Here is a 55917-nt window from a genome sequence, read left to right on the forward strand (position 1 = left end):
AGGGCGCCGCGCGGCAGGCGATGATCGGCCTGGTCCTGTCCACGGTGGGCAACCTGGTGTTCGACGTCCTGTTCATCCTGGGGCTGCACTGGGGTGTCGGCGGCGCCGCACTCGCGGTGGGCCTGGCCAACGTGGTCTCGATCGCCTACTGGGTGACGTGGCTGCAGCGGAACAGCGAGAACGTCAGCTTCGCGCCGAAGTGGTTCACCCTGCGTGCGGACATCCTGAAGCCCGTGTTCGGCGTCGGCGTCGGCGAGCTGCTGCAGTCCGCGTTCCTCATCGTCACGACACTCGTCCTCAACAACCTCGCCGCCGCCTACGGTGACGACCCGCTGGCAGCGATGGGCGTCGCGGTCCGCATCGCCCAGGTGCCGGAGTTCCTGGTGATGGGCGTGACCATCGGCGTGCTGCCGCTGCTCGCCTACGCGTTCGGCGCGGGCGACGCCGATCGACTCCGCTCCGGCCTGCGCGCCGCGGCCCTGACCGTCGGCGGCATCGTGCTCGTCTTCTCCGGCACCGTGTTCGTGTTCCGCGAGCAGGTCTTCACGATCTTCTCCGGTGACCACTCGGTGCTCGCGATCGGCATGACGATCCTGACGGCACAGCTCGTCGCCGCCGTCGTCAACGGGTTCACGGGACTGCTCACCTCGCTGTTCCAGGCGACCGGGATGGTCATGCCCGCGATGGTGCTGTCGATGGCGCAGGGCGTGCTGTTCATCCCGATCGTGATCGCCGGCAACCTGTGGTTCGGACTCGCCGGGATCATCTGGGCACTCACCGTCACCGAGGGCATCGTGTTCGTCGCCGCCGTCGTCCTCTGGCTGGCGACGCGGGGTCGCATCGCCCGAGGCCTGGCCGAGGGCAGCGCGGCACGCGCCGACGCCGCGCTGGAGGCCGCCCCCGTGGCGTGAGGCGCGTCGCCCCCGGCGTCACGCACCACGTGCGTACGGGAGGCCCGCTGCCGGTCCGGCACCGGGCCTCCCGTCCGTCGCGTGGTCGCGTTCCGTGCGCCGCGTGCGCTTCGTGAGCAGGAACGGTCGGATGCGCGCGTGCGACCCGACCGTTTCTGCTCACGAAGTGCGCGACGCGGCGCCGCCCGCGCGCTACGCGCTGCGGCCGCGCCGCAGCAGCAGCACGACGACCGCGCCGGCCACCAGGACGGCCCCGGCGCCGAGGCCGATCCACACGCCCGGCGCGATGCCCGGCGACGAGGACGGAGCACCGTCCGAGGCTCCGGTGGCCGTCGCCGTGGCACTCGGCGTCGGAGCGGGGCTCGGGGTCGGGGTGGCACTCGCGCTCGGGGTCGACGCCGGGGCTGCGGCCCGGTACTCGAACGCGAGCGTGCCCTCGATCGGGTGGCCGTCCGGCGACACGTACCGCCAGAGCACCGTGTAGCTGCCCTGGTCGAGGTCGACCGCGCGGCGCATGGTCGTCCCGGAGACCCTCACGTCACCCGTTGCGACGTCGGCACCGGAGGCATCCGTCACCTGGATCCGGAGTCCGGCATCGAGGCCGGCGAGCGGCGCTTCCGAGAAGGTCAGGTCGACGGACTCGAGCGGTTCGGTGACGACCGCCCCGTCCGCCGGGGTACTGCTGGTCAGGGCCGAGTGGGCCGACGCGGGCTGGACACCGACGAGCGTCAGCAGTCCCGCCGCGACGATCGCCAGTGCCGCCGCCGTGTTTCGGGCTGTGCGCATGCGCAGACTCTACCGACGGCCGATCGGCAGCCCGCTGGGGGTCAGAGCTGCTCGCCGAGGAAGTCCGCGTAGGTGGGCTCGTAGCGCGCTTCGCTGACGCTGACGAGCTGGTGGCCGGTTCCTTCGAGGCGTTCGGCGACGAGGGCGGCGAGGTCCTCGGGCGAACGGAGCCCGTGGCGGTGCCACGCGTTTTGGATGGTGGCGGTCATGGTGACCAGCCCTTCGTCGAGATGATGCGCATCTCGGATCCGCCCGGGTCGACCCGCTGTGCCAGACCCCACAGATCGTGAGGAGCATCGTGACGACGAGTCCCTGATGTCTGACCCGGTACCGCAACGATACGGTCGGGCCGGAGCGCCGTCGAGGCGGATGCGCTTCGCGGCTGACGGACGCGACGGACCGGCGCGGCGGGTGCGCTGTAGCGTCGGCGCATGGAGATCCTCTTCGTCCACGGCGCGCTCGTGCGCGACGGCGACTGGTGGTGGCAACCCACCGCCGACCTGCTGTTCGAGGGCACCGGTGTCCGCAGTCGATCGGTGGCGCTGCCGTCCTGCGGCGAGGGCCCGTCCGGCCGCCCCGAAGGCGGTCTCGCCGAGGACGCGGCAGCGCTCCGGGCCGCGCTCGACCGCAGCGACGGCGCGATCGTCGTCGGGCACTCGTACGGCGGCACGGTCGTCGCCGAGGCCGGCCAGCACGGTGCCGTCGAGCACCTGGTCCACGCGTCGTCCTACCTGCCCGACGTCGGATCGGCCCAGGCCGGGATCATGTCGGACGAGCCCGACCCGGTGGCGATCGGTGATGCCGGGGACGGAGCCCTGGCACTGGTCGGGTACGACGCCTCGTCGTTCGGCGCGCGGTTCCTGCAGGACGCCGTCCCGGAGGTGCAGCGGGCTGCGTGGGACCGCGTCACCGCACAGTCCGCTGCCGCGTTCGTCACGCCGACGACCGCCGCGGGCTGGCAGGGCGTCGACTCCACCTACCTGGTCTGCACCGAGGACCGGAGCACCACCGTCGGCCTCCAGCGAGCGCACGCGGCACGTGCGACGCGGAGCATCGACGTCCCCACCGGGCACCATCCCTTCATCACCCGACCCGACCTGGTCGTCGAGCAGCTCGAGCTGCTGCTCGGAAGCGCCGCGGCTTGAGACGTCGCGACGACGGACGGGAGGCCCGGTGCCAGCTGGCACCGGGCCTCCCGTCATCAGGGGGTCGCGCCCAGGGCGCGGATCCGCTCGATCAGTCGGTGCCGGAGTCGAAGGCCGCGCCCTCGGACGCGAGGTCCGTGCGACGACCCATCGCGTCCTCGGCGTCGGAGGCAACGATCGCGCCGCCGAGGATCTCCTCGGCCTCGCCCGCCTCGAGCTCGCCGACGAGCTCGGCCGTCGCGCCGCCGATGAGGCCGGCGGCGGCGTACTGCTCGAGCCGCGAACGGGAGTCCGCGATGTCGAGGTTGCGCATGGTGAGCTGGCCGATGCGGTCGTCCGGGCCGAAGGCGGCGTCGCCGACGCGCTCCATCGACAGCTTGTCCGGGTGGTACGACAGCGCGGGGCCCGTGGTGTCGAGGATCGTGTAGTCGTCGCCGCGACGCAGGCGCAGCGTGACCTCGCCGGTGACGGCGGAGGCCACCCAGCGCTGCAGCGACTCGCGGAGCATGAGGGACTGCGGGTCGAGCCAGCGGCCCTCGTACATCAGGCGACCGAGACGGCGACCCTCGTTGTGGTACGAGGCGACCGTGTCCTCGTTGTGGATCGCGTTGAGCAGGCGCTCGTAGGCGATGTGCAGCAGCGCCATGCCCGGAGCCTCGTAGATGCCACGGCTCTTCGCTTCGATGATGCGGTTCTCGATCTGGTCAGACGCACCCAGGCCGTGGCGGCCACCGATGGCGTTCGCCTCGTAGACCAGGGCAACGGCGTCGGTGTACTCGACGCCGTTGATCGCGACGGGGCGACCGGCTTCGAACCGGACGCTGACGATCTCGGTCGCGACCTCGACGTCGTCACGCCACGCGGCGACGCCCATGATCGGCTCGACGATGTCCAGGCCGCTCGACAGCTCTTCGAGGCTCTTCGCCTCGTGCGTCGCGCCCCAGATGTTCGCGTCGGTCGAGTACGCCTTCTCGGTGGAGTCTCGGTACGGGAACCCGCGGGCGACGAGCCACTCGCTCATCTCCTTGCGGCCGCCGAGCTCCTCGACGAACTCGGAGTCGAGCCACGGCTTGTAGACGCGCAGACGCGGGTTGGCCATCAGGCCGTAGCGGTAGAACCGCTCGATGTCGTTGCCCTTGTAGGTGGAGCCGTCGCCCCAGATGTCGACGCCGTCTTCCTTCATCGCGCGGACGAGCATCGTGCCCGTCACCGCGCGGCCGAGCGGCGTCGTGTTGAAGTACGTCTTGCCACCGGAGCGGATGTGGAACGCACCCGTCTGCAGGGCGACCAGGCCTTCTTCGACCAGGGCGCTCTTCGCGTCGACCAGTCGGGCGATCTCGGCGCCGTACTCGTGGGCGCGGCTCGGCACGGCGTCGATGTCCGGCTCGTCGTACTGGCCGATGTCGGCCGTGTACGTGCAGGGGATCGCTCCCTTCTCGCGCATCCAGGCAACGGCGCAGGAGGTGTCGAGACCCCCTGAGAACGCGATGCCGACTCGTTCGCCGACGGGGAGACTGCTCAGGACCTTGGACACGGGGTCAATCGTACGGGGCCAGCGGGCCGGGCTACCGTCCGGGGCGACGGTTGTGGAGAACTCCCCCGCGAAGTGGTGCCCCTGGACAGCACTGCAGGGACTCGAACCCCTTCGACCTGCTGGTGCCCCTGGACGGCACTGCAGGGACTCGAACCCCTTCGACCTGCTGGTGCCCCTGGAGGGACTCGAACCCCCAACCGTTTCCTTAGGACGGAACTGCTCTTCCATTGAGCTACAGAGGCTGGCTCGTCCACTCTAGCGGCGGAAGCCCTGCAGGAACGCGTGCAGTTCGTCGACGAACAGGTCGGGCTGCTCGAACGGCGCGAAGTGCCCGCCGCGGTCGAGTTCGTGGTGGAACACGAGGTTCGTGGTGCGCTCGAGCCACTCGCGCGGCGCCCGCACGATGTCGCCGGGGAAGATCGAGAACCCGGACGGCACCTCGACCCGTCGCTCCAGCTGCTCCGCCGGGATCGCCGCGTTCGCGTGGTACATCCGCATCGCCGAGCCGATCGTGCCCGTGGCCCAGTACTCGGTGAGCAGCGCCAGCACCTCGTCGCGCGTGTAGACCGACCACGGGTCCCCGTCGCAGTCGCTCCACGCCCGGAGCTTCTCGAGGATCCAGGCGGCGAGACCCGCGGGCGAGTCGTTCAGCCCGACGGCGGCGGTCTGCGGCTTCGTGCGGTGCAGCATCGCGTAGGCACCCTCGGCGGTGCGCCACCGATCGGTCGCGGCGACGAACTCCCGCTCGGCGGCGGACAACGTCGACGCATCGAGGCCCGGCCAGGCGAGCCCGCCGTCGATGCGGTGCACCGCGACCACCCGGTCGGGGTGGTCGAGTGCCAGGTAGCGGGCGACGTGCGTGCCGATGTCGCCTCCGGACACCGCGAACCGCTCGTACCCCAGGTCCGTCATCAGCGTCGCCCACATGCCGGCCACCTGCCGGGCGTCGAGAACCTGCGGCGGTGCATCCGAGAACCCGTAGCCGGGCATGTCCGGCACGACGACGTCGTACCCGGCGTCGACGAGCATCGGCAGCACCTTGCGGTACCGCCAGCCGGAGTCCGGCCAGCCGTGCGCGAGCAGGACCGGCAGGGCATCGGGCCGCGGAGCGCGGGCGTGCAGCAGGTGAATGCCGATGCCGTCGACGACGACACGGCGCGAGGGCAGCGCGGCGAGCTCGGCACGGTGTGCGTCGAAGTCGAACCCGTCGGCCCAGTACTCGACGAGCGGGCGCAGGACGTCGAGGTCCACGCCGAGCGACCAGCCGACCCCCGCGGGCGCGTCCGGCCAGCGCGTGGCACGCAGCCGAGCGCGCAGGTCGTCGATGGTCGCGTCGTCGATGTGCGGTGTCTCGCCCATGTCGGCGACGCTAGTCAGCGCCACCGACGATCGGAAGCCCGCAGCCGATCAGGTCAGCGGTGCGTCCCGACCGGCCTCGAACAACACCCGGATGGCGTCCGCCCGGATCCACCGCTCGCTCAGGCAGAGCGGTCGCTCGTCGTCGCGGTCCGACGTCAAGCTCTCGATGAACCAGCCGAGCGTGACCTCGTCGAGGTCCAGGTGCCGGGCGACGTCCTCGGACACCACGTCGGCGGTCGCACGGACCCATCGGCGGTGCGGCGTGGATCGTCCCACCTGCCGGAGCACCTCGTACAGCGAGTCACTGACCTGCAGCGCCTCGGCGAGCTCGGGCACGATCGCCGGCGGGACCCACTCCACGCCCCACGCAGCCGGCAGCCCGTCGACCAGTGAGCGCCGGGTCAGGCGGTGCACGGGCGCTCCCGGTTGCAGGTCGAGGGACTCGGCGATGCGCGGCGGGACGGGGACCAGTGCACACGACAGCGTCACGCTCGACGGCTTGCCACCGGCGGCGCGGACGGTGTGACTCCACGACGGTGCCGCCCGCGAACCGATCAGGTAGTCGATGCGGCGTGCGACGAAGCTGCCGACGCCCTTCACCCGGCGGATGCGGTTACGCCGCTGCAGGTGCTGCAGCGCTGCCCGGGCGGCGGACCGCCCGACGCCGAACCGCGCCGCCAGCTCCGCCTCGCTGGCCACCCGCGAGCCGATCGGCAGATCGGCCAGCTCGCCCTCCAGGGCGGCGGCGATGTCGAGGTATCGGGTCTCCGGCACGCTCGGACTGTAGCCGGTCCCCCTGGCGGACCGCATGCCTGTCCGGACAGGCCGTGACGAGCCTCCCGGCGTCGTTCACCTGGCGGACACCTGCGCACCGTCTGCCCGCCACGGGGCGCTCCGACGCTGGTCGGACCGCGCCGGTCCCGGCGTGACGGCACGAACCCAGGAGTCCCATGATCTCGCTCGTCTGCCTCGACATGGCAGGAACCACCGTCGACGACGGTGGCGTCGTCCTCGACGCCTTCCGCACCGCGCTCACCGACGTCGGCCTCGAGCACGGGAGCTCGGAGCACGACCGTGCGGTGCAGTACGCGGTCGACACCATGGGCCAGTCGAAGATCGCCGTGTTCACGGCACTCTTCGACGGGGACGGCGACCGTGCCGAGGCTGCGAACACCGCGTTCGAGCGCGCGTACGCCCGCACCCTCGACCGCGGCGTGCGGCCGGTGGACGGCGCCGTCGAGACGCTCGTCGCACTCCGCGCAGCGGGGCGACGGATCGCGCTGACCACCGGGTTCTCGCCCGCGACGCGCGACGCGGTGCTCGACCTGCTCGGCTGGCGGCCGCTGATCGACCTCGCGCTCTCCCCCGCCGACGCCGGCCGCGGGCGCCCGTACCCGGACATGGTGCTCGCCGCCGTGCTCCGGACCGGCACCGACGACGTCCGCGACGTGGCGGTCGTCGGGGACACCGTCGCCGACCTGCTCACGGGACACCGCGCCGGCGCGTCGGTCGTGGCGGGCGTGCGGACCGGGACGCACCAGGACGCCGACTTCGCGACCGTCCTGCACACCCACGTCCTCGACTCGGTCACCGAGGTGCCGTCGGTGCTCGCCGAGGTCGAGGACGCCGCCCGGGTCCTGGCGTGACGCCGGTGCGCGCCGACGCCCGGTACGCCCTGTGGCACGGCGTCGGCGCCCCGGTCACCGTCGAGTCGCTGCCGTCGACGACGCTGCCGGACGGCGGTGTGCTCGTCGAGGTCGAGCTGGCCACCGTGTGCGGCAGCGACCTGCACACCGCGCTCGGCCACCGTCCGGGTCCGACACCGAGTGTCCTCGGCCACGAACAGGTCGGCCGCGTCGTCGCGGTCGACGCCGTGCCGCCGACCACCGTCCAGGGACAGCCGGTCCGGGTCGGTGACCGCGTCGTGTGGTCGGTCGCCGCGTCGTGCGGCGACTGCGACCGGTGCGCGTCGGGCATCCCGCAGAAGTGCCGCTCCCTGCGGAAGTACGGTCACGAGGCCGTCACCGCGGACTGGACGCTGAACGGCGGCTTCGCCACGCACTGCGTCCTGCTCCCCGGCACGGCGATCGCGGTCGTCCCCGCGCACGTGCCGGCGGCCGTCGCCGCGCCGGCGGCCTGCGCCACGGCTACGGTGGCCGCGGCTCTCGACGCAGTGCAGCGACCGCTCGACGGCGCGCGGGTCCTGGTCACCGGTGCCGGCATGCTCGGGATCACCGCCGTCGCGATGGCCGTCGACGCGGGTGCCACCGTGACCGTCTCCGACCCGAACGCGGGCCGACGTGCCCGGGCGGTCTGCTTCGGCGCGGCGCGGGCCGTCGCCCCGGGTGACGCGATCGGGTCCTTCGACGTCGCGGTCGAGCTGTCCGGCCACCCCGATGCGGTCGAGGCGGCGGTGGACTCCCTCGACGTCGACGGTGTCGCCGTGCTCGTCGGCGCGGTCTCGACCAGCCGTGCGGTGACCATCGACCCGGAGCAGATCGTGCGGCGGCTGAACCGGATCGTCGGGGTCCACAACTACGCGCCCCGGCACCTCGCGACCGCGGTGGCCTTCCTCGCGCGCAGCGAGCTGCCCTTCGCGGACCTGGTCGAGCGGTCGGTCGGCCTCGACGCGGTCGGGCACGCCGTCACGACACCGCCGTCGGACGGGTTCCTGCGCCGCGGGGTCGACCCGGCGGCCGCCGTGGTGTGATGGCTGCGTGACGACCTTCACCGCTGCCCGTGTCCACCGGGGCGACGGCGGGACGCCGGGTTCGTCCTTCGCCGTGCGCGACGACGTGGTCGTCGAGGCGTCGGACGGACCGGTGGTCGACCTCGGCGACGTCGACGTCCTGCCGGGTCTGGTCGACCTGCACGCCGACTCGCTGTCCCGCTTCGAACAGCCGCGCCCCGGCGTCCCGGTGCCGCTCGGGCACGCGCTCGAGTCCTTCGCCGCCGACGCCCTGCTCGCCGGCGTGACGACCGCCCTGCTGTGCTGCTCGGTGGAGCACGCGACGGCTCCGGCGCGCAGCGCCGAGCACGCCGCCGCCGTCCTCGACGCGGTCGCCGCGTCCGACCTGCCGGTCGACGTCCGCGTGCACCTGCGCGTCGACGTCACCCACGACGACGCCGTGGCGGCGGCCGGGAGGCTCGTGGCGGCCCATCCGGATCGGGTCACCCTGGTCTCGTACATGGACCACACCCCCGGACGCGGCCAGTACTCGACCGTCGCCGCCTGGAGACGGGCCTACCGCGCACTCGACCGCGCCGACGACGAGGTGCTCGATGCCCGCCTTGCGGCGTTCCACGCCGGTGCCGAGGGCATCGGCCGCCGACGAGCGGCCATCGCCGAACTCGCGAACCGGGCCGGTGTCGTCGTCGCAGCACACGACGACGAGACGCCCGAGGCCGTCCTCGAGGCCAGGCGGCTCGGCGCCCGGATCTCGGAGTTCCCGGTCACCGAGCGCGCTGCGGCCGCGGCGATCGACGCCGGGCTCGGGGTCGTCGTCGGTGCCCCGAACCTCTGGCGGGGCGGGTCGCACGGCTCCGGGCTGTCCGCTCGCGCGGCGATCGCGGCCGGTCGGGCCGACGTGGTGGCGTCGGACTACCAGCTCGGGTCGCTGCTGCCGGGGCTGCGAGCGGCCGCCACCGCCGGGGTTGCACCGTTCGCCGAGCTCGTCGCGACGGTCACCCGGAACCCCGCGGAACACGTCGGGCTTCCGGACCGGGGGCTCCTCGCACCGGGTCGCCGTGCGGACTTCGTCGCCGTGCGCGAGGACCGTGTGGTCGGTGTCTGGCGCGACGGCCGGCAGCGGCTGTTCCGCGACTGACGGTCTCCCCGCCGAAGACCACCGGGGGCAGCCGAGGACCGCCGGGGTCAGCCGAGGACCGTCGGCGCGATGCCGAGGCCGGTCGTCATGCCGATGCCCGTGGTGACCGTCACGACGTCGACGCCCGGGACCGGCCGGTCGATGAGGAACTCCCGCCCCGGGGCCGAGGCGTAGACGCCCTGCCACCGGTCGACCACGGAGACCGGCGCACCGAACAGCCGCTCGGTCTCGGTGACGAGCAGCCGGAAGCCGTCCTCGTCCTGGAACGGTGGCGCGTCGACCTCGCGCTCGTGGGTGTCCCCGACGATGACGCTGCCGTCCGGCGGTGACGTGTACATCTGGTTGAGGTCCCAGCGGATCCCCTCGGGCAGGTCGGCGGCGAGCCGGTCCCGCAGGGCACCCGCTCCGGGCATCGCGGCGAACCCCGAGTAGCGCAGCAGCGACCACCCGGTCAGCAGCGGTGTGGCGAGCGGGAAGGCGAGCGGGATCGTCGCTCGCAGCATGTGGAGCCGGCAGCGGACCAGACCGATCGACTCGGCGAGCTCCGGGAAGAGCTGGTCGAGGTCGTGGTTGGTGCAGACGACGATCCGGGTCCCCTCCACGACGCCACGACCGGTGCGGACGGCGCCGGTGGTGACCTCGAGCGCGGGGGTGCGCCAGTGGAAGGTGACCCCCTGCCCGGCGAGCCAGCGCGCGATCGCGGGTGCCGCCTCCCGGGGGTCGACCTGCAGGTCGTGCGCGAGGTGCGCGCCGCCGAGGGCCGTAGCGGGATCGACCGGCACCGCCGCGGCGATCTCGGCCGCGTCGGCCAGCCGCAGGTCCGCGCCGGAGTCGCGGTACTCCTCGAGCACCGCCAGCTCCTCGGGGCGACGGGCGACGACGTGTGCACCGCGTTCGCGCGCCGTGAACCCGGCGAGCTGCGCGAGTGCGAGCCAGCGGCGGCGTGCCTCCTGCGCGTAGCCGGCTGCCTCCCCGGTCTGCGGGGTGACGCAGGCGTGCCCAAAGTTCCGGACACTCGCACCGACGACCGCGGCCGCACGGTCGACCACCGCGACCCGGGCGCCCTGCCGGAGTGCCTCGTAGGCCATGCCGAGCCCGACGATGCCCGCGCCGACCACGACGACGTCGTACCGTTCCGTCGCGCTCACCGGAACACCCGCCGCAGCCACATGGCCAGGCCCTCGGTGACGAGCACCGTGACCAGGATGAGCAGGACGATCGCGGTGACGGACGCGTAGTTCGATCCCTGCGCTGCATTGAGGAGGTAGTAGCCGATGCCGCCACCTCCGACGATGCCGAGGATCGTCGCCGCACGGATGTTCGTGTCGAGCAGGTAGAAGGTGTGCCCGAGCATCGCGCGGAACCCCTGCGGCACCGTCGCCGAGGCGTAGCGCTGCAGGCGACCCGCGCCGGTGGCCGTGACGGCGCGCTCGGGCCCGGGAGCGACCTCTTCGAGCGAGTCCGCGATCAGCTTGCCGAGGAGCCCGATGCCGCCGAAGGCCAGGGCGAGGGTCCCCGCCTGCGCACCGAGCCCCGTCACGACGATGAGCACGACCGCGAGGATCGTCTCCGGGATCCCGCGGACGACGACGAGCAGCAGCCGTGCGCCGCCCCGGACCCCGCGTCCAGGAGCGACGTTGCGGGCAGCGAGGGACCCGATGACGAGCGAGAGCAGCAGCGCGAGGACGGTCGCGGCGAGGGCGATCGCGACGGTGTCGAACATCGCGCCGAACATGATGCCGGCGCCGTAGCTGCCGAAGGACGGCGGCCAGAACTGCACGGCGACGGCGGGGATCTTGCCCCACACGGTGACCAGGTCACCCCAGGCGATGTCGCAGACCACGACACTGCCGACGACGACGGCCAGGGCGACCCAGCACCAGATCGCGTTCCGGACCCGGACGGGGGTCCACGGACGACGGAGGGTGCCCTCGACCGTCGCAGCGACCGGTCGCTGCGTGGCCGGTACGGCCTCGGCTCGCTGGCGGTCCCGCCGACGCATCCACCGACGGGCAGCCGTGGCACCGATGCCGCGCCCGGCCGGGGCCACACCGAGCATGGCGGCGCGAACCGAGCTGGAGACGATCTCCATCAGGACGCACAGGCCGAAGATGACGATGGCGTACCCGATGCCGAGTGAGTAGTCGAGCGACTTGAACGCGAAGGACATCTCGCGGCCGAGGCCGACGATGCCGACGTACCCGAGGATGACCGACCCGCGCAGGTTGATGTCGTTGCGGTGGAGGATCGTCGCGACCCACGACGGCAGCACCTGCGGGAGCACCCCGGCGGTGAACTGCTGCGCACGGCTCCCCCCGGCTGCCCGGATCGCGTTGCGCGGTCCTTCGTCGATCTGCTCGATGGCGTCCGCGAAGAGCTTCGAGATCATCCCGACGGAGTGGATGCCGATCGCCAGGATCCCGGGCAGCGGACCGATCGTGAAGACCAGGACGAACACCATCGCGAGGACGACGTCCGGCACGGCCCGGGTCAGGACGCTGACGAACCGCGCGGCAGCCACCCACCCGCGGCCCGGGCTGGTGTTCGCTGCCGCCAGGTACGCGACGGGAACGCTCAGCGCGGCGGCGAGCAGGGTGCCGAGCAGGACGAGCCCGACGGTGAGCGCGGTCTGCTGCAGCAGCACCGGGGCGGCCGGGAACCGGACGGTGCCCACACGCTGGAAGAAGTGCTCGGCGTTCGACCACGACGCGATGATGTTCGGGATCGAGATGTCGACCCGCGCGACCGCGACGCACGCAAGCACGCCGAGGGCGACGAGGGTGAGCACCGCAGCGGTGCGCTCCGGCGAGACCCGGCGGCGGGGTGCCCGACGGGCCACGTCCTCGGCGAGCGCCGCCGCGGTTCCGGGTCGGGTGTCGAGCGTCGTCACGAGGTCCGCTCCCCCGCGTCGAGTGCGTGCAGCTCGGCCTCGATGGTGGCGAACTCGTCGGTGCTCGTCGCGACCTGCCCGTAGATCTCCATGACCTCCGCCTTGCCGAGGCCGTCGGTCCTGGTGTCCAGCACGACCTCGCCGTGCCGGAGCCCGATGATCCGGTCCGCCCACGACAGGGCCAGGTCGACCTGGTGCAGGCTGCAGAGCACCGTCAGGCCACGGTCGGCGGCGATCTCGCGGATGAGGCGCATGACCTGCCCGCTGGACTCCGGGTCGAGCGAGGCGACCGGTTCATCGGCCAGGAGCACCGTCGGGTCCTGCATGAGCGCCCGGGCGATCGCGACGCGCTGCTGCTGCCCGCCCGACAGGGTGTCGGCCCGCTGGTAGGCGCGGTCGAGCAGCCCGACGCGGTCGAGGTGCCCGAGTGCAGTGCGACGGAGGCCGCGCGGGTACGACCAGAGGCCGAGCCGCGGGCCGCGGAGGGTCGCGAGCGCTCCGGTGAGCACGTTCTCGAGCACGGTGAGCGCCGGCACGAGTTCGAACTGCTGGAACACGAACCCGACGCGACTCCGCAGCTCGCGCAGACGACGCCCGGTCAGGCGGTGCACCTCGGTCCCGTCCACCCGGACGCTGCCGGACGTCGGGAGCTCGAGCGCGTCGACGTGTCGGAGCAGGGTGCTCTTGCCGGAGCCCGACAGCCCGAGCAGCACGACGACCTCGCCCTGCCCGACGCGCAGCGACACGTCGCGCAACGCCGTCGTGTCGCCGAAGCGCTTCGTCAGGCCGGTGATCTCGACGGCCGGGGTGCCGACCGGTGCATGGTTCGTCATGGTGCTCCTCGGGCTGCCGTCTCGCGGTCGCCGGGTCAGGCCTGGCAGGTGGTCGACTTCGTCGTCTTGCAGATGTCGCGGATCAGGTCGTAGTACTCGTCGTCGACGGGCTTGGTGCCGTAGAAGACGCTGCGGAAGCCGTCGCTGTCGGCGCTGGTCACACCGGCGTCGATGATCTGGTCGATGGTGACGTCGGACAGCGCCTTCGTCAGCGTCTCCTTCTCGGCCGACGGCAGGGTGTCGGAGACGACGATCGGGGCGCCGGGGACCATCGTCTTCGCGACGACGCGCACGTCGTCGTTCTTCTCGACCTCGCTGTCCTCGGCGAACCCGGCGTCGCACTCGGTGCCCGCCGCGACCTTCTGGACGCTGACGTCGTGCTTGCCGGCGAACACCGGGGTGACGTCGGTCTTCGGATCGACGCCCGCCTTGAGCAGGTTGTAGCTCGGGAACAGGTAGCCCGAGGTCGACGAGGGGTCGACGAAGCAGACCTTCTTGCCGGCGAAGTCCTTCAGCGAGTCGATGTCGCTGTCCTTCGGCACGATGGCCTCGGAGTAGTACCCGGGCTTCTGCCCCTCGGCGGTGATGATGGAGGAGATCGGGGTGATCTTCGCGCCGTTGTTCTTCGCCGTGACGTAGGTGAACCCGGAGAACGACGCGACGTCGATCTTGCCCGCGACGGACGCCTCGATGAGCGCGGCGTAGTCGGTCGACTCGTGGTACTCGACCTTCTTGCCGGTCTCCTTCGCGATGTAGTCCATCAGCGGCTGGTAGTTCGTCTCGGTGTCCACGGAGTCGGGGACCACGCCGAACACGATGGTGTTCTCGTCCGCGGCGTACTGCACGGCGTCGGAGCCGCCTGCGGGGCTGCCGTCACCGGTCGCGGCGGTGGAGCCTGCGGAGCAGGAACTGAGCGTGGCGACGAGGGCCAGGGCGCCGGCCAGCGCGACGAGCGACTTGCGTGCGGAGATGGGCATGATGACCTTTCGGGCGGTTCGGGGGGGGCGGGTCCGGTGCGGACGACCGCAACTGTCGCAGCCGACCGGTGGAGCGGAGTTCCGTCCCGGTACACGCGGCGTGGACGGCAGGTGAACTCGGTTGGCACCTGTCCGGACAGGCCGCCGTCGCCGCCGTCGCAGCAATCACCGTCGCCGTCGCCGTCGTCGTCAGAGCGCGAGCAGCGCGATGCCGCCGAGCACGACCACCGCGGCACCGACCCGGGCGAGCGCACGGCCTTCGCGGAGCACCAGCACCCCGAACAGGCTGACGAGCACGACGCTCACCTCGCGCATCGGGGCGACGAGCGCCACGGGAGCGATGCCGATCGCGACCAGCACGAGGATGTACGACAGCGGCGACAGCACCCCGAACGCGAGCACCCGCGGCCAGTGCTGCCGCAGCACGGGCAGGACCTCGCGCCGCCGCGACCCGAGGGCCAGTCCGAAGAACACGACCTCGACCGCCGTGCACCCGACCATGAACGCGACCGGTGCGACACCGAGGTCGCGGACGACGTAGGCGTCCCAGATCGTGTACGCGGCGATCGCCACCCCGGTGAGCAGACCCGCGACGAGCCCGGGGTCGATCCGCCTCGGCGGGAGCTCCGTCGACGTCGTCCCCCGGTCGGCGAGCCCGACGGCGACCACACCGACGAGCACCAGGAGCCCGCCGACCAGGGCGATCCAGTGCGGGCGCTCACCCAGGAGCACGATCGCCAGGACGACGCTGATCGTCGGCCCGGTCCCCCGCGCCGTGGCGTACACCGTCGACAGCCGGCCGACCCGGTACCCGCGCTGCAGCACCAGCATGTACAGGACGTGCAGCACCCCGGACGCGGCGACGCCGAGCACGAACCCGCCGGGGTCCGCGTCGCCGAGTCCCCCGGTGAACGGGACCACACCGATCCAGACCACCACGCTCGACACCGCGCCGAGCCACAGGAACGGCATCCCGATCCGGCTCACCCCGTGGGCGATGACGTTCCACCCCGCGTGGGCGACGGCGGCGGACAGGACGAGGAGGACGGCGAGCGGTGTCACGGCAGGACCTTCTGCCCGGCGCGCGGCGCGACGGGCGAGGTCCTCCAGGCTTTTGTCCGTTCAGATGACGGCCCGCGTTCGGTGGCGGACCGTGGCGCCGCTCGGACCAGTCGGACGGGGAGTCCCGGAACCCTAGGCGCTGTCGACGGGGACGCTAACACCGCCGAGGCGGCCGCCGCCAACCTGTCCGGACAGGCGCTGACGCGCGTTCACGCGCCGTTCGGCGGACGTTCCCCGGCGCCGTCAGATCGTGTCCGGTCCGGAAGCCGCAGACGAGCGGACGGGAGGCCCGTGGCGGGTCCGCCACGGGCCTCCCGTCGGTCGCTGGGCACGCTCAGGCGCGAGACGGCAGACCTACGCGGTCTGCTGACCGCCGTTCCGCACCCGGGTGACCTCCTGTCGGGTGAACGCGATGTGATCCGGGTCGTCGACGTGCGGGAGCGCTTCGGCGAGGTCGTGGATCGCGGTCAGCAGCACGCGGCGTCGTCGGCGCTCCTGCCGGGATCCGGCCGCCTTGACGTACCGCCGCCGAGTCTTCCGGGTACCGACGACGGCGTCGAGTTCGTCCCTCGAGAGCAGCCCCGCCGCCACCTCGGGCGCGAGCACCGTGCGGAGGTCCTCCTGCTCGGGGCGGACCGCGAACCGGAAGACGCGGAACACCACGAACACGACGATCACCGTCAGGATCGCGATGAACACCAGGTTGAAGGCCTGCAAGGGGCCGACGAGCGCGCCGAGGTCGTCCCAGAGGCCGTGCATGGCCATCGCGAGGACCATCAGCCCGACACCCAACCCCACCCGTCGGCGCTGGACGGGACTGCCGGCGAGCAGGAACAGCCCGGTCGCGAAGATCGCGGAGTACGCGATGTGCCCGGCGACCCCGGTCGCCATCCGGACCACCAGCGTCTCCAGCCCCGCCAGGAACGGGTGCGCGCCGAAGTTCGCACCGGAGGTCTGCGCGACGTAGAGCACGTCCTCGACGACCTGGAACCCGAGCCCGAGGAACGCCCCCAGGATGAACGCGTCGAACGTGGTCCGGACGATCCGCGGTGCCAGGGTAATCAGGAGCACCAGACCGATGCCCTTCGAGACCTCTTCGGTGAAGGGCGCGGTGAGCCCGGCTGCCCAGTCGGCGGCCCAGCGTTGCCCGAAGGTCTTGCCGTACAGGCCGAGGATCGCGTCGTTGGCGTAGATCGCCATGAAGAACGTCGCCGCGGTGGCACCCCAGAGGAACGCGTGGACCACGAGGCTGATCGGCAGGGTCGAGTACCGGTCCATCGCACGGGTCGCCCACCAGAACAGGGCCGCGTAGAGGACCAGGACCAGGCTGTTGGTCGTGACCGCCGAGGCGAACGGTGCCGCGGCCGGCTGCACGAACTTCACCGCGTTCCAGAGGCCGGCGATCACCAGCACCCAGAACACCCAGAACGCGGCGTTCCGCGGCTGGAACACCTCCATCCGCAGGCCCCATCCGGACCGTTCGAAGACGGCCGTCCGCGCCTGCTCCAGCTCGGTCGGCACCGACGACACGGTGACCGTCCCCGTGGTGCGCTCGCGATCCCGTCGGAACAGGTTCAGCCTCAGGATCCGGCTCCTTCGACCGTGATCGACGACAGGGCCTGCCCGATCAGGGTGGCCGTCCTCGTCGGTGTGCTGTTCGGCGTGCTGATGACGACTTCGACACCGACGCCGTCCGCGACGAACGCGGCGATGGCGCCGTCGTTCCGGACGTCACGGAACTCGCTGATCACCCCGCGCACCCCGGACGCCGTCGTGATGGGCGTCACCGTCGACCGGAGCGCCTGCGTGCCGGTGGCCGCGTTGGTGGTCTGGATCTGCCGCAGCAGTGCGCGCGGCGTGCCCACGAACGTGCCGGTCCGGAGCGTGATCGACGTCGTGCCGTCGAACACGGTCGCGGATGCCGGGTAGGTGCCGCCGGCTTCGGCGTCACCGGTGAGGACACCGTCACTGATGCCCCACCCGGCCGGCGGTGTGAACTCGACGTCCTGCTTCAGCGACATCGTGCTCCCCGCCGGGACCGTCTCGGTGAACGACACCTGGTCGTTGAGCCACGGCACACCCCAGTGCATGATCGCGGCGGTCGCCAGCACGATCACCGCGGGGAGGACCGTCCGGCGGTCCAGCCCCCACCAGCGTCGGTCAGCCGGCACCCACCGATGCCGCCGACCGGTGGTCTCCATCGGGAGCGTCATGCGACGTCCGCCGATCCGGGCTGCGCTGCCAGGACGATCGGGACGGCGAGCATCCACCACCGACGACGTTCCGTGAACGGTGAGGGCGCGGTCCACGCCTCGGCTGCCCAACCAGCCTGCCGGGTGAGGAGCAGGCCGCCCCAGATAGCTCGCGGGATGGTCCGGGTGCTGCGGATGTCGGTCACGGGTCCTGCTCTCGAGTCGGTGTCGCTGCGGGGCGGGGCTGTCCGTCGTCAGGGAGACACCGGCCAGGGCATGAAGCCCCCTCAGGTCTCAGGGGAAGTATGCCCGGATGCCGCGTTCTCCGGCCAGACCGACTGCGGCCGGGCGTGGCGGGTTCAGTCGCGGTCGCTGCCCTGCGGCTTCGGCAGGTACGGCTGGATGGCCGCCGCGAGGGCCGCCGGCGTCATCGACTGCAGCCAGATCCGGCCCGGACCGTGCACCTCGGCGAGGAACATCGAGTCACCGAACACCTTGTTCTTGATGCCCTTCACCGTGGCGAACTCGACCGACGTGCCCGCGCGGTACATCGCCAGGTGCCCCGGGTGGACCAGCAGCGACTCCCCCGCGGCGAGCTCGACCTCGGTGAGTTCGCCGGCGAGCTGCACCCAGGCCGTCCCCGAGCCCGACAGCGCTTGGAACACCACGCCCGCGCCACCGAAGATCCCCGCTCCGAGGCGCTTCTGGAAGCCGACGGACACGTCGACGTCGGCGGTGCTCGCCATGTACGAGCCGGACTGCACCAGGAACTGGTCCGCCGGGTCCACCGTGATCTCGCGGATCGTGCCGGGGAGGCTCGCGGCGAACGTGATCCGTCCGCCGGCGGCCGACGCCGTGTACTCGGTGAGGAACAGCTGCCCGCCGCCGAGCGCACGCTTGAGGCCCCCGAGGAACCCGCCGCTACCGCCGTGCGCGGTCGAGGTGTCCATGCCGAACCCGGGGGTCAGCCAGGCGACGTCACCGCCCTCGGCCACGATGCGTTCACCCGCGTCGAGCGCGAGCGTCAGGACGGGCATGGTCGTTCCGGAGATCTCGCTGCGCATCGTTGCTCTTCCCTCGTGTCGCCGGTCCGTCGGTCGGGGCTCCGACCGACGCCGCTGGCGTCGAGCCCAGGATGGCGGAAGCAGCTCGACCTGCCAAGGGTGGGTCGGGCACTGGTCGCGCCGGGCGACGGACTGGAGGCCCGTGGCGGCGTCGCCACGGACCTCCAGTCCGTCTGGTGGTGCGGACCGACGGCCGCTACGCGGCCACGAGGTACTCGTCCCACTCCGCCTGCGGACGCTCGATGCCGCGCACGACCCACGAGGACCCGTGCGGTACCTTCGGCGGGAACCGGAGGCGCCACCCCATCTCCTGCGGGGTGCGGTCGCCCTTGGTGTTGTTGCAGGCCAGGCAGCAGGCGACGAGGTTCTCCCACGAGTCCTGCCCACCGCGCGACCGCGGCTGCACGTGGTCGATCGTTGTGGCGTGGCGGCCGCAGTAGGCACAGTGGTTGCCGTCCCGACGCAGCACACCGCGACGGGACACCGGCACGAGCCTGGAGTGCGGGATGCGCACGTAGCGGGTGAGGATGATGACGGACGGACGGTCGTAGCTCGACGTCGACCCGGTGACCGGGTGTTCGACGTCGGCGGCGACGATGGCGGCCTTCTGGTTCATGACCAGCACGAGGGCTCGTCGGAACGAGATCACCGCGAGGGGCTCGTAACCGGCGTTGAGGACGAGAGTGCGCATGGGTTCCCTTCCGACGTGCCTGGACGGCTTCCAGGCGCTGCGGGTGCGTCGGACCGACGACGCGAACGGGTGAGGACGACCTGTTCACACCCCTGGAACCACGAAGAGCACCACCCGGATGGGCAGTGCTCTCGTCATGCAGGGGCGTGCTCGTGCACGCAGGCTGTGCTCGACCATATGTCGACGCGCGCGCGCCGACCCATGGTGCGGGTCGTGCGGAACATCGACATGAGGGTCTCCTGTTCGCGCCGGTGCGGACCGGTGCAGCGTCAGGTTAACCCAGAAACCGGCCCGGCACGAGGGTGCGCGGGCCGGTTCCGGTGAAGTTCACACGCCGGAGGGACAGTGGTCGCTAGATGCCGAAACGGACGATGTGGTAGTCGCTGGTCCAGATCGGGCGGATCTGCACGGTGCCACCGGGCTTCGGAGCGTCCATGATCATGCCGTTCCCCATGTAGAAGCCGTCGTGCGCCTCGTTGTTGAAGATGACGACGTCACCGGGCTGCGCCTCGGACTCGGGGATCGTGGTGCCGGCCTGGTCCTGCAGCGGCACCGAGTGCGCGACGTTGATGCCGTACTGGGCGTACACGAACATGATGAAGCCCGAGCAGTCGAAGCCCGACGGGTCCGCGCCACCGAAGACGTAGGGGGTGCCGATGTACTGCTTGCCGGTGGCGACCACGGCCGGCAGCGAGAACGGGGTGTCGGCGGCGGACGAACTGGCCGCGTACTCGGCGGCGGTCGGCCCGGTGTACGAGGAGTACTGCTTCGCCGTCGCAGCGCGGGCGGTCTGGGTCTGCTCGGCCTGCTCGGCGGCTTCCTTCGCTGCGGCGGCCTGGTCGGCGGCGGCCTGCTTGGCGGCCTTCTCGGCGTCGAGCGTCGCGGTGGAGGTCGCGCCGAAGCCGTCACGGCTCGTGTCGGCGAGCGCCACGGCGTCGGAGACCGACAGTTCCTGGCTCTGGTTGGCCCGGACCTGACGCTGGGCGTCGGCGGCGGCGGCGGCGGTCGAGTTGCTCGAGGTCGTCGCGGCGAAGGCCGGGGCGACCGCGACCGTGCCGAACATGCCGGCGGCCACGGTGAGGACGACCGGCGCGAGGAACTTGCGCTTGCGCGACGACGAGCTGGCCTTCGCGGTGCTCGCGGCTGCGGCGGCCTGCGCGGCACGTCGACCACCGGGCAGCGGGGCGGAGCGCACCGGCACGACCTTGCGGACCGGGCGGCCCTCGGTCTCGCGCACGGCCCGTCGGGTGAGCGGGGCGGTGGTGGCGTTCTCGGTGTTCGTCGGGTTCGCGGGCGTCTGGTCGTCCGCGGCGGTACCGGTCTGCGTCAAGAGGTGGGTCTCCAACGTCTCGTCATCACGCCGCCGTGGGTGTCCGGCAGTGTGCAACCCCATCCGTTCGTCATCGTTTCCGATCGAGGCAGGAGACGGGTTCGAGACGTCCTGCCACGGGTCTCCGGCTCAGGGGCAGCGCGGCGACTCGGACGAGTGTACGGAGGCGTCGTTACCGTGTCGAGACCAAACGCCCCGGAGGTAACGAAACGGTAAAGACTCTCAGGGAGGAACAGGAACGGTCAGTCCCGCTCGATGTAGACGTGCTGCGCGACCTCGATGGGCAGCTCGATGCCCGAGTCCTCGCCCTCGACGCGGACCGCGACGTAGGCGCCCGCACGCTGCACGCTCGCCATGCGCCCGGGCATGACCCCGGCGGTGCGGAGCTGGTGCAGGAGCTCCGGTTCGAACTGCACGGGCTCGCCCAGGCGTCGGAGGACCCCGGTCGTGACGGCGTCGGTGCCCTCGGTCGCGGCGACGATGTTCTGGACACCGTCGAGGAACCCGGCGGCCGCGGGTCCACCGATCTCGGCCAGTCCGGGGATCGGGTTGCCGTACGGCGACTCCGTCGGGTTGCCGAGCATCTCGAGCAGGCGGACCTCGACCTGCTCGCTCATGACGTGCTCCCACCGGCAGGCCTCGTCGTGCACGAAGGCCCAGTCGAGTCCGATGACGTCGGCCAGCAGGCGTTCGGCCAGACGGTGCTTGCGCATCACGTGGGTGGCACGGGAACGACCTTCGTCGGTGAGCTCCAGGTGGCGGTCACCGGAGACGACGACCAGGCCGTCGCGCTCCATGCGGGCGATGGTCTGCGAGACCGTCGGGCCCGAGTGTCCGAGGCGCTCGGAGATGCGCGCGCGCAGCGGCACGATCGCCTCTTCCTCGAGGTCGAGGATGGTGCGAAGGTACATCTCCGTGGTGTCGACGAGATCGGTCACGGTCCGCCTCTCATGTCTGGGCCCAGCGCCGACCACACTACTTGTTCGCACCGACGAACACCGACCGGCGCCCGGGTGCACGTGAGAAAGGGTCATCCGACGCGGTGGATGAGCGGGTCGAACCCTCCCCGTCCGGCCGGTACACGGGCTCGGGCAGGCGGATCGTCGTCGGTAGGATCGGTGCATGGCAGACATCGTCATCCCGGCCGAACTCCTCCCCACCGACGGTCGCTTCGGCTGCGGTCCGTCGAAGATCCGCGGCGCCCAGCTCGAGTCCCTCGTGACGCGCGGCGCCACGATCCTCGGCACCTCGCACCGCCAGAAGCCCGTGAAGGACCTGGTCGGCAGCGTCCGCTCCGGCCTCGCCGACCTGTTCCAGATCCCCGAGGGCTACGAGGTCGTCCTCGGCAACGGCGGCTCGACCGCGTTCTGGGACGCCGCCGCGTTCGGCCTCATCGAGCGCCGTGCCGAGAACCTGTCCTTCGGCGAGTTCGGGTCGAAGTTCGCCAAGGCCGCAGCGGCCCCGTGGCTCGAGGCTCCGCACGTCGTCGAGGCACCGGGTGGCTCCCTCGCCGCACTCGAATCGGTCGAGGGCGTGGACGTCTACGCCTACCCGCACAACGAGACCTCGACGGGTGTCATGGCTCCGGTCGTCCGCGCGACCGGTGACGCCGGCGCCCTCACCGTCGTCGACGCGACCAGCGCCGCCGGTGGCGCCCTGTTCGATGTCAGCGCCACCGACGTCTACTACTTCGCCCCGCAGAAGAACTTCGCCTCGGACGGCGGCCTGTGGCTCGCGCTGCTCTCCCCCGCCGCAATCGAGCGGATCGAGCGGATCGCCGCCTCCGACCGGTACATCCCGGAGTTCCTGTCGCTCAAGAACGCCGTCGACAACTCGCGCCTGAACCAGACCCTGAACACCCCGGCGATCTCCACGCTGCTGCTCCTCGACGAGCAGGTGCGGTGGATGAACGAGTCCGGTGGCCTGGCGTGGGCGGGCCTCCGCACGAAGACCTCGTCGTCGACCATCTACGACTGGGCCGAGGCCAGCGACTGGGCGACCCCGTTCGTCACCGACCCCGCCGCTCGCTCCCAGGTCGTCGCCACGATCGACCTCGACGACTCGATCGACGCCAAGGCCGTGGCCGCGACCCTGCGTGCGAACGGCATCGTCGACACCGAGCCGTACCGGAAGCTCGGCCGCAACCAGCTGCGCGTCGCGACGTTCACCGCGATCGACCCGGACGACGTCGCGAAGCTCGTGCGCGCGATCGACTTCACGATCGACGCCCTGCGCTGACCTCGGGGACACCCGCCGGAACGAGGACGGGCCCGGCACCACCGGATCGGTGGTGCCGGGCCCGTTCGTCGGTCCGGGTCAGGCGCGGTGGAAGCCCGGGTCGGCCTCGCCGGCGTCGAGCTGGTCGACCTCGAGATCGGCGTCGGGCTCGAACGGCTGCACGCGGCGGGCACGGCGGCGACGGGGCGGCTGCGCGGCCTCGTCCTCGGCGGCGGAGGTGTCAGTGTCGCTGTCGCTCACATCGGCGAGCGCATCGACGTCGACACCCTCGATGTCGTCGTCGTCCGACTCGTCGAGGTCGTCCTCGTCGGCGTCGAACTCGTCGTCATCGTCATCGTCGTCCGACTCGTCGTCGTCCTCGTCGTCATCCGACTCGTCGTAGTCGTCGTCCTCGTCCGAGTCCTCGTCGTCGTCTTCGTCGTCCGACTCGTCGTCGTCTTCGTCGTCATCGGACTCGTCGTCGTAGTCCTCGTCGTCGGAGTCCTCGTCGGAGTCATCGTCCGACGCGTCCTCGGCACCGTCCTCGCCCTCGTGCTCCTGCGCGGCCCGGTACTCGGCCAGTCGCTCGGACCACGGCACCCACTCGGGCGCGACGAGCGAGCCGTCCCCGGGCATCAGCTCGACCTCGAGGACGGTCGGTTCGTCGTCGCCGACCTTGGCGACGCTGACGGTCCACCGCCACCCGGGGTAGCCGGGCAGCCGGTTGGCGAACAGGACGGACACGACGCCGTCCCCTTCGTCCACGGTGCCGACGGGTGCACCGACGGTCGACTCCGGGGTGACCTCGAGCAACGCCCCGCGCGCCAGGTCGGTGTAGTCGATGGGCGCTGCGTCGATGGGCGCTGCGTCGATGGGCGCTGCGTCGATGGACGCTGCGTCGGTCGACGCTGCGTCGATGGACGCTGCGTCGGGAGCCGTCTCGGCCCCTGCTGTCTCGGACTCGGTCATGGGGTCACGCCTCCAACTGGTCTGCGACGTGCCGCAGGATGGCGGCGATGCGATCGCCGTTCTTCGGGTAGCGGCCGTGGCGGAGGTCTCCGCTGATCCGGTCGAGTTCCTTCACCAGGTCCTCGACGATCACGGCCATGTCGTCCGCGGAGCGACGGGTCATCCGCGACAGCGACGGCTGGGGCTCGAGCAGCCGCACGGACAACGCCTGCGACCCCTTCTTGCCCTGGACGACGCCGTACTCCAGCCGCGTGCCGGCCTTGACGGTCACGACGCCGTCGGGCAGCGACGACGCGTGCAGGAACACCTGGTCGCCGTCGTCTCCGGTGATGAAGCCGAAGCCCTTGTCGTCGTCGTAGAACTTGACCTTGCCGGTGGGCATGCGTGGACTCCTCGAGGTCGTGGTACGGCCGTGGTGCGTCGGATATCCTGGGTCGATGGCCAAGCCGACCCGATCAACCGGGAACCCGCAGGACTCCGCAGAACCCCCGGTGACGTTCAATCGTACCGAACGCGCTCTGGCGTTCATGATCGGTGGGATCATCATCCTCGGCTTGCTCTGCTTCGTCGCGATGATCATCATGTGGCTCACCGCACCTGCTGCCCGGGGTGCGATGCCGTGGCCGGTGGTCATGGCGATCCCGCTCTTCGGCTTCCCGATCGCCATGGTGCTGGTCTTCACGCTCCTCGGCATCACCTGGACACGTCGCGCACGAGCGAACCGGACGGCTCGCTGACGTCCGCCCCGGACGCTGGCACCGGACGATGACGACCACCGCCGACCTCGCCGCCCGACTCCGGGCGATGCCGGACGATGCGCTCGAGCGCCTCGTCGCGGCGAGGCGACTCCCCACCGCTGCACTCGCCGAGACCGGCCCGCAGCGCATCACCGACTTCTTCGACCTCGCCGAGGCGCTCCGCAGCGACGACGCCGTGGACGCCGCCGTCGAGCACCTGCCGCGCGCGACGATCCTCGCACTGCGTGAGGGCGGCGCCGTCGACGCGCTCGGCCCCGCGATCGAGCTCGGCCTCGCCGACGAGGACGGCGCAGTCGACGACGCGGTCGCCGCTCGCGTGGCCACCCACCCCGACCTCACCTCGCTCGACGAGCAGCCTGGAGGCCCGGAGCAGGTCCGCCCCGCTGCTCCCGCCCTCGACGCCGCGGCGCTCGAGCGTGCGCGCACCACCGGCGCGGAGCAGGCGTTCGCGACGATGACCGTGCTCGCCGAACTGCTGCGGGCGGTCGACGCCGGCGCGGTCCGCGAACTCGTCAAGGGCGGGATCGGCATGCCGCTCGCCCGCACCCTCGCCGAGCGCATCGGCACCGACGCCGAACTCGTCGCGGGTCGCCTGGCGCTGCTCGACGGCATCGGGTTCGCCGACCCCGACACCGGACGCTGGATCGTCACCGACGCCGGGCACGCCTGGTTGCTCGCCGGCTGGCCGGAGCGCTGGGTGTCGCTGGTGGCCGCGTGGTCGGACACGCTCCCGCCCGCCGTGCACCAGGTGCTCGACCTGGCCGACGGGGACCTGCGTGACCTCGTGCCGCTCGGGCGCTGGGCGTACCCGGCGGGGTCCCGCTGGCTCGATGCCCTGCTGCTCGACGTCGCCGGCACCGCGGCGTCGCTCGGCCTGGCGGTCGACGGCATCGTGACGAGCACCGGCCGGGCGCTCCTCGACGGCGACGCCGAGCAGGCCGCCGACGACCTGCCGGGCACTGTCGAGCGGGTCTACCTGCAGCACGACCTCACCGTCATCGCACCGGGGCCGCTCGCGCCGGTGGACGACGACGCCCTGCGCACCGTCGCCGTGCTCGAGGCGCCGGGCCTCGCGGCGCGCTACCGCATCTCCGAGGACACCCTGCGCGCGGCGTTCCGGGCCGGACACTCCCGCGACGACCTGCTGTCCCTGCTCGGACGGCTGTCGGCGACCGGGATCCCGCAGCCCCTCGCCTACCTGATCGACCAGGTGGCCGGACGCGACGGCAGCATCGTCGTCGACCGGGGGCCGGGTGGCGTCGGGACCGAGGTCCGCGGCACCGCCGATCAGCTCGACCTCGTCGGGGTGGACGCCGAGCTCCGGCAGCTCGCGTGGGAGCGGCCTGACCTGACGACGCTGACCACGCGCTACCCGCCGCACGTCGTGCACACCGCGCTCGAGGACCAGCGCTACCCGGCCGTCCTGACGACCGCAGCCCGCCCCGAGGCGCACCACGGGCCTCCCGGCCGGCGCAGCCCCACCGGACGCTCGCCGGAACAGTCGGCGCACGCACTCGTCGAACGGCTCCGCCTGACGACGCAGCGCGGCGACGCGGAGCCGGAGCAGGAGTGGCTCGGTCGGCAGATCGACCTGGCCGTGCGCGGACGCACGCCGATCCGTGTGACCGTCCGGATGCCGGACGGCTCGGAGCGGCCGTTCTCGATCGTGCCGACCTCGGTCGCGGCCGGACGCGTCCGCGGGCGGGACACGGCGGTCGACGTCGAGCGGACCCTGCCGCTGTCGCTCGTCGTGTCGGTCGAGAGCGACGCCTGAGCCGCGCGGTCACCCGCACGCAGGTGTCGACGGCTAGGCTGGCGGGTCATGAACGGACCGCTGATCGTGCAGAGCGACCGCACCGTGCTCCTCGAGGTCGCGCACCCCGATGCCGAGGACGCACGCCACGAGCTCGCGGCCTTCGCCGAGCTCGAACGCGCTCCCGAGCACGTGCACACCTACCGGATCACCCGCCTCGGACTCTGGAACGCGCGCGCCGCGGGCCACGACGCCGAGGCGATGATCGACACCCTGGAACGCTTCGCGAAGTTCCCCGTGCCGCAGAGCGTCACGGTCGACATCCGCGACACGGTCTCGCGCTACGGACGGCTCGTGATCCGTCGTGAGGAACGACCCGACGCACCCGTGATCGCGAACTCCCCCACCGAGGAACTCGAGCGGCTGCCGCTCCTGTTCCTCACCGCCGAGGACCCGTCGGTGCTGGCCGAGGTCATCCGGTCGAAGCGCATCAAGCCGCTGCTCGGTGACATGCGGTCCTCGACCGAGGTCGAGCTGCAGCCGTGGGCGCGGGGACAGATCAAGCAGGAGCTCGTGAAGCTCGGCTGGCCGGCGGAGGACCTGGCGGGCTACACCCCTGGCCAGCCCCACCCGATCGACCTGGACACGGCCGAGTGGCACATGCGACCGTACCAGGAGCAGGCCGTCGACACGTTCTTCGCCCAGGGCTCCGGCGTCGTCGTGCTGCCCTGTGGTGCGGGCAAGACGCTCGTCGGCGCGGGCGCGATGGCGACCGTCAAGGCCACCACGCTCATCCTCGTGACGAACACCGTCTCGGCGCGGCAGTGGCGCACCGAGCTCCTCAAGCGCACGACCCTGACGCCGGAGGACATCGGCGAGTACTCGGGCAGCGTCAAGGAGATCCGGCCGGTCACGATCGCGACCTACCAGATCCTCACCGCCCGCCGGAAGGGCGAGTACACGCACCTGTCGCTCCTCGACGCCCTCGACTGGGGCCTCATCGTCTACGACGAGGTGCACCTGCTGCCCGCGCCGGTGTTCAAGCTGACCGCCGACCTGCAGGCCCGCCGACGCCTGGGCCTCACCGCGACGCTCGTGCGCGAGGACGGCCGCGAGGGCGACGTCTTCTCGCTCATCGGGCCGAAGCGGTACGACGCCCCGTGGAAGGAGATCGAGGCGCAGGGCTACATCTCGCCGGCCTCCTGCTACGAGGTCCGCATCGACCTGCCGCACCAGGACCGCCTGGAGTACGCGGCGTCGAGCGACGACGAGCGCTACCGGCTCGCCGCGACGTCCCCGGCCAAGACCCCGGTCGTGCGGGAACTCATCGAGAAGCACCGCGGTGAGCAGATCCTGGTGATCGGGCAGTACATCGACCAGCTCGACGAACTGGCTGCGTCGCTCGACGCCGCGGAGATCACGGGGGCGACCCCGGTCGACGAACGGGAGCGGCTGTACGACGCGTTCCGGTCCGGCGAGGTCGACGTGCTCGTCGTCTCGAAGGTCGCGAACTTCTCGATCGACCTGCCCGATGCGACCGTCGCCATCCAGGTCTCCGGCTCGTTCGGGTCCCGGCAGGAAGAGGCGCAGCGGCTCGGCCGGCTCCTCCGCCCGAACAAGGACGGCCTGCCCGCGTCGTTCTACACGCTCGTGGCCCGGGACACCGTCGACCAGGACTTCGCGCAGAACCGGCAACGGTTCCTGGCGGAGCAGGGCTACTCGTACACGATCCTGGATGCCGACCAGGTTCAGACGCCCGTGGGCTGACGTACGAACCGCTCCCAGGAAACCCCGAGGGAACAGTCAGAAGATAGGACCATGAGCGATGGCCCCAAGATCCTGATCGTCGACGACGAGCCGAACATCCGCGACCTCCTGACGACCTCGTTGCGCTTCGCCGGCTTCGCCGTGCGTGCGGTGGGCAACGGGGCACAGGCGATCTCCGCCGTGCTGGAAGAAGAGCCGGATCTCATCATCCTCGACGTGATGCTGCCCGACATGAACGGCTTCGGCGTGACCAAGCGCCTGCGCTCCTCGGGCTACACGTCGCCGATCCTGTTCCTCACGGCGAAGGACGACACCGAGGACAAGATCACCGGCCTCACCGTCGGCGGCGACGACTACGTCACCAAGCCGTTCTCGCTCGACGAGATCGTCGCCCGCATCAAGGCCATCCTCCGTCGCACCATGAACGACGAGGAAGACGCGATCATCCGCGCCGGCGAGCTCACGATGGACCAGGACACGCACGAGGTCACGATCGGCGACGCGCAGATCGAGCTCTCGCCCACCGAGTTCAAGCTGCTCCGTTACCTGATGCTCAACCCGAACCGCGTGTTGTCGAAGGCGCAGATCCTCGACCACGTGTGGGAGTACGACTTCAACGGCGACGCGGGCATCGTCGAGAGCTACATCTCGTACCTGCGCCGCAAGCTCGACCAGTACTCCGCCGAGCCGATCATCCAGACCAAGCGCGGCTTCGGGTACATGCTGAAGGCGTCCAAGGCCTCGTAGCACCATCACCTCTTCACGGCGGTCGTCCGGTTTCACCGGGCGACCGCTGTCTATCGTTGGGGCAGCATGCACACGCGAATGAACCACTGGTGGGACGGGATCTCCCTGCGCACCAAGATCACCGGGATCACGGTGCTGCTCGTCGCGCTCGGATTGCTCGTCGCCGGACTCGGCACGATGACGGTGCTGTCCACCTACCTCATGCAGCAGCTCGACAACACGGTCAAGCAGACGACCGAGCAGCTCGAGGGTCAGAACATCAGTGACGGCGAGCAGTACTGCAAGCTGTCCGTCGTGGTGTCGCAGAGCGCCTACGTCGCCGCGTACGACGCCGACGGTGACCGGATCTGCCAGACGAAGGCGTCGAGTCGACCCGACGTCCGTGAAGCCACCCTGGTCGAGGCCTCGCAGTCGAACCAGCGCATCTCGCTGTACGACAGCCAGCACAACCACGAGTGGCGCGCCCAGATCATCCCGGCGTCGCTGCAGAACCAGTCCGACGGCACCACCGAGACCGGCTACGTGCTCATCGCCGTCTCCAGTGCCGGCACCGACGAGACCATCGGCAAGTTCACCGCGATCTTCCTCGGGTTCGGTGCCTCGGTCATCCTGCTCGGCGCCATGCTCACCCGCTTGCTCGTCACCGCGACCTTCGACCCGCTGCGCGACGTCGAGGACACCGCGGCACGGTTCGCCGCGGGTGACTTCAACCAGCGCCTCGAGGCCGACACCCCGAACACCGAGGTCGGCCGCCTGAACCGCTCCCTCAACGTCATGCTCGAGCGGATCGACTCCGCGTTCGAGGACCGCGAGCGCACCATCGCCCAGATGCGCCGGTTCGTCGGGGACGCCTCGCACGAGCTCCGCACGCCGCTGGTGTCCCTGCGCGGGTACGCCGAGCTATACCGGATGGGTGCCCTGCGCAAGGAAGAGGACGTCGCGCAGGCGATGGAGCGCATCGAGAAGGAAGCGCAGCGGATGGGCCTGCTCGTGCAGGACCTGCTGCAGCTCGCCCGCATCGACGAGTCGAAGCCGCTCGAGCTCGGCCCGGTCGACCTCGTCGCCATCGCCCGCGACTCGGCGCTCGACACGATGGCCTCCAACCCCGACCGCGAGATCCAGGTCCTCGTCGAGGACTCCCTGACCGGCGAGAGCGTGCCCCAGGCCGTCCGCCCGTCGGCGTCGTCGTCCATCGGCTCTCCGGACTCCGGTGAAGCACCGCCCGTGTCGCCCACCTCGGCGAACACCACCGGGCCGATCGCGTTCTCGCGCCAGACCATCGCCCGACTCCGGGCCCGTCGCACCCGCGCCATGAACATCGACGCCGGTGCCGCGCCGACCGACGAGACCACCCCGCTGCCCACGGTCGTGCTGCCGAAGCGCCCGCCGATCGTCCTGGCGGAGGAGAACAAGATCCGCCAGATCGTCACGAACCTGATGGGCAACGCCATGCGGTTCACGGCGAACGACGACCCGATCGAGATCGGCATCGGCGTGGACGACGAGCGCGGCATGGCACACCTCGACGTGATCGACCACGGTGAGGGCATCCCGCCGCAGCTGCGCGAGAAGATCTTCCAGCGCTTCTGGCGTGCGGACACCTCCCGCGCCCGGGACACCGGTGGCTCGGGCCTCGGGCTCGCCATCGTGTCCGGCATCGTCGCGGCGCACAACGGCTCGGTCGAGGTATTCGACACCGAGGGCGGCGGCGCCACCTTCCGCGTCTGGCTCCCCCTGCTCCCCCGCGACTTCTCCGCCTGACCCGCGCGGGCCGTGCGGCCCGGCCGCTCGCGTCCCGCGGGCGTCCCGGGTGTCCCGTCTGTCCCGTCCGCGGCGTCCCGGGTGTCCCGTCTGTCCCGTCCGCGGCGTCCCGGGTGTCCGTCTGTCGCGTCCCGCGGGCGTCCCGGGCGGTCACAACACCCCGTCCGACGCCACCGAGTGGTCACGATCTGTCGTCTGCGCGCTCGCTGGCCGACAGTTCGTGACCGGCCGGCGCACGGCCGTCGACATGTCGTGACCGCCCGGCGACGAGATCTTCAGCGTGGCGATCACGGCCGTCACGCCGACAGCCGACGACTTCCGACCGCTCGGACCTCGAACGCCTGGCGGAGTCGCTCGAACAACACCGCGGGTCGGTGTGCGTCCGACGCCGTCGCGTGGATCACGAGCCAGTCGTTCACCACGAACCCGTTGTCCCGTCGTTGATCGTGTCGGAAGGTGTCGCGCTCGCGGTGGTGATCGCCGTCGTACTCCAACACGATGCGGTACTCCGACCACGCCATGTCGACGCGGCCGAGGAACCGCCCCGCACCATCGTGCACGTCGACGTTCAGCTCCGGCTCGGGGAACCCCGCTTCGACCACTGCCAGACGGAGCCAGGTCTCCTGCGGCGACTCCGCCCCGGCCCGGACGAGGTCCAGCGCGCGCCGAGCAGCGAGCGCGAAGCGTGTGCCGGGGCGGATCGACGCACGGAGGTCGTCCGCCGTCGCCAGCCCGGCTGGTCCGACGAGGTGGTCCCCGATCGCGACCAGCGCGTCCCGATCGACCACGCCGGCGCACTCGAACCACATCTGCGCGGGGACACTGACCGGGAACCCGCGGTATTCGACGGTCCTCGGCCGGTCCAGCCGGTGCGCGACCACGCCGGGCCGACGCATCCGGCACCCGTCCCTCGCGGTCGAGACGTGCACCGGGACGACCGCGCGCACCGACTGCGGCAGTGGCGCACCCCAGATCGCGGCAGCCGTCGTGTGGCTGAAGAACTGGTCGGGACGCATGACCAGGGTGACGGCGCCGATGAAGTCCACCGAGTCGATCGGAGCACGCACACCGTGGACCGGGGCTGCCAGGTCGGTGCGCCGGAGTCGTTCCGGATCGATGCCGTGACCGACCGCATCGGCCACGCGGAAGGTGGTGCGGTCGAACGGAGCAGGGAGGCGACGGGGAGCTGACATGCCGTCATGGTCGTCGCGGGGCACGTGAGCCGACCACGCGCACTCGCAACCTGTGGAGAACGAGGTGAGCCGGGCCTCCTGTGTGGGAGAGCCGACCGCAGACACGCGCAAGCCGCACGCACGAGCCGGTCACGACTCCCCGCTCCTGCGCCGCCGGACGGTCACGTTGTGTCGACTGGAACGGGCCGAGCCGACTATTCGTGACCGCTCGGCGGACCTGAGCGGGGTGTTGTGACCTCCTGACCCGCCCCCGCCCCCACACACGCGGAAGGGCCCCACACGCGCAGCGTGCGGGGCCCTTCCGTCAGACGGACTTAGAAGTCCATGCCACCCGTCGGGTCGCCAGCCGGAGCAGCAGGGGTGCGCTCGGGCTTCTCGGCGACGACGACCTCGGTGGTCAGGAACAGACCGGCGATCGACGCAGCGTTCTGCAGCGCCGAACGCGTGACCTTGGCGGGGTCGATGATGCCGGCAGCGATCAGGTCGACGTACTCGCCGGTCGCGGCGTTGAGGCCCCAACCCGACTCGAGCTCGCGGACCTTGGCGGCGACGACGCCCGGCTCGAGACCGGCGTTCAGCGCGATCTGCTTGAGCGGCGCGTCGATGGCCACGCGGACGATGTTCGCACCGGTCGCCTCGTCACCCTCGAGCTCGAGGGCCTCGAGTGCGACAGCACCGGCCTGGATGAGGGCGACGCCACCACCGGCGACGATGCCCTCTTCGACGGCAGCCTTCGCGTTGCGGACGGCGTCCTCGATGCGGTGCTTGCGCTCCTTGAGCTCGACCTCGGTCGCGGCACCCGCCTTGATGACGGCGACGCCACCGGCGAGCTTCGCGAGGCGCTCCTGGAGCTTCTCGCGGTCGTAGTCGGAGTCGGTCGCCTCGATCTCGGCACGGATCTGGCGGACACGGCCGGCGATCTGCTCGGCATCGCCGGCACCCTCGACGATCGTGGTCTCGTCCTTGGTGATGACGACCTTACGGGCACGACCGAGCAGGTCGAGCGTCGCGTTCTCGAGCTTGAGGCCGACCTCTTCCGAGATGACCTGGCCGCCGGTGAGGATCGCGATGTCCTGCAGCATGGCCTTGCGGCGGTCGCCGAAGCCCGGGGCCTTGACGGCGACGGACTTGAAGATGCCGCGGATCTTGTTCACGACGAGCGTGGCCAGGGCCTCGCCGTCGACGTCCTCGGCGATGATCAGGAGCTGCTTGCCCGCCTGGATCACCTTGTCGACGACCGGCAGGAGGTCCTTGATGTTCGAGATCTTCGAGTTGACGATCAGGATGTAGGCGTCCTCGAAGACGGCTTCCTGACGCTCGGGGTCGGTGACGAAGTACTGCGACAGGTAGCCCTTGTCGAAGCGCATGCCCTCGGTGAGCTCGAGCTCGGTGCCGAAGGTGTTCGACTCCTCGACGGTGACGACACCTTCCTTGCCGACCTTGTCGATGGCCTCGGCGATGAGCGCGCCGATGGTCGGGTCAGCGGCCGAGATCGACGCGGTCGCGGCGATCTGGTCCTTGGTCTCGATGTCCTTCGCGTTGGCGAGGAGCTGGTCGGAGACGGCGGCGACCGCCTTCTCGATGCCGCGCTTGAGCGACACGGGGTCGGCACCGGCGGCGACGTTGCGGAGGCCTTCGCGGACGAGCGCCTGGGCGAGGACGGTCGCGGTGGTCGTTCCGTCACCGGCGACGTCGTCGGTCTTCTTGGCGACCTCCTTGACGAGCTCCGCACCGATCTTCTCGTACGGGTCGTCGAGCTCGATCTCCTTGGCGATGGAGACACCGTCGTTCGTGATCGTGGGAGCGCCCCACTTCTTCTCGAGGACGACGTTGCGGCCGCGCGGGCCGAGCGTCACCTTCACGGCGTCGGCCAGCTGGTTCAGGCCGCGCTCGAGGCCACGGCGGGCCTCCTCGTCGAAAGCAATGATCTTAGCCATGTGGTTTTTCGTCCCTCCCGGACGTCGTCTTGGGGGTCGTGCTGGCACTCAGCGTGAGCGAGTGCCAACGCCGATTCTGGCACTCGCCGGGTGTGAGTGCAACACAGTCGGGAGGCTCGTGACGACTTCCCAGGACACGTCGCGTCCGGCGGACCCCGCACCACCGCCGCGGTCACGCTCCCGGCACCGGTCGCCGTCCACGCACACGACGAACGCGCCGCCCCTGATGGGACGGCGCGTTCTGGAAGTGGTCGTGCTCAGGCGGGGCGGACGTACTCTGCCTGCGGGCCCTTCGACCCGGTGCCGACGTCGAACACGACGGCCTGGCCCTCCTCGAGGACCTTGTAACCCGACATGTCGATGGCCGAGTAGTGCACGAACACGTCCTGGCCCCCTCCATCCACGGTGATGAAGCCGAAGCCCTTTTCAGCGTTGAACCACTTCACGGTTCCGTTGGCCATGATCTCTTGCTCCCTGGTACTGCAGTGCGGAACGACGTGATCGTCGTCTGCATGGGACTCTGACCGAACCGGTCCGATCAGGCAAGAGGTGTGACGTTGTTTCACGTCGATTCCGTCAGAAATCAACGTTCCCGAAACACAGCCGTCACACAATGCGCGAATAACGCGGTGGAACGGGATCAGCCGGTGTAGTCGGCGCCGAGGACGACGCTCACGTCGGCGTTCGGGAACGCCGCGGACTGCTGCACGGCCGTGACGCCGAGCTGCTTCGCGATGCCCTGCGCGACCGCCGCCTGCGACGCCTGCTGGTAGTAGACGATCGTCGACGTGGAGCCCGTCGTGCCGGCGTCTCCGGTGGAGGCGACCTGCCAACCGGCGCCGGTCAGCGCCGCACTCGCCCGGCTTGCGAGGCCCGTGGTGGTCGTGCCGTTCAGCACGACGACGGTGGTGGTGCCCTGCTGTGCCGGCGTCGCTGCCGCAGCGCTGTCAGCCCCGGCCGAACCGGAACCGGCGGACGAGGACGCGGACGGCTTCGACGTCGCCGAGGGCTTCGCCGTCGCGGACGCCGACGTGGACGTGGAGGGCGAATCGGATCCGTTGAAGGAGTAGCTGCCGTTCAGCACCGCGAGGGAGAGCACCCCGACGCCGACGAGCACACCGGTGGCGAGCGCCGCCCAGGCGAAGACGATCCAGCCACGCCCGCGACGCTGTGCCCCGCGGTGCGCACCGACCCGCGGGCCGTCGGCGACGTCGTCGAACCGGTCTCGGGGGAATCTCGTGCTCATCGTTCCTCTTCACGTCCTTCGGGAGCTGCACCGGGGGCGACGAAGCTGCGCGTCGCCCGGGCGCTGGTGCGCGCGTGACGGAGCCGCTGCAGCCGGGTGACGAGCTGCGGGTCGTACGCGAGTGCCGCGGGTGAGTCGATCACGCGGTTCAGCACCTGGTAGTAGCGCGCCGCCGACATCTCGAACTCCACCCGGATCTCCGCTTCCTTCGTGCGGTCGTGCCGTGCCCGGTCCTGCTCGAACGACAGCACGTGCTTCGCGAGCTCACTGAGCTGGTCAGCACCGAGCTGGTCAGCACCGAGCTGATCAGCGCTGCGCTGGTCGACGCTGCGTTCGTCGGTGGGGCTGGTCACGGCGGTTCCGATCACGTATCGGGTAACGGGTCTCGCACATCGTAGGGGTGGAGTCGATCCGGACCCTGGTACGGCGCTGGACTGTCGCGAACACCGGTCACAGGTTCGGCGCACGGAACCAGCGCACACGCGTGCCGAACGGGTCGGAGACGGCGACCGCGACGCCGTCGAGCGAGACCGTCGCGAAGGCGTCCGGGTCGGCCGCGTCGACGTCGTCGGGCAGCGTCGCCGCCACCCCGCGCAGGATGCCGGTGCGTTCGAGGGCGATCCAGTGCACGCCTCGCGCACGGATCCGGTCCACGAACCGCTGCCGGTCCGCGCCCGGCACGTAGACCAGGGTCCCGGTGGTCAGGACGACCGGTTCGACGTCGTCCGGCAGGGCGTCCAGTGCACGGTCGAGGTCGCCGGGCACGGCGCCGACGAGCCGGTCTGGAGGCACGGCGAGCGCCGCGCGCGCAGCCTGACGCATCAGGGCGGTCCGGTCCGACGCCTCGGGCGGGACGGCCTCGACCAGCCGGTCGAACGCACCGGGGACCGACAGGTCGATCGGGTTCGGGTCGAGCGCCACCCGGACGCCGACCCTGATCGGGACGGTCGCGGGTGTGGGAACGGCCCCGGAGGCGTCCGCGACCAGCCGGACCGACGGATCGGCGACCGCCGTGTGCATCCGCAGGACCGCGGCCCCGGAACCGACCCGGTAGTCCAGGGTCACCCGGTCCGGGATCGAGCACAGCCCGGCGGCGGCTCCGGCGTCGACCAGGCCGAGCGGACGCGCGGACCCTTCGGCGAGCGCCGCGAACAGCGGGATGACCGGTGCGAGCCGTTGCGGGTCGTTGGCCTGCACCGTGGCGGAGGCGAGGGCCGCGACCAGCGCGGGGCGGGCCTCCAGGCCGAGCGCGCGCAGCGCATCCGGATCCGACGGGTCGGCGCCCAGCCGCCGCGCGACCGCGAAGAACAGTTCCGGCTGCCGCTGCTGCTCGGGGACCTCGGCGAGGAGCGCGACGAGGGAGTCGTCGAGCGACCGTGCCCAGGCGGCGTACGACGGCGAGACGACCCGGACGCGGTCGGCGTACGCGTCGTACCGGGCGCGGGTGTCCATCAGCGCCCGGGCCGGTGCATGCCGACGTGACGGATGCCGGCCTCGTCGTACGGTTCCCCGAACCGCACGAAGCCGTACCGCTCGTACAGGGCGGCGACGTACTCCTGAGCGTGCAGGACGAACGGGTCGTGCCCGTGTTCGTCGAGGACGGCGGCGACGAGCCGGCCGGCGATCCCCTGCCCACGGTGTCCTGGGTCGGTGGCGACCCGGCCGATCACCCACGCCGGTGGCTCCGCGCCGTCGGGGTGGACCTCGTCGACTGCCGGGCGGATGAGCCGCAGGTACCCAACCGCATCGGTGTCCGTGCCGAACCACCAGTGCTCGGTGTCGGGCTCGCGGTCACGGCCGTCGAAGTCCTCGGCGGTGACCCGCTGCTCGAGCGCGAACACGCGGTTGCGCACGACGACGATGCCGTACAGTTCGTCCGTCGTCAGACGGGTCCAGCGGGCGTGGTGCACGGAATGCTCGGACATCGTGGCGAGTTTAGTGAAGTGGTCGGGAGTGCCCGGAAGAGCCCGGCCGGAAGCAGGAGGAACCAATGGCATACAACGTCGACAAGTCCGACGCCCAGTGGCGCGAGGAGCTCTCCCCGGACCAGTACGCCGTCCTCCGCCAGGCGGGGACCGAACGACCGTGGACCGGTGAACTCCTCGACGAGGAGCGCGCCGGCGTCTACACCTGTGCGGCCTGCAACGCGGAGCTGTTCAAGAGCGGCACGAAGTTCGACTCCGGCTGCGGCTGGCCGTCGTTCTACGAGTCGGTGAACCCGGACGCCGTGCAGCTCATCGAGGACAACTCCCTCGGCATGGCCCGCACCGAGGTCCGTTGCGCGAACTGCGGTTCGCACCTGGGCCACGTGTTCCCGGACGGGTTCGGCACCCCCACGGGTGACCGGTACTGCATGAACTCGATCTCGCTGAACTTCTCGGAGAAGTCGGGCGAGTGAGCCCCGGACGCCCTCACCGGTAGAATGAGCGGCGTCAGCCGGCATGGCGCAATTGGTAGCGCACCGTACTTGTAATACGGGGGTTGCGGGTTCAAGTCCCGCTGCCGGCCCCAGACGAAGCGATGCCCCGGGCGAAGTCTCGCCCGGGGCATCGGCACACGGAACGCGGATCAGGGGGCGTTCCGGGCGCTGGACGCGGTAACCAGCCGGTCGTGCGACGAGGATGACACCTCACCGACCCGCACGTCCACACCCGCACCCCACATCCGCGGAAATCCGCACGATGTGCACGAACGCGCAGCGGCTCTGTCCGCTCAGCGCCCCCCGGTGATCTTCCGCTCCCGCTGCGCGACGCCGGCCGTGCCGTAGGGGTAGTCGTCGATGCGGGGAGCGCTGGCGTCGGTCAGCCGGTCGAGCTCGTCGTCGGTGAGCACCAGGTCCGCGGCACCGAGGTTGTCCTCGAGCTGCGACAGGGTACGGACGCCCAGGATCACGCTCGTGACCGCGGGCCGGGCCAGCAGCCAGGCGAGTGCGACCTGCGACTTCGACGCGTCGTGGGCGTCGGCCACCTCGGAGACGGCGTCGAGCACCTCCCACGTGCGCTCGTCACCGTTGCGGGCTTCCCACGCCTCCATGCCGCGCTGCGGGTTCTCGCCCAGGCGGGTGGCGCCGGACGGGGCCTCGTCGCGCTGGTACTTGCCGGAGAGCCAACCGCCGGCCAGCGGCGACCAGGGCAGCAGACCGATGCCGGCGTCGAGGCAGGCGGGCACGACCTCGTGCTCGATGTCGCGGACGAGCAGGTTGTACTGCGGCTGCAGGGTGACGGGCGGTGCCCAGCCGTGGGCCTTCGCCTCGTAGACGGCCTTGGTGACCTGGTAGCCGAGGTAGTTCGAGAACCCGTAGGAGCCGATCTTGCCGGCGGACACGGCGTCGTCGAGGAACCGCAGGGTCTCCTCGATGGGGGTCAGGGCGTCCCACGCGTGCATCTGGTACAGGTCGATGTGGTCGACGCCGAGCCGCTCGAGCGAGGCGTCGAGGGCCACGCGAAGGTGTCGTCGGGACAGGCCGAGGTCGTTCGGGCCGTCGCCCTGCGGGAACCGGCCCTTGGTGGCGAGGACGACCTGCGCAGCCTCGGTGGGGTGTGCTGCGAGCCAGCGGCCGATGATCCGCTCGGACTCGTTGCCGGAGTAGACGTCCGCCGTGTCGACGAGCGTGCCACCGGCGGCCACGAAGGCGTCGAGGATGGCGTGTGAGGTGGGTTCGTCGGCTTCGCTGCCGAACGTCATGGTGCCGAGGGTCAGCGTCGACACCGATGTCCCGCTGTTGCCGAGGAGTCTGTAGTCCATGGCGGGGACGGTACGCCCGGTGCCGTCCGACCGAGGGGACCCACGAGTACCCCTCAGCGCGGGGCGGACAGGAACCGCAGCGCCGCTTCGCGGAACGGCCGCGAGGTCGGGGCGTTGAAGTGGTTGCGCCCCGGGATCTCGAAGAACGTGGCGTCCGGTGCGGCCTCGGCGAGCCGGACCGCGCTGTCGCGGATGCCGTCCTCGCTGCCCGCGGCGATCAGGAGCGGCTGCGCCGGGGCGTTCTCCGGGGTCGGCTCGATGCTGTTCCGCATCCCCTCGACCATGGCCACGAGCGCGCCGAGGTCGTTGCCCTCGACGTTGCCCGCCATCGTGAGGTAGCCGTTGGTGACGCGGTCCGCGATGGGGGTGCCGTCGGCGATGTACGCCTTCGCCTGGTCGACGCGCACGCGACGCATCGGGTCGGCGTCCGGGATCCCGCCGAACACCGCGCGCGAGATCCGGCCCGGCAGCCGCTCGGCGGTGTGCCAGCCGACCCGTGCGCCGAGCGAGTAGCCGAGGAACGCGACGTCGTCGAGCAGGTACGTGTCGATGACCGTGGTGACGTCGGCGACGAGCAGGTCCATCGAGTAGGCACCCGGGTCGTGCGGCTTCGCGCTCGCGCCGTGCCCGCGCTGGTCGAGCGCCAGGACCCGGTACCCGGCACGGACCAGGTGCCGCGTCCAGCCCGAGGCGTGCCAGTTGAGCACCGCACCGGACGCGAAGCCGTGCACCGCGATGACGGCCGGGGCGTCGGGGTCGCCGAAGTCGTAGGTCGCGAGTCGCAGCCCGTCGGGCGACATCACGAACCGGGGGCGGGGCGCTTCGGGGACGAGTGACATGTCCTCTCAAGCGTATCGGGGCAGTGTGGTGGCCATGGACGGCTACGGCGGCGATCAGATCCGGGCGGCGGAACGCCCCCACCTCGACGCGGGGGAACCCCTGATGCAGCGCGCCGCCGACGGGCTCGCGCGCATCGTCGGCGACCTGCTGGACGACCCGGCCGTGCGGCCGGTCGACGGGCCGGGATCCGTCCTCGTGCTCGCCGGCAGCGGCGACAACGGCGGTGACGCCCTGTTCGCGGGTGCCCGCCTGGCAGCGGCCGGGAGGCACGTGGCGGTCCTGCGCGTCGGCTCCCGTGTCCACGAGGCCGGCCTGGCAGCGGCGCTGGACGCCGGCGCCCGTCTGCTCGACGGCCCGTCCGGCGCCTCCGGACCGAACGCGGGCGGAGCGGCCGACATCCTGCGAGCCGCCGGCCGGAGCGACGGCGAACGCCTGGCGGACGTCGCGACCGAGGCGGCGCTCGAGGCCGACCTGGTGCTCGACGGCATCCTCGGCATCGGGGCACGGGGCGCGAACGCGCTGCGGTCCCCCGCACGCGAGGTCGTGGACGCCATCCGTGAACTCGCTCGCGACCAGCGTGCGCCGTTCGTCGTCGCGGTGGACGTGCCGAGCGGCATCGACGTGGACACCGGCGGCGTCGCGGACGACCACGTCCTGCACGCCGACGTCACCGTCACCTTCGGCGGTGTGAAGGCCGGCCTGCTGACCGGACCCGCCGCCACCCTCGCCGGGCGGATCGAACTCGTCGACGTCGGGATCGGCGCGGACCTGGCGACGACGGAGCCGCTGATCCGCACCTGACCCCGAGACCGTCAGTGGTGCTCGTACAGCACGGGCTCCGGCAGACCGTGCTCGGCGCGGATGCTGCGCGCGATGCCCTCGATGGCGACCAGGGCGTCGACCACGAGCTCCGGCGTCACCGGGAACGGCATGTTGTGGATGGTCTCGCCCTCCACCGTCGCGGCCTCGGCCACGGCGCGCAGCACGTCACGGTCGTCCACCGTCAGGCCGATCTCGGTCAGGGTGTTCGGCAGGCCGACCTTCGTGGTGAAGACGACGAAGTCCTCGATCTCCTCGGCCGGGGCACCCTCGAGCACCAGCTGGGCGATCGTCCCGATGTTCACCTTCTGCCCGTGCGCCAGGCCGTGCGCCTGCGGAGCCGCGGTCAGTCCGTTGTGGATCGCGTGGGCGGCGGCGAGCCCACCGGACTCGAAGCCCAGGCCGGACAGCAGCGTGTTCGCCTCGACGACCTTCTCGAGCGCCGGGGTGACGACCTTGGCCTTGACGGCTTCGATGGCCTGCAGGGCGTTCTCGTGCAGGAGCTTCCACGACAGCTCGGCGAGCGCGACGCCGGTCTGGGTCTGCAGGCCGCCGGCCATGGTGTCGGCGTTGGCGCGCTTCGCGGCACGGGCCTCGACCCAGGTCGCCAGCGCGTCGCCGATGCCCGCGACCAGGAACTGCACCGGCGCGTTGGCGACGAGCCTGGTGTCGATGAGCACCAGGTCCGGGTTGTGCGGGAAGAAGCGGTACTCGATGAACTCGCCCTCGGCGGTGTAGATGACGGCGAGCGCCGAGGTCGGGGCGTCGGTGGACGCGGCCGTCGGCACGCTGGCCCACCGGATGCCGGCGAGGTGCCCAGCGGCCTTCGCGGCGTCGATCGCGGAGCCACCGCCGAGCCCCACGATGACGTCGGCGTCCTTCGCGCGGATCTGCTCGACGAGCTCGTCGACGGCCTCGGGGGTGGCGAAGCGGCCGAACCCGACCCGCTCCACGGCCAGGTCGGCGGATCGGAAGCTCTCGGTGACGGCGGTCTCGACGATGCCCCAGACCACGTCGTCGGCGACGATCAGGGGCCGCTTGCCGATCGGGGCGATGAACTCGCCGACGCGGGTGATCGCGTCCTTGCCCTGGACGTAGCGGGCAGGGCTCATCACGGTGCTGATGGGAGTGGCCATTGTGCGGTTCCTTCCGGTTGTACGACAGGTGTACGACGGGTGTCGGGGTGGCCGACGCCGCCGACGGTACGCGGGGCCACTGATCGGGAGGTGCTGATCGGTAGGTTCGGGTTCATGACGTTCAACGACGACTCCCGACTCCGGGGCGGCAAGGTCAAGCGGCGGGGTCGCACCACGGCGATCGGCGGAGGCGCCGTGGGCGTCGGCGCCATCGTGGTGTTCCTGATCGCGCAGTTCACCGGCTTCGACCTGAGCGGGATCGTCGGCGGCGGCAACGGCCTGACGACGATCCAGCAGGAGGGCGAGTCCGCCGACGCCGCCCCCGAGTGCCGGACCGGGCGCGACGCCAACCTGCGCGTCGAGTGCCGGATGGAGGGCGCGGCCGAGTCGCTCGACGCCTACTGGACGTCCGAGGCGCGGTCGCTCGGCATCTCGTACACGTCACCGGAGTTCTTCCTGTTCCAGGACTCCACCGACACCTCGTGCGGGCAGGCCTCGGCCGCGACCGGCCCGTTCTACTGCCCGCCGGACCGTGCGATCTTCCTGGACACCGCGTTCTACGACGACCTGCAGTCGCAGTACGGCTCGTCCGGCGGTCCGCTCGCGCAGATGTACGTCGTCGCACACGAGTGGGGCCACCACGTGCAGCAGCTGCAGGGGTCGTTCGCGAACACCGACCGCTCCGGCACGGGTGCGTCGTCGGGCAGTGTCCGCGTCGAGCTGCAGGCGGACTGCTACGCCGGGGCCTGGGTCGGCGACGCCGCCACGACGAAGGACGCGAACGGCGAGACCTTCTTCGAACCGATCACCCGCTCTCAGATCACCGACGCCCTGTCGGCGGCGAGCGCCGTGGGCGACGACAGCATCCAGGAGCGCGCGACCGGCCGCGTCGACCCGGACTCGTTCACGCACGGGTCGAGCGAGCAGCGACAGCGCTGGTTCCTGCGGGGCTACCAGCAGGGCGCGACGAGCTGCGACACCCTGAGCGTCCCGGGTTCGGCCCTGTAGCCGCACCGGTGACGGACGGGAGGCCCGGTGCCAGCTGGCACCGGGCCTCCCGTCCGTGGTCAGCGCGTCAGCGCTGGTCCAGACGTCAGCGCTCGTCCAGACGTCAGCGCTCGTCCGGCTGTCAGCGCTTGGTCGGCGTGGCAGACGGGGTCGCGCTGGGCGTGGGCGTCGGGGTCGCGTCGGTCGCCCCGGCGGCCGTCACCACGAAGGTGCGGAAGTCGTCGTTCGTGACCGGGGAGGTCAGCTCGTAGCGCTGCCCGTTCACGAGCACGAGCGGGGTGCCGGGGAACTCCTTGAGCGTCGAGCCGGGGATCGTGCCCCCGGACACCGCCGTCGTCTGCTCGTCCACCCACTTGGCGTAGTCCTGGTCGGCGATGCAGCTCCGGACGGCGCTGCGTTCCTGCAGCCCCTGCACGCCCGTGACGACGTCGGTGAGCTCGGCGTCCGTCAGGCCCGCGGTGCCCTCGTCCGGCTGCTTCGCGAAGAGCGCCTGGTTCACCGCGTAGAACTGGTTCGGGGAGTGCTCGGCCACGCAGGCGGCGGCGTTCGCGGCGCGGAGGGAGTACTTCGTGCCCTGCGAGCGGTTCGACAGGATCGCGACGGGGTGGATGTCGACCGTGGCCGCACCGGAGTCGACGAGGTCCTTGATGTAGTCGCCGTTCGCCTGCTCGAACTGGCCGCAGCCCGGGCAGAGGTAGTCGACGTACAGGGTGATCCGGACGGTGCCGGCGCCGTCGGTCGCGGCGCTGCTCGGCGACGCGGAGGCCGATCCGGACGCGGACGCCGCGACGGGCTTCAGACCCTGCCCGATGGTGATCCCGCCCTGCGACATGGTCGACGGGCCCGGGCCGGCGGGCTTCACGGAGTCGACCAGCACGAGCGTGACGATCGTCGCCGCGGCGAGGAGCACGACCCCGAGCCCGATCTGCAGGCCGAGCCGGACACCACGCTGGCGTCGCTTCTGCTGGGTCCGGGCACGCTGGGCTCGCTGGCGGGCGGCTTCACGGCGCTCGTTCCGCGCGGCGCGGGCGGCACCCTCGGGGCGGTTGTTCATCGGTGCGTCGTCCTCCTGATCGGTGTCCGCTCGGCGTTCCCCTGCTCGGCGGACGGACCCGGCGATTGTAGTGGGGCGCTCTGGGAAGCCGCCGACCAAGGGGGAAAACACTGGCGCACCCGGGTGAACTCGTGTTGTATGAACCTCGACAGTCGACGGCGACTGTCCGGGGCCCGTACGGGCACACCGCTTCACTCGGATCGTCCGGCACGTACCTGCCGGTGAAGGAAGGACCGAACGCTCATGGCGTCCGTCACCTATGACAAGGCAACCCGTCTCTACCCCGGAGGCAACCGTCCCGCGGTCGACTCCCTCGACCTGGACGTCGCCGACGGCGAGTTCCTCGTCCTCGTCGGCCCCTCGGGCTGCGGCAAGTCCACCTCGCTCCGCATGCTGGCCGGCCTCGAAGAGGTCAACTCCGGTCAGATCCGCATCGGCGACCGCGACGTCACGGACGTCCCGCCGAAGGACCGCGACATCGCGATGGTGTTCCAGAACTACGCGCTGTACCCGCACATGACCGTCGCCGAGAACATGGGCTTCGCGCTCAAGATCGCCGGCGTCGGCAAGGAAGAGCGCGCCACCCGCGTGCAGGAAGCCGCCAAGCTCCTCGACCTCGAGGACTACCTCGGCCGCAAGCCGAAGGCGCTCTCCGGTGGTCAGCGTCAGCGCGTCGCGATGGGCCGTGCGATCGTCCGTCAGCCGCAGGTGTTCCTCATGGACGAGCCGCTGTCGAACCTCGACGCCAAGCTCCGCGTCCAGACCCGCACGCAGATCGCGTCGCTGCAGCGTCGTCTCGGCGTCACCACGGTCTACGTCACGCACGACCAGACCGAGGCCCTCACCATGGGTGACCGCATCGCGGTGCTCAAGGACGGCATCCTGCAGCAGGTCGGCACCCCGCGCGACCTGTACGAGAAGCCGAACAACGTGTTCGTCGCCGGCTTCATCGGTTCGCCGGCCATGAACCTGCTGCCCGCCGACGTCATCGAGGGCGGCATCAGGTTCGGCACGCTCAACCACGCGATCGACCGCGACACCCTGTCGAACGCCCGTGCAGCACAGATCACGGTCGGCATCCGCCCCGAGGACGTCATCGTCTCGCAGTCCGGCGAGGGCCTGCCCGTCACGGTCGACGTCGTCGAGGAGCTCGGCGCCGACGGCTACCTCTACGGTCACGCCGACGTGAACGGCCAGCGCGCCGACATCGTCGCCCGTGTCGACGGTCGTGCGCACCCGTCGATCGGTGACACGATCGTCATCACGCCGAAGCAGGGCCACGTCCACGCCTTCGACACCGAGTCGGGCGACCGCCTCGACGACAAGGCCGTCGTCAGCGCGTAACCAGCGCACTCCCCCGAGAGCCCGCGCCCGCCTCACAAGGGCGGACGCGGGCTCTCGGCTGTCCCCGACACCAGAGGAACCACCGTGCCCGACTCGATGTCCATCACCGCCGCCACCGTCGACCCCGGCCTGCTCGACCTGCCGTGGGACCTGCCGCTCGCCGACTGGCCCGACGACACGATCGTCGCGCTGCCGAAGGGCATCTCGCGGCACCTCGTGCGGTTCGTGCACCTGAGCGGGTACGTCGCCGCGGTGAAGGAGACCGGCGAAGAGGTCGCCCGGTCCGAGTACGAGATGCTCCGGACCCTGCAGCGCATGGACGTGCCGTGCGTGGACCCGGTCGCGGTCATCACGAACCGCGTCGACGCCGACGGTGAACCACTGCACCCCGTGCTGGTGACCCGCCACCTGCGGTTCTCCCTGCCCTACCGCGCGCTCTACTCGCAGACGCTGCGCCCCGAGACCGCCACCCGTCTGGTCGACGCCCTCGCGCTGCTGCTCGTCCGCCTGCACGTCATCGGCTTCTACTGGGGCGACGTGTCCCTGTCGAACACGCTGTTCCGTCGCGACGCCGGAGCCTTCGCCGCGTACCTGGTCGACGCCGAGACCGGCAAGCTCTACCCCGGCGGGCTGTCGAACGGCCAGCGCGAGAACGACCTCGAGGTCGCCCGCGTGAACATCGCCGGCGAGCTGCTCGACCTCGAGGCCGGCGGACGACTCGACGAGAACGCCGACCCCGTCGACGTCTCGAACCGCATCGTCGCTCAGTACCGGACGCTCTGGACCGAGCTCACCGGCACCGAGCAGTTCGACATCAAGGAACGCTGGCGCATCAACGACCGCGTCGAGCGCCTGAACGAGCTCGGCTTCGACATCGAGGAGCTCTCGATCCACACGACCGAGGGCGGCTCGCAGGTCCGGATCCAGCCGAAGGTCGTCGACGCCGGGCACCACCAGCGCCGACTGCTGCGCCTCACCGGGCTCGACGCCGGTGAGAACCAGGCCCGGCGCCTGCTCAACGACCTCGACTCGTACCGTGCCCGCAACGGCCGTGACGAACTCGACGAGGAGATGGTGGCGCACGAGTGGGTCTCACGGGTCTTCGAGCCCGTCGTCCGCTCGATCCCCCGTGACCTGCGCGGCCGTCTCGAACCCGCCGAGGTGTTCCACGAGCTGCTCGAGCACCGCTGGTTCATGTCCCAGCAAGAGGAGCGTTCCGTCTCCCTGCCCGAGGCCACGACCGCCTACATCAACGACGTGCTCCGACACCGTCGCGACGAGCGCCTGCTCATCAACCCGCCGACCTCGTCGATCACTGTGCCGATCCCGGTGCTGGACGACGACGCCGACGAGTCCGACGAGTCCGACGACGTCGACGACTGGCGCGCCACGGTCTGACGCGGTCTCCGCTCGGTCACGGCACCCCGCCGGGTGGGCGGCGACCGGTCGCAGACCGTCGTCTGCGGCGTCGCGCAGCGACGACTCGTGACCACACGGCGGGCACCAGCCGACGTGTCCTGACCGTTCGGGGGTCGGCAACGCGACCGCCTGGAGGCCCGTCCCGCGTCCCGGAGACCGGCGCCGGCCCTCCAGACCGTCACGCCCAGCCCCGCCGGTGGTGACGTCGGACGTCGAGCGGTCACGACACCCCGCCGGTGGTGACGTCGGACGTCGAGCGGTCACGGACCGTCACCTGCCGCGTCGCGCAGCGACGACGCGTGACCGCGCGGCAGGCACCAGCCGACGTGTCCTGACCCTTCGAGCCCGCCCCAGCCAGCACCGTGAGCAGGAATGGTCGCCTCCCGCTCGGGGAGGCGACCATTCCTGCGCACGAAGTGCTGTGACTACGCGGTGCGACGGCGCCGCGCGACCTCCCACAGGGTGACGCTCGCGGCGATGCCGGCGTTCAGGGACTCGGTGGCGCTCGAGATCGGGATCGACACGATCGCGTCACAGGTCTCGGTGACCAGGCGCGACAGGCCCTTGCCCTCGGAACCGACGACGATCACGATCGGACGGTCGGCGAGCTCGAGGCCGTCGAGCTCCACGTCACCGTCGCCGTCCAGGCCGAGGACGAACAGGCCCATCGACTTCAGCGACTTCAGGGTCTGCGTGAGGTTCGGGGCCATCGCGACGGGCGTGCGTGCCGCCGCACCGGCCGAGGTCTTCCACGCCGACGCCGTCACGCCGACCGAACGACGCTGCGGCACGATGACGCCGTGTCCGCCGAAGGCCGCGGTCGAGCGGATGATCGCACCGAGGTTGCGGGGGTCCGTGATGCCGTCGAGCGCGACGAGCAGCGGGACCTGGTCGCGCGAGAACGCCTGCTCGACGATGTCCTCGGACACGGCGTACTGGTACGCCGGCACCTTGAGGGCGACGCCCTGGTGCACGCTGTCGTGTCCGGTGATGCGGTCGAGCTCGGGGCGCATGAGCTCGATGATCGGCACGCCACGGTGGTTGGCGAGCGCGAGGATCTCCTTCACGCGGTCGTCGACCTCGATGCGCGACGCGATGTAGAGCGTCGACGACGGGGTCTTCGTCCGCAGGGCCTCGAGCACGGAGTTGCGCCCGGTCACCAGCTCGGAGTCGTCGGTCTTGCGTGCCGGCGGACGGCCCGTGCGACCCTGCGGGGTGCTCGAGGAACCGTGACGACCCTTGGCCGCCTCGAAGCGGTCCTTCGCGGCCTTGCGCTTGCCGGCGGGGTGGTACGGGCGGTCCTCGGCCTTCGGGGTCGGCTTGCGGCCCTCGAGCGCCTGGGCGCCCTGTCCGCCGGACCCGACCTGCTTGTTGCCCTTGCGACCGGTGCGGACGGCGCCGGGCCGACCCTTCTTGCTTCCCGAGACGTTCTTCATGCGTAGCTCCTGTTCGGCACTGCCGTGTTCAGGCGATGCTCCAGCGTGTTCCGGACGGCGTGTCCTCGATCGTGATGCCCGCGGCGGCGAGGTCGTCGCGCACGCGGTCGGCCGCGGTGAAGTCCCGTGCTGCCCTGGCGTCCGCGCGCTCCTGCACGAGGCGTTCGACGAGGGCGGCGAGCGGGCCTGCCGAGGTGTCGTGGCCGCCGCCCGACCAGTGGGCGGCTCGCGGGTCGATGCCGAGCACCTCCACCATCGCAGCCACCTGATGGTACGCGGTCCCGAGCGTTTCCGCATCGTCGGCGTCCAGGGCGGCGTTGCCGGTGCGCACGGTCTCGTGCAGCACGGCCAGGGCCTGGGGCACGGAGAGGTCGTCGTCCATGGCCGCGGCGAAGGCTTCGGGCACGGCCGGGGCGTCGGCGAGGTGGACGCCCTCGAGTCGGGTCTCGGCGCGCTCGAGGAACCCGGCGATGCGGTCGTACGCGGCCTCGGCCTCGGCCAGGGAACCCTCGTGGTGGTCGATCGACGAGCGGTAGTGGGCGGCACCGAGGAAGTAGCGGACGACGGCGGGACGAGCGGATCCGAGGAAGTCCGCAGCGAAGATCGAGTTGCCGAGCGACTTCGACATCTTCTGACCCTCGACCGTCACCAGGCCGTTGTGCAGCCAGTACGACGCGAACGGGTCCCCGGCGGCCGTGGACTGCGCCAGCTCGTTCTCGTGGTGCGGGAAGCGCAGGTCGAGCCCGCCGCCGTGGATGTCGAACGCCGGGCCGAGGTACCGACGGGACATCGCCGAGCACTCGATGTGCCAGCCCGGGCGGCCGGCACCCCACGGGGAGTCCCAGTTGGCCGTCGACGGCTCGCCGGGCTTCGCACCCTTCCAGAGCGCGAAGTCACGGGCGTCGCGCTTGCCACGCGGGTCGGCGTCGGCGGCCTCGACCATGTCCTCGCGCCGCTGCCGGGTGAGCACCCCGTAGTCGGACCAGCTGCCGGTGTCGAAGTAGACGTCACCCGAGCCGTCGTCGGCGGCGTAGGCGTGCCCGCGGTCGATCAGGCGCTGGATGATCTCGTGCATCTGCGGCACGCTCGCGGTGGCCCGCGGCTCGTACGTCGGGGGCAGGATGCCGAGGGCGCTGTACGCGGCGGTGAACTCGAGCTCGACCCGGTAGGCGCGGGCGAACCACTCCTCGTCCGTGCCGGCAGCCAGGTCGAGGACCTTGTCGTCGATGTCGGTGACGTTGCGCACCAGGGTCACCCGGTACCCGCGGTGGGTGAGCCACCGGCGCCAGATGTCGTAGACGAGCGCGGACCGCAGGTGCCCGATGTGCGGCGACGACTGCACCGTCGGACCACAGACGTAGACGCTCACGTGTCCGTCGACCAGGGGCACGAGGTCGACGACGGCTGCGGCGCGGGAGTCGTAGAGGCGAACGGTCACGCCTCAACCCTAATCGGCGCGGGGCCGCGGTTTCAGGAGGGACGCACGAGTGCCGTGGCGATCGCCGCGAGCCCCTCGCCACGGCCGGTGAAGCCGAGGCCGTCGGTCGTCGTGCCGGACACGGCGACGGGCGCACCGACGACCGCGGACAGGGCGTCCTGCATCTCGTCGCGGCGACGTCCGATGCGCGGCCGGTTGCCGATGACCTGCACGGTGACGGACACCGGCACGAGCCCGGCGTCCGCGAGCAGCGCGACCGCACCGCGGACGAAGACGTCGCCCGTGGCGCCGGCGTACTGCGGATCAGCGGTGCCGAAGCGTCCGCCGATGTCGCCGAGGCCCCCGGCGGAGAGCAGGGCGTCGCACACCGCGTGCGCCACCGCGTCGCCGTCGCTGTGCCCGGAGAGGCCGGGTTCGCCGGGGAAGTCGAGCAGCCCGACGCGGCAGGGCGAGGCGTCGTCGAAGGCGTGCACGTCGACCCCGAGCCCGAGCCGGACCGCGACGACGGCGTCGGGCGTCCCCGCACCGGCACCACCATTCGCCTCGGTCCGCGCCCGCACGATCGACTCGGCCCGGCCGAGGTCCCACGGCGTCGTGATCTTGAAGGCGTCGGCGTCCCCCGGCACGAACCGGACGGTGCCCCCGACGGCCTGGAACACCCCCGCGTCGTCCGTCTCGGACTGCGACGACACCGCGTACGCCCGCCGGAGTGCCGCGAGCGGGAAGCCCTGCGGCGTCTGCACCCCGACGAGCGCCGCACGGTCGACGCTCTCGACGACGACGTCACCGTCGACCCGCTTCACCGTGTCCGTGACGGGGAGCGCCGGCACGACGCCCGCACCGTCACCGGCGGCGACGGCGTCGAACACCCGCGAGAACTGTGCCGCGGGCGTGAGGCACCGCGCCGCGTCGTGCACGAGCACCGTGTCGACGGAGTCCGGCAGGACCGCCAGGCCGGCCTCGACCGAACCATGGCGATCCGTGCCTCCGGCGACGACGGCCGTGTACGCGACCGCAGCACCCGCGACCGAACCGACCACCTGCCGGCACTCGTCCAGGTGCGACGCCGGTGCGACCACGACGACGAGCGTCGGTGACGGCAAGGCGAACAGGGGTTCGAGCGCCCGCGCGAGCATGAGCGAACCGGCCACGGGCACGAACGCCTTCGCGGTCTCGATGCCGAGCCGGGTGCCGGAGCCGGCCGCAACGACGACGACCGCCCGGTCCACCCCTTCGGGGAACCGTGCGGTCGTCGTTCGTGCTGTCGTGTTCAGTGCGCTGTCGTCAGGCTCAGGAAGCCAGGACCTCGTCGAGGACGGTCGATGCCTTGTCCTCGTCGGTCTTCTCGGCCAGCGCGAGCTCGGAGATCAGGATCTGCCGGGCCTTGGCCAGCATCCGCTTCTCACCCGCGGAGAGCCCGCGGTCCTGATCGCGCCGCCAGAGGTCGCGGACGACCTCGGACACCTTGATGACGTCACCGGAAGCGAGCTTCTCGAGGTTCGCCTTGTAGCGGCGTGACCAGTTGGTGGGCTCTTCCGTGAACGGCGCCCGGAGGACCTCGAACACCTTGTCGAGTCCTTCCTTGCCGATCACGTCGCGGACGCCGACCAGGTCGACGTTGTCCGCCGGGACCTCGATCGTCAGGTCACCCTGCGTCACCCGCAGTTTCAGGTAGACCTTCTCCTCGCCCTTGATGACGCGAGTCTTGACTTCAGAGATGGTTGCCGCCCCGTGATGGGGGTAGACGACGGTCTCGCCGACCTCGAATTGCATGTATCAGGCTCCGTTCCCAGACATCCAGTTTACCACAGGGGCCGTTCCGGTAAGGGGACCCTCAACGCTCACCCCTCCCGGTGATCGCTAGGATGGGCGCGGGGACCGCCCGGTCCTCATCGTGACTTACGGAGGAATCTCTTGCGACCTCGGGTACTCGTGTCCGTCGCCGTTGCGGCAACCATCGCGCTCGGCGCCACCGGGTGCGAGTTCATGTCGCCGGCCCACACCGTCGACATCAAGCAGATCACCGACGGCGTGGACGTCTCGACCGGCAAGGTCGACGTGCGGAACGCCCTCCTGATCTCGGACGACGGTGAGAGCGCCCGCTTCATCGGCACGCTCGTGAACAACGACGACCAGGACGACTACACCGTCTCGATCGAGATCGGCGGCGACACCCAGACCGTCGACGTGCCGGCGAACACCCACGTCGACCTCGCCATGGCCGCGGGTGCGGGCAGCGACGACGAGTCGAGCGTGCAAGAGGGCGACACCACGCAGGGCACCACCGCCGGTGACGCCGAGCCGATCGTGTTCGACAACGCGGACGCGAAGCCCGGTTCGCTCGTCAAGGTCTACTTCAGCTACCCCGACGCCGAGGGCGTCTCGGCGAACGTGCCGGTGCTGACGAGCTCGCAGGAGGAGTACCAGACCCTCGCGCCGAGCCCGACCCCGACGCCCACCTCGACGTCGCCGTCCGAGAGCGGCGCACAGTCGACCGGCGAGGCCGTCCCCGGCACGCAGCCCACCGACTCGCAGACGGATTCGTCCGAGGGCGACAACGGCACCAACTGACGCCGACGGGCGCGGCTGACACCGCGCCCGGATCGTTCGCACAGGAGGCCCGGTGCGAGTCCCTGGGACTCGCACCGGGCCTCCTGTCCGTCCGCCTCAGGCCTCGATGCGGTAGCCGAGGCCGCGGACCGTCACCAGGATCTCGGGGGTCGACGGGACCCGCTCGATCTTCGAGCGGATGCGCTTGATGTGCACGTCGAGGGTCTTGGTGTCGCCGAAGTAGTCGGAACCCCACACACGGTCGATGAGCTGCCCGCGGGTCAGCACACGGCCGGCGTTCCGGAGCAGCAGTTCGAGGAGCTCGAACTCCTTGAGCGGCATCGGGGTCTCGGACCCGTCGACCGACACCGTGTGCCGCTCGACGTCCATCCGGATGCCGCCGACCTGCAGGATCCCGCTGTCCGCCGGGTCGTCCTCGGTCCGGCGACGGAGCACGGCACGGATCCGGGCCAGGAGCTCCCGGGTCGAGTACGGCTTCGTCACGTAGTCGTCGGCGCCGAGCTCGAGCCCGACGACGATGTCCACCTCCGAGTCCTTCGCGGTCAGCATGATGATCGGCGCGTTCGACCGGGTCCGGATCTGCCGGCACACCTCGGTGCCGCTCAGGCCCGGCAGCATGAGGTCGAGGAGCACCAGGTCGGGGTTCTCCGCGTCGAACTTCGACAGCGCGGTCACGCCGTCGGCAGCGACGGAGGTCTCGTACCCCTCACGCTGCAGCAGGAACTCCAGGGGCTCGCTCAGGGCCGGCTCGTCGTCGACGATGAGGATCTTGGTCACGATGGCTGCTCTTCCAGTTGCTCTTCGAGTGCTGTGGTCAGTTCGGGATCTGCCTCGGGCAGACGGATGGTGAAGGTCGAGCCCTTGCCGGGCTGCGACCAGACGCGCACGTCACCACCGTGGTTGCTGACGACGTGCTTGACGATCGCGAGCCCGAGGCCGGTGCCCCCGGTGGCGCGCGACCGTGCGGGATCGACACGGTAGAACCGTTCGAAGACGCGGTCGAGGTCGGCCTCGGGGATGCCGACGCCCTGGTCGGTGATCGCGATCTCGACGAAGCCCTTCGACGACCGCACGCCGACACCGACGCGGGTGTTGTCCGGCGAGTACTTCACCGCGTTGGCGATGAGGTTCGACACCGCGACCTGCAGCAGCCCGCGATCGCCCATCACCCGCAGCTTCGACTTCTTGGCGCGGATGATCTCGATCGAGCGGGCGCGGGCGACGACCTCGTTCGCGTCGATCGCGGCCTGCACGATCTTGTCGATGCCGGTCTCCTCGCTGTTCTCGAGCGCGTCGACGGACTGCAGCCGGGACAGCTCGATGATGTCCTTCGTCAGCGCCCCGAGCCGCTCGGACTCGGTGATCAGCTGCGCGGCGAACTTCTTCACGTGCGCGGGGTCGTCGGCGGCGAGGACGAGGGTCTCGGACAGCAGGCCGATCGCGCCGATCGGCGTCTTCAGTTCGTGCGAGATGTTGGCGACGAAGTCGCGCCGGACCTCGTCGATGCGCCGGCTCTCGGTCAGGTCGTCGGCCGTGAGCAGGACGTACCGGTTGCCGAGCTGGGCGGCACGGAAGCTGAGGTAGCCGATGAGCTCCCCGTGGCGGCCGCGCGGCAGCTCGAGGTCCTCCGACCCCATCTCCCCGCTCTTGCGCACCCGGTCGATGAGCTCGAGCAGTTCGTGGTGCACCAGGCGTCGGCGCACGACGAGCCCCGCAGTGAGGGCCTGGGGGGATGCCGCGACGACGGTGTTCGACGGGTCGATGACGACCGCCGGGTTGTGCATCGTCGCGATGACCGCTGCGACGCCGTCCGGCAGGGTCCGCTCCGCCACGTCGGCAGCACGAGCCGTCCGCTCGGCGGTGATGATCAGCACCACGACGCCCGCGCCGAAGACCCCGCCGAGGAGCATCGACAGTGGCACGAGCCACGCGTTGTCCATGCCGCCAGTGTAGGGATGGTCATGCGGGGTTCCGGTACCGTTCACCGTCTGCGGAAGGCCAGAACGCGAAGCGTTCAGCCCCGCGTCACCGTTCGTTCACCTGGGCTGACGACACTCGTCCGGTACGCAGAGAGAGGTACTCCCCCATGCGCGAAGTCTTCCAGCAGGAACTCCAGGACGTCCAGGAGCGACTGACCGAGATCGCCGGGCTCGTCGAGTCCGCCATCACCCGAGCCACCCAGGCCTTCAGCGACTCCGACGTCGCCCTCGCCGAAGAGGTGATCGCCGACGACGAGAAGATCGACCTCGCCGCGAACAGCCTCGACGAGATCGCGATCGACATCCTCGCCCGTCAGGCGCCGGTGGCCCGCGACCTGCGCGTCGTCGTCACCGCCCTGCGCGTCAGCTCCTCGCTCGAGCGCATGGGCGACATGGCCGAGCACATCGCGCAGCTCGCCCGCCAGCGCTTCCCCGAGAAGGTCGTGCCGAAGGGCTTGCGCAGCACGTTCAAGGAGATGGGCCGGCACGACGTCGCGATGGCGCAGAAGCTCACGCGACTGCTCGCCACCGAGGACATCGCGCTGTCGGCCGAGATCCGCGACGAGGACGACGCCGTCGACGAGCTGCACGCCAGCGTCTTCGACTTCGTGCTCGGCGAGGCCTGGAAGGGCGGTCCGATCGACACCGTCGACGCCACCCTGGCCTCCCGCTACCACGAGCGCTTCGCCGACCACGCGGTCTCGATCGCCAAGAAGGTCGAGTACCTGGCGACCGGCGACTGGACCGGTGCGTCCACCTCGACCGCGGCGGTCTGACCCGGCTCGATCGGTCTGACCCGGCCCGATCGGTCTGACCCGGCCCGATCGGTCTGCGAGGATCGTGGCATGGCCCAGGTCGCGATCATCGTCAACGGCATGCCCGGTTCCGGCAAGAGCAGCATCGGCACGGCACTCGCCGAGGTGCTCGGCTGCCCGTTCCTGTCGAAGGACCGCATCAAGGAGCCCCTCGCCGACGTCGTCGGCCCGATGATCGCCTCGCGGCCGCTCGGCGGCATCGCGATGGACACGATGTGGTCCATGGCGCGGGCCGTCGAGAACGGGGTCGTCCTCGACGCCGTCTGGCTGCCGTCGCGTGACCGGGACCTCCTGGAGGCCGGACTCGCGTCCGCCGGGTCGCCTCGCGCTGTCGAGGTGTGGTGCGACACGGACCGCGCCACCGCCGAGCAGCGGCTGCGCGACCGGTACGAACCGGGCACCGTGCCGGTGCGGCACGAGGTGCACGGGGACCTGGCCGACGTGCTGGCCTTCTGGGACGAGCACGGCGACGACGCCCGGCCCGTCGGGCTGCCCGGCGTCCCGGTGATCCGGGTCGACACGACGAAGCCGTACGACGTCGGGGCCCTGGTGCTGGAGATCGCGTCGCACTTCGTCTGACCAGCCACGGCTCGTCGAGCCGACCGTGCTGCCGAAGCGACAGGTCGTCGACGGGGCGATCCGTTCCTCCTGGCAGAGCGACAGGAGTCGGCGGAACGTCGGCGGCCCACTGTCGCCTTCGCGAAGCCCGGCACACGCACGAACGCCCCGCCCGGATGCCGGACGGGGCGTTCTGCGTGGGTGCTACTTCTTGGCGCCCTGGGCGGCCACGGCGGCGGCGCCGGCTGCGGCGGCCTCGGGGTCCAGGTAGTACGCGGGCTTCGTCGGCGTGAAGTCGTCGTCGAGCTCGTACACCAGCGGGATGCCCGTCGGGATGTTCAGGCCGGCGATGTCGTCGTCGGAGATGCCGTCGAGGTGCTTCACGAGCGCACGCAGCGAGTTGCCGTGGGCCGTCACCAGCACGGTCTTGCCGGCGGCGAGGTCCTTCGTGATGTCGGACTCCCAGTACGGCAGCAGACGGTCGATCACGAGCTTGAGCGACTCGGTGCGGGGCAGCTGGTCGCCGAGCTCGGCGTAGCGACGGTCACCGAACTGCGACCACTCGGCGTCGTCGGCGATGGGGGGCGGCGGGACGTCGAACGAACGGCGCCACTCCATGAACTGCTGCTCGCCGTACTCGGCCAGGGTCTGGGCCTTGTCCTTGCCCTGCAGGTCGCCGTAGTGGCGCTCGTTGAGGCGCCAGTCGCGCTTCACCGGCAGCCAGGCCAGGTCGGCCTGCAGCAGCGCGATGTCCGCCGTCTGGATCGCACGGGTCAGGAGCGAGGTGTACAGGACGTCGGGGACGAT

At 71.1% G+C, this 55917-nt stretch carries 56 protein-coding genes and 2 tRNA genes (2 of these 58 running past the window's edge); 20 read left to right on the top strand and 38 right to left on the bottom strand.

Going from position 1 to position 55917, the window contains the following annotated elements:
• On the top strand, nucleotides 1–911 hold the 3' portion of the coding sequence (locus ORG17_RS15285; RefSeq protein WP_214526307.1) for an MATE family efflux transporter. Its footprint begins 517 nt before the window's first position; the window shows 911 of its 1428 coding nt (coding positions 518–1428); its start codon lies off the left edge, out of view; the stop codon is at nucleotides 909–911.
• 192 nt (nucleotides 912–1103) lie between these two features.
• On the opposite strand, the gene ORG17_RS15290 is transcribed toward ORG17_RS15285, so the two are convergent.
• Together ORG17_RS15290 and ORG17_RS15295 are read right to left on the bottom strand one after the other, a co-directional pair.
• On the bottom strand, nucleotides 1104–1697 hold the full coding sequence (locus ORG17_RS15290) for a copper resistance CopC family protein (protein WP_214526306.1): 594 nt from the start codon (nucleotides 1695–1697) through the stop codon (nucleotides 1104–1106).
• A gap of 41 nt (nucleotides 1698–1738) precedes the next feature.
• Nucleotides 1739–1906, bottom strand: coding sequence for a hypothetical protein (locus ORG17_RS15295; protein WP_155896891.1), 168 nt, complete (start codon nucleotides 1904–1906; stop codon nucleotides 1739–1741).
• 222 nt (nucleotides 1907–2128) lie between these two features.
• Here ORG17_RS15295 and ORG17_RS15300 point away from each other — a divergent pair, with 222 nt between their 5' ends.
• Nucleotides 2129–2842: an alpha/beta hydrolase gene (locus ORG17_RS15300; RefSeq protein WP_214526305.1), complete on the top strand. Its 714-nt coding sequence runs from the start codon at nucleotides 2129–2131 to the stop codon at nucleotides 2840–2842.
• A 91-nt stretch (nucleotides 2843–2933) separates the two neighbouring features.
• Here the strand turns inward: ORG17_RS15300 and argG are convergent, their stop codons facing one another.
• From argG to ORG17_RS15320, 4 genes are all read right to left on the bottom strand, one after another.
• Nucleotides 2934–4376, bottom strand: coding sequence for an argininosuccinate synthase (gene argG / locus ORG17_RS15305; RefSeq protein WP_042540079.1), 1443 nt, complete (start codon nucleotides 4374–4376; stop codon nucleotides 2934–2936).
• Between the two features lie 167 nt (nucleotides 4377–4543).
• Nucleotides 4544–4618: transfer RNA gene (locus ORG17_RS15310), tRNA-Arg, on the bottom strand.
• A gap of 13 nt (nucleotides 4619–4631) precedes the next feature.
• Nucleotides 4632–5735: an epoxide hydrolase family protein gene (locus tag ORG17_RS15315; protein WP_214526304.1), complete on the bottom strand. Its 1104-nt coding sequence runs from the start codon at nucleotides 5733–5735 to the stop codon at nucleotides 4632–4634.
• Between the two features lie 48 nt (nucleotides 5736–5783).
• On the bottom strand, nucleotides 5784–6509 hold the full coding sequence (locus ORG17_RS15320; protein WP_214521592.1) for a GntR family transcriptional regulator: 726 nt from the start codon (nucleotides 6507–6509) through the stop codon (nucleotides 5784–5786).
• Between the two features lie 176 nt (nucleotides 6510–6685).
• On the opposite strand from ORG17_RS15320, the gene ORG17_RS15325 reads away from it, so the two are divergent.
• The 3 genes from ORG17_RS15325 to ORG17_RS15335 are packed head-to-tail and all read left to right on the top strand — an operon-like array spanning nucleotide 6686 to nucleotide 9562.
• Complete coding sequence (locus ORG17_RS15325; RefSeq protein ID WP_214526303.1) at nucleotides 6686–7381, top strand: HAD family hydrolase; 696 nt, start codon at nucleotides 6686–6688, stop codon at nucleotides 7379–7381.
• Nucleotides 7378–8445: an alcohol dehydrogenase catalytic domain-containing protein gene (locus ORG17_RS15330; RefSeq protein WP_214526302.1), complete on the top strand. Its 1068-nt coding sequence runs from the start codon at nucleotides 7378–7380 to the stop codon at nucleotides 8443–8445. Before ORG17_RS15325 ends, ORG17_RS15330 begins: the two co-directional genes overlap by 4 nt.
• 7 nt (nucleotides 8446–8452) lie before the next feature.
• The gene (locus ORG17_RS15335) at nucleotides 8453–9562 is read left to right on the top strand and encodes an alpha-D-ribose 1-methylphosphonate 5-triphosphate diphosphatase (RefSeq protein WP_214526301.1); all 1110 of its coding nucleotides are present in this window, start codon (nucleotides 8453–8455) and stop codon (nucleotides 9560–9562) included.
• A 47-nt stretch (nucleotides 9563–9609) separates the two neighbouring features.
• On the opposite strand, the gene ORG17_RS15340 is transcribed toward ORG17_RS15335, so the two are convergent.
• The 12 genes from ORG17_RS15340 to ORG17_RS15395 all read right to left on the bottom strand — a co-directional run bounded on the left by ORG17_RS15340 (nucleotide 9610) and on the right by ORG17_RS15395 (nucleotide 21539).
• Nucleotides 9610–10710, bottom strand: coding sequence for a TIGR03364 family FAD-dependent oxidoreductase (locus ORG17_RS15340; RefSeq protein ID WP_301565257.1), 1101 nt, complete (start codon nucleotides 10708–10710; stop codon nucleotides 9610–9612).
• On the bottom strand, nucleotides 10707–12452 hold the full coding sequence (locus ORG17_RS15345; RefSeq protein WP_214526299.1) for a PhnE/PtxC family ABC transporter permease: 1746 nt from the start codon (nucleotides 12450–12452) through the stop codon (nucleotides 10707–10709). Before ORG17_RS15345 ends, ORG17_RS15340 begins: the two co-directional genes overlap by 4 nt.
• Nucleotides 12449–13285, bottom strand: a complete 837-nt coding sequence (gene phnC, locus ORG17_RS15350; RefSeq protein WP_111032350.1) for a phosphonate ABC transporter ATP-binding protein — start codon at nucleotides 13283–13285, stop codon at nucleotides 12449–12451. The genes ORG17_RS15345 and phnC overlap by 4 nt, the downstream gene beginning before the upstream one ends.
• Before the next feature lie 35 nt (nucleotides 13286–13320).
• A complete protein-coding gene (locus ORG17_RS15355; protein ID WP_173032965.1) occupies nucleotides 13321–14262 on the bottom strand; it encodes a phosphate/phosphite/phosphonate ABC transporter substrate-binding protein in 942 nt (313 codons plus the stop codon).
• A 189-nt stretch (nucleotides 14263–14451) separates the two neighbouring features.
• Nucleotides 14452–15324, bottom strand: coding sequence for an EamA family transporter (locus ORG17_RS15360; RefSeq protein WP_214526298.1), 873 nt, complete (start codon nucleotides 15322–15324; stop codon nucleotides 14452–14454).
• A 354-nt stretch (nucleotides 15325–15678) separates the two neighbouring features.
• Nucleotides 15679–16845, bottom strand: a complete 1167-nt coding sequence (locus ORG17_RS15365) for a PrsW family intramembrane metalloprotease (RefSeq protein WP_214526297.1) — start codon at nucleotides 16843–16845, stop codon at nucleotides 15679–15681.
• 59 nt (nucleotides 16846–16904) lie between these two features.
• A complete protein-coding gene (locus ORG17_RS15370) occupies nucleotides 16905–17537 on the bottom strand; it encodes a hypothetical protein (protein WP_214526296.1) in 633 nt (210 codons plus the stop codon).
• On the bottom strand, nucleotides 17534–17722 hold the full coding sequence (locus ORG17_RS15375; RefSeq protein ID WP_214526295.1) for a hypothetical protein: 189 nt from the start codon (nucleotides 17720–17722) through the stop codon (nucleotides 17534–17536). The genes ORG17_RS15370 and ORG17_RS15375 overlap by 4 nt, the downstream gene beginning before the upstream one ends.
• A 153-nt stretch (nucleotides 17723–17875) precedes the next feature.
• Entirely contained in the window at nucleotides 17876–18580 is a 705-nt protein-coding gene (locus ORG17_RS15380; protein WP_071244046.1) for an AIM24 family protein, read from the bottom strand.
• A gap of 196 nt (nucleotides 18581–18776) precedes the next feature.
• Nucleotides 18777–19271, bottom strand: coding sequence for an HNH endonuclease (locus ORG17_RS15385; protein ID WP_027466591.1), 495 nt, complete (start codon nucleotides 19269–19271; stop codon nucleotides 18777–18779).
• Between the two features lie 352 nt (nucleotides 19272–19623).
• Nucleotides 19624–20616 carry a C40 family peptidase gene (locus tag ORG17_RS15390; protein WP_301583230.1) on the bottom strand — a complete coding sequence of 331 codons (993 nt, stop codon included), beginning with the start codon at nucleotides 20614–20616 and terminating at the stop codon, nucleotides 19624–19626.
• A 227-nt stretch (nucleotides 20617–20843) separates the two neighbouring features.
• Nucleotides 20844–21539, bottom strand: coding sequence for a metal-dependent transcriptional regulator (locus ORG17_RS15395; protein ID WP_214526293.1), 696 nt, complete (start codon nucleotides 21537–21539; stop codon nucleotides 20844–20846).
• Between the two features lie 184 nt (nucleotides 21540–21723).
• Between ORG17_RS15395 and serC the strand changes: the two genes are divergently transcribed.
• Nucleotides 21724–22839, top strand: coding sequence for a phosphoserine transaminase (serC, locus tag ORG17_RS15400; RefSeq protein WP_214526292.1), 1116 nt, complete (start codon nucleotides 21724–21726; stop codon nucleotides 22837–22839).
• A 78-nt stretch (nucleotides 22840–22917) separates the two neighbouring features.
• On the opposite strand, the gene ORG17_RS15405 is transcribed toward serC, so the two are convergent.
• A complete protein-coding gene (locus tag ORG17_RS15405; RefSeq protein WP_214526291.1) occupies nucleotides 22918–23787 on the bottom strand; it encodes a DUF3027 domain-containing protein in 870 nt (289 codons plus the stop codon).
• Nucleotides 23788–23791: 4 nt separating this feature from the next.
• A complete protein-coding gene (locus ORG17_RS15410) occupies nucleotides 23792–24169 on the bottom strand; it encodes a cold-shock protein (RefSeq protein ID WP_017888041.1) in 378 nt (125 codons plus the stop codon).
• A gap of 55 nt (nucleotides 24170–24224) precedes the next feature.
• On the opposite strand from ORG17_RS15410, the gene ORG17_RS15415 reads away from it, so the two are divergent.
• The 5 genes from ORG17_RS15415 (at nucleotide 24225) to ORG17_RS15435 (ending at nucleotide 30573) form a co-directional block, all read left to right on the top strand.
• Nucleotides 24225–24524 carry a multidrug ABC transporter ATPase gene (locus ORG17_RS15415; RefSeq protein WP_173032948.1) on the top strand — a complete coding sequence of 100 codons (300 nt, stop codon included), beginning with the start codon at nucleotides 24225–24227 and terminating at the stop codon, nucleotides 24522–24524.
• Between the two features lie 28 nt (nucleotides 24525–24552).
• A complete protein-coding gene (locus tag ORG17_RS15420) occupies nucleotides 24553–26319 on the top strand; it encodes a helicase-associated domain-containing protein (RefSeq protein WP_214526290.1) in 1767 nt (588 codons plus the stop codon).
• 48 nt (nucleotides 26320–26367) lie between these two features.
• Nucleotides 26368–28065: a DNA repair helicase XPB gene (locus ORG17_RS15425; protein WP_111110330.1), complete on the top strand. Its 1698-nt coding sequence runs from the start codon at nucleotides 26368–26370 to the stop codon at nucleotides 28063–28065.
• Between the two features lie 51 nt (nucleotides 28066–28116).
• On the top strand, nucleotides 28117–28812 hold the full coding sequence (locus ORG17_RS15430) for a response regulator transcription factor (protein ID WP_017888045.1): 696 nt from the start codon (nucleotides 28117–28119) through the stop codon (nucleotides 28810–28812).
• Between the two features lie 66 nt (nucleotides 28813–28878).
• On the top strand, nucleotides 28879–30573 hold the full coding sequence (locus ORG17_RS15435; protein WP_138801951.1) for a sensor histidine kinase: 1695 nt from the start codon (nucleotides 28879–28881) through the stop codon (nucleotides 30571–30573).
• 296 nt (nucleotides 30574–30869) lie between these two features.
• Here ORG17_RS15435 and ORG17_RS15440 read toward each other — a convergent pair whose 3' ends face one another.
• The 7 genes from ORG17_RS15440 to ORG17_RS15470 form a co-directional block, all read right to left on the bottom strand.
• Nucleotides 30870–31766: a PDDEXK family nuclease gene (locus ORG17_RS15440; protein ID WP_214526289.1), complete on the bottom strand. Its 897-nt coding sequence runs from the start codon at nucleotides 31764–31766 to the stop codon at nucleotides 30870–30872.
• Nucleotides 31767–32080: 314 nt separating this feature from the next.
• Entirely contained in the window at nucleotides 32081–33703 is a 1623-nt protein-coding gene (gene groL, locus ORG17_RS15445) for a chaperonin GroEL (RefSeq protein WP_017888048.1), read from the bottom strand.
• Between the two features lie 257 nt (nucleotides 33704–33960).
• The gene (locus ORG17_RS15450; protein ID WP_214526288.1) at nucleotides 33961–34164 is read right to left on the bottom strand and encodes a cold-shock protein; all 204 of its coding nucleotides are present in this window, start codon (nucleotides 34162–34164) and stop codon (nucleotides 33961–33963) included.
• A 179-nt stretch (nucleotides 34165–34343) separates the two neighbouring features.
• Complete coding sequence (locus tag ORG17_RS15455) at nucleotides 34344–34949, bottom strand: LytR C-terminal domain-containing protein (protein ID WP_214526287.1); 606 nt, start codon at nucleotides 34947–34949, stop codon at nucleotides 34344–34346.
• Entirely contained in the window at nucleotides 34946–35302 is a 357-nt protein-coding gene (locus ORG17_RS15460) for a DUF3263 domain-containing protein (RefSeq protein ID WP_051597083.1), read from the bottom strand. Before ORG17_RS15460 ends, ORG17_RS15455 begins: the two co-directional genes overlap by 4 nt.
• Nucleotides 35303–35399: 97 nt before the next feature.
• Complete coding sequence (locus tag ORG17_RS15465) at nucleotides 35400–36401, bottom strand: DUF2332 family protein (protein WP_214526286.1); 1002 nt, start codon at nucleotides 36399–36401, stop codon at nucleotides 35400–35402.
• Nucleotides 36401–36874, bottom strand: a complete 474-nt coding sequence (locus ORG17_RS15470) for a GNAT family N-acetyltransferase (protein ID WP_214526285.1) — start codon at nucleotides 36872–36874, stop codon at nucleotides 36401–36403. The genes ORG17_RS15465 and ORG17_RS15470 overlap by 1 nt, the downstream gene beginning before the upstream one ends.
• Nucleotides 36875–36939: 65 nt before the next feature.
• Here ORG17_RS15470 and msrB point away from each other — a divergent pair, with 65 nt between their 5' ends.
• Both msrB and ORG17_RS15480 read left to right on the top strand, forming a co-directional pair.
• Nucleotides 36940–37347, top strand: a complete 408-nt coding sequence (gene msrB / locus ORG17_RS15475) for a peptide-methionine (R)-S-oxide reductase MsrB (protein WP_027466599.1) — start codon at nucleotides 36940–36942, stop codon at nucleotides 37345–37347.
• Between the two features lie 37 nt (nucleotides 37348–37384).
• Nucleotides 37385–37460: transfer RNA gene (locus ORG17_RS15480), tRNA-Thr, on the top strand.
• Nucleotides 37461–37661: 201 nt separating this feature from the next.
• Here ORG17_RS15480 and ORG17_RS15485 read toward each other — a convergent pair.
• Together ORG17_RS15485 and ORG17_RS15490 are read right to left on the bottom strand one after the other, a co-directional pair.
• Nucleotides 37662–38693: an aldo/keto reductase gene (locus ORG17_RS15485; protein WP_214526284.1), complete on the bottom strand. Its 1032-nt coding sequence runs from the start codon at nucleotides 38691–38693 to the stop codon at nucleotides 37662–37664.
• Between the two features lie 53 nt (nucleotides 38694–38746).
• A complete protein-coding gene (locus tag ORG17_RS15490; RefSeq protein ID WP_214526283.1) occupies nucleotides 38747–39532 on the bottom strand; it encodes an alpha/beta fold hydrolase in 786 nt (261 codons plus the stop codon).
• Between ORG17_RS15490 and ORG17_RS15495 the strand changes: the two genes are divergently transcribed.
• Nucleotides 39531–40334, top strand: a complete 804-nt coding sequence (locus ORG17_RS15495) for an NAD(P)H-hydrate epimerase (RefSeq protein WP_250892123.1) — start codon at nucleotides 39531–39533, stop codon at nucleotides 40332–40334. The two genes, ORG17_RS15490 and ORG17_RS15495, sit on opposite strands and share 2 nt — an antisense overlap.
• Nucleotides 40335–40345: 11 nt before the next feature.
• On the opposite strand, the gene ORG17_RS15500 is transcribed toward ORG17_RS15495, so the two are convergent.
• A complete protein-coding gene (locus ORG17_RS15500; RefSeq protein ID WP_071244021.1) occupies nucleotides 40346–41488 on the bottom strand; it encodes a glycerol dehydrogenase in 1143 nt (380 codons plus the stop codon).
• 114 nt (nucleotides 41489–41602) lie between these two features.
• On the opposite strand from ORG17_RS15500, the gene ypfJ reads away from it, so the two are divergent.
• On the top strand, nucleotides 41603–42496 hold the full coding sequence (gene ypfJ, locus ORG17_RS15505; protein ID WP_176709435.1) for a KPN_02809 family neutral zinc metallopeptidase: 894 nt from the start codon (nucleotides 41603–41605) through the stop codon (nucleotides 42494–42496).
• A gap of 121 nt (nucleotides 42497–42617) precedes the next feature.
• Here the strand turns inward: ypfJ and ORG17_RS15510 are convergent, their stop codons facing one another.
• Nucleotides 42618–43550 (bottom strand): DsbA family protein, encoded by a 933-nt coding sequence (locus ORG17_RS15510; protein ID WP_071244019.1) that lies wholly within the window; start codon nucleotides 43548–43550, stop codon nucleotides 42618–42620.
• Between the two features lie 243 nt (nucleotides 43551–43793).
• Between ORG17_RS15510 and ORG17_RS15515 the strand changes: the two genes are divergently transcribed.
• Nucleotides 43794–44894 (top strand): ABC transporter ATP-binding protein, encoded by a 1101-nt coding sequence (locus ORG17_RS15515; RefSeq protein WP_027466605.1) that lies wholly within the window; start codon nucleotides 43794–43796, stop codon nucleotides 44892–44894.
• A gap of 84 nt (nucleotides 44895–44978) precedes the next feature.
• Complete coding sequence (locus tag ORG17_RS15520) at nucleotides 44979–46292, top strand: DUF4032 domain-containing protein (protein WP_027466606.1); 1314 nt, start codon at nucleotides 44979–44981, stop codon at nucleotides 46290–46292.
• A 446-nt stretch (nucleotides 46293–46738) separates the two neighbouring features.
• Here ORG17_RS15520 and rlmB read toward each other — a convergent pair whose 3' ends face one another.
• From rlmB to ORG17_RS15540, 4 genes are read right to left on the bottom strand one after another with little or no spacing between them, the layout of a single operon-like run.
• Complete coding sequence (gene rlmB / locus ORG17_RS15525) at nucleotides 46739–47749, bottom strand: 23S rRNA (guanosine(2251)-2'-O)-methyltransferase RlmB (protein WP_027466607.1); 1011 nt, start codon at nucleotides 47747–47749, stop codon at nucleotides 46739–46741.
• A 28-nt stretch (nucleotides 47750–47777) separates the two neighbouring features.
• On the bottom strand, nucleotides 47778–49187 hold the full coding sequence (gene cysS / locus ORG17_RS15530) for a cysteine--tRNA ligase (RefSeq protein ID WP_214526282.1): 1410 nt from the start codon (nucleotides 49185–49187) through the stop codon (nucleotides 47778–47780).
• A gap of 32 nt (nucleotides 49188–49219) precedes the next feature.
• Nucleotides 49220–50461: a 2-C-methyl-D-erythritol 4-phosphate cytidylyltransferase gene (gene ispD / locus ORG17_RS15535; protein ID WP_250892141.1), complete on the bottom strand. Its 1242-nt coding sequence runs from the start codon at nucleotides 50459–50461 to the stop codon at nucleotides 49220–49222.
• Between the two features lie 16 nt (nucleotides 50462–50477).
• Nucleotides 50478–50960, bottom strand: a complete 483-nt coding sequence (locus ORG17_RS15540; RefSeq protein WP_017888066.1) for a CarD family transcriptional regulator — start codon at nucleotides 50958–50960, stop codon at nucleotides 50478–50480.
• Nucleotides 50961–51101: 141 nt separating this feature from the next.
• Here ORG17_RS15540 and ORG17_RS15545 point away from each other — a divergent pair, with 141 nt between their 5' ends.
• Nucleotides 51102–51758 carry a hypothetical protein gene (locus ORG17_RS15545; protein ID WP_155896892.1) on the top strand — a complete coding sequence of 219 codons (657 nt, stop codon included), beginning with the start codon at nucleotides 51102–51104 and terminating at the stop codon, nucleotides 51756–51758.
• Between the two features lie 96 nt (nucleotides 51759–51854).
• Here the strand turns inward: ORG17_RS15545 and ORG17_RS15550 are convergent, their stop codons facing one another.
• Nucleotides 51855–52535: a response regulator transcription factor gene (locus ORG17_RS15550; protein ID WP_027466611.1), complete on the bottom strand. Its 681-nt coding sequence runs from the start codon at nucleotides 52533–52535 to the stop codon at nucleotides 51855–51857.
• Nucleotides 52532–53698 carry a sensor histidine kinase gene (locus tag ORG17_RS15555; RefSeq protein WP_027466612.1) on the bottom strand — a complete coding sequence of 389 codons (1167 nt, stop codon included), beginning with the start codon at nucleotides 53696–53698 and terminating at the stop codon, nucleotides 52532–52534. The genes ORG17_RS15550 and ORG17_RS15555 overlap by 4 nt, the downstream gene beginning before the upstream one ends.
• Nucleotides 53699–53844: 146 nt before the next feature.
• On the opposite strand from ORG17_RS15555, the gene phoU reads away from it, so the two are divergent.
• On the top strand, nucleotides 53845–54513 hold the full coding sequence (gene phoU, locus ORG17_RS15560; RefSeq protein ID WP_027466613.1) for a phosphate signaling complex protein PhoU: 669 nt from the start codon (nucleotides 53845–53847) through the stop codon (nucleotides 54511–54513).
• Nucleotides 54514–54582: 69 nt separating this feature from the next.
• Nucleotides 54583–55131, top strand: a complete 549-nt coding sequence (locus ORG17_RS15565) for an AAA family ATPase (RefSeq protein ID WP_214526280.1) — start codon at nucleotides 54583–54585, stop codon at nucleotides 55129–55131.
• A 183-nt stretch (nucleotides 55132–55314) separates the two neighbouring features.
• Here ORG17_RS15565 and ORG17_RS15570 read toward each other — a convergent pair whose 3' ends face one another.
• Nucleotides 55315–55917 carry the 3' portion of a phosphoglyceromutase gene (locus tag ORG17_RS15570; RefSeq protein WP_071244006.1) on the bottom strand. Its footprint extends 144 nt past the window's final position, so 603 of the gene's 747 nt are visible here — the last part of the coding sequence; its start codon lies off the right edge, out of view; the stop codon is at nucleotides 55315–55317.

It is taken from the genome of Curtobacterium flaccumfaciens pv. betae (genome assembly GCF_026241855.1).
GTDB classification, from domain to species: domain Bacteria; phylum Actinomycetota; class Actinomycetes; order Actinomycetales; family Microbacteriaceae; genus Curtobacterium; species Curtobacterium flaccumfaciens.

Coding starts and splice junctions, on each gene's coding strand:
- ORG17_RS15470 (WP_214526285.1), bottom strand. CDS start 36,874: ATGTCCGAGCATTCCGTGCACCACGCCCGCTGGACCCGTCTGACGACG.
- phoU (WP_027466613.1), top strand. CDS start 53,845: ATGCGCGAAGTCTTCCAGCAGGAACTCCAGGACGTCCAGGAGCGACTG.
- ORG17_RS15295 (WP_155896891.1), bottom strand. CDS start 1,906: ATGACCGCCACCATCCAAAACGCGTGGCACCGCCACGGGCTCCGTTCG.
- ORG17_RS15555 (WP_027466612.1), bottom strand. CDS start 53,698: ATGGACAACGCGTGGCTCGTGCCACTGTCGATGCTCCTCGGCGGGGTC.
- ORG17_RS15380 (WP_071244046.1), bottom strand. CDS start 18,580: ATGCGCAGCGAGATCTCCGGAACGACCATGCCCGTCCTGACGCTCGCG.
- ORG17_RS15440 (WP_214526289.1), bottom strand. CDS start 31,766: ATGTCAGCTCCCCGTCGCCTCCCTGCTCCGTTCGACCGCACCACCTTC.
- ORG17_RS15315 (WP_214526304.1), bottom strand. CDS start 5,735: ATGGGCGAGACACCGCACATCGACGACGCGACCATCGACGACCTGCGC.
- ORG17_RS15500 (WP_071244021.1), bottom strand. CDS start 41,488: ATGGCCACTCCCATCAGCACCGTGATGAGCCCTGCCCGCTACGTCCAG.
- phnC (WP_111032350.1), bottom strand. CDS start 13,285: ATGACGAACCATGCACCGGTCGGCACCCCGGCCGTCGAGATCACCGGC.
- ORG17_RS15415 (WP_173032948.1), top strand. CDS start 24,225: ATGGCCAAGCCGACCCGATCAACCGGGAACCCGCAGGACTCCGCAGAA.
- ypfJ (WP_176709435.1), top strand. CDS start 41,603: ATGACGTTCAACGACGACTCCCGACTCCGGGGCGGCAAGGTCAAGCGG.
- ORG17_RS15425 (WP_111110330.1), top strand. CDS start 26,368: ATGAACGGACCGCTGATCGTGCAGAGCGACCGCACCGTGCTCCTCGAG.
- ORG17_RS15540 (WP_017888066.1), bottom strand. CDS start 50,960: ATGCAATTCGAGGTCGGCGAGACCGTCGTCTACCCCCATCACGGGGCG.
- ORG17_RS15300 (WP_214526305.1), top strand. CDS start 2,129: ATGGAGATCCTCTTCGTCCACGGCGCGCTCGTGCGCGACGGCGACTGG.
- ORG17_RS15565 (WP_214526280.1), top strand. CDS start 54,583: ATGGCCCAGGTCGCGATCATCGTCAACGGCATGCCCGGTTCCGGCAAG.
- ORG17_RS15410 (WP_017888041.1), bottom strand. CDS start 24,169: ATGCCCACCGGCAAGGTCAAGTTCTACGACGACGACAAGGGCTTCGGC.
- ORG17_RS15435 (WP_138801951.1), top strand. CDS start 28,879: ATGCACACGCGAATGAACCACTGGTGGGACGGGATCTCCCTGCGCACC.
- ORG17_RS15405 (WP_214526291.1), bottom strand. CDS start 23,787: ATGACCGAGTCCGAGACAGCAGGGGCCGAGACGGCTCCCGACGCAGCG.
- ORG17_RS15465 (WP_214526286.1), bottom strand. CDS start 36,401: ATGGACACCCGCGCCCGGTACGACGCGTACGCCGACCGCGTCCGGGTC.
- ORG17_RS15495 (WP_250892123.1), top strand. CDS start 39,531: ATGTCCTCTCAAGCGTATCGGGGCAGTGTGGTGGCCATGGACGGCTAC.
- ORG17_RS15515 (WP_027466605.1), top strand. CDS start 43,794: ATGGCGTCCGTCACCTATGACAAGGCAACCCGTCTCTACCCCGGAGGC.
- msrB (WP_027466599.1), top strand. CDS start 36,940: ATGGCATACAACGTCGACAAGTCCGACGCCCAGTGGCGCGAGGAGCTC.
- ORG17_RS15430 (WP_017888045.1), top strand. CDS start 28,117: ATGAGCGATGGCCCCAAGATCCTGATCGTCGACGACGAGCCGAACATC.
- ORG17_RS15370 (WP_214526296.1), bottom strand. CDS start 17,537: ATGACGCTCCCGATGGAGACCACCGGTCGGCGGCATCGGTGGGTGCCG.
- ORG17_RS15420 (WP_214526290.1), top strand. CDS start 24,553: ATGACGACCACCGCCGACCTCGCCGCCCGACTCCGGGCGATGCCGGAC.
- rlmB (WP_027466607.1), bottom strand. CDS start 47,749: ATGAAGAACGTCTCGGGAAGCAAGAAGGGTCGGCCCGGCGCCGTCCGC.
- ORG17_RS15490 (WP_214526283.1), bottom strand. CDS start 39,532: ATGTCACTCGTCCCCGAAGCGCCCCGCCCCCGGTTCGTGATGTCGCCC.
- ORG17_RS15510 (WP_071244019.1), bottom strand. CDS start 43,550: ATGAACAACCGCCCCGAGGGTGCCGCCCGCGCCGCGCGGAACGAGCGC.
- groL (WP_017888048.1), bottom strand. CDS start 33,703: ATGGCTAAGATCATTGCTTTCGACGAGGAGGCCCGCCGTGGCCTCGAG.
- ORG17_RS15355 (WP_173032965.1), bottom strand. CDS start 14,262: ATGCCCATCTCCGCACGCAAGTCGCTCGTCGCGCTGGCCGGCGCCCTG.
- serC (WP_214526292.1), top strand. CDS start 21,724: ATGGCAGACATCGTCATCCCGGCCGAACTCCTCCCCACCGACGGTCGC.
- ORG17_RS15455 (WP_214526287.1), bottom strand. CDS start 34,949: ATGAGCACGAGATTCCCCCGAGACCGGTTCGACGACGTCGCCGACGGC.
- ORG17_RS15450 (WP_214526288.1), bottom strand. CDS start 34,164: ATGGCCAACGGAACCGTGAAGTGGTTCAACGCTGAAAAGGGCTTCGGC.
- ORG17_RS15325 (WP_214526303.1), top strand. CDS start 6,686: ATGATCTCGCTCGTCTGCCTCGACATGGCAGGAACCACCGTCGACGAC.
- ORG17_RS15385 (WP_027466591.1), bottom strand. CDS start 19,271: ATGCGCACTCTCGTCCTCAACGCCGGTTACGAGCCCCTCGCGGTGATC.
- ORG17_RS15485 (WP_214526284.1), bottom strand. CDS start 38,693: ATGGACTACAGACTCCTCGGCAACAGCGGGACATCGGTGTCGACGCTG.
- ORG17_RS15290 (WP_214526306.1), bottom strand. CDS start 1,697: ATGCGCACAGCCCGAAACACGGCGGCGGCACTGGCGATCGTCGCGGCG.